Origin of the sequence: Rhodococcus sp. D-46 (genome assembly GCF_011290655.1) — a bacterium.
Classification (GTDB): Bacteria; Actinomycetota; Actinomycetes; order Mycobacteriales; family Mycobacteriaceae; genus Rhodococcus_F; species Rhodococcus_F qingshengii.
In genome coordinates, this window is the sequence record NZ_JAANTF010000002.1 from 637974 (window position 1) to 695644 (window position 57671).

Here is a 57671-nt window from a genome sequence, read left to right on the forward strand (position 1 = left end):
GGTGCCGAACGAACAAACAGGAGTCGCCGCAACCCGCGGCGTCGACCTGCCGTCGGCAACCCCGATAAACCTTTGATGCGAACCGTCCGTGAAACTTCTGCGGGCGGCTTGGTCGTCGACGGCTGGGGAGGACCCCCGGAACGTCTCTGCGCTGCACTGATCGGCCGAACCGACCGCCGCGGACGCCTGCTCTGGTCGCTACCGAAGGGCCATATCGAACAAGGTGAGACCGCCGAGCAGACCGCGATGCGTGAGGTCGAAGAAGAAACCGGTATCCAGGGAACCGTCCTGGCACCGCTGGGCAGCATCGACTACTGGTTCGTGACCGAAGGTCGACGCGTCCACAAGACCGTGCACCACTATCTCCTCCGCTTTCTCGGCGGTGAACTCTCCGACGAGGACATCGAGGTCACCGAAGTCGCCTGGGTGCCGCTGACGGAATTGCACTCGCGCCTCGCATACGCCGACGAGCGCAAACTCGCAGAACTCGCGTCCCAGATGATCGCCGAGATGCCGCGAACGGAAATACGGCAAGAACAGCGCCCGAAGGAACCGGACGCCGGATGAGAATGGCACTGCGGCGGGCCGGTGTGGCCGCTCTGGTGATGGCCGCTGTCGGTTTCGGGCCTGCAACGACGGCCGTCGCATGGGCAGCGCCGTCCAGCCAGCCCAGTGAGCGCGCCCCGGCGCGAAACACCAACGATGCCAAATTTCTGCAGCTGACCATCGACTCCACCGCACCGACCACGGTGACGACCACCAGCGACCGCAACGTCGTGGTCAAGGGGACGGTGAAGAACGTCGGTGACCGTCCCGTCGAGGACGTCGGAGTGAGGCTGCAACGCGCTCCCGCGATCGACTCCAGTTCGGACGTGCGCGCAGCACTCGACTTCGACCAGGCCGTTTTCGACACGGTCGGCGAATTCGACACCGTTGCCACCACCCTCGACACCGGCCAGTCCAAGCAGTTCACGCTCACCTTGCCGTTGCGGAGCACTACCGGGTTGTCTCTCGACATCACCGAACCGGGCGTCTACCCGATGCTCGTCAACGTGAACGGCACCCCGGAGTACGGCGGTGCCGCCCGACTCGACGACGCACGCTTCTTGCTCCCCGTCCTCGGTGTGCCGGCCGCAGCCGAATCGAACGCCACAGCCGGAACCCCCAGTTCGTCCGCCACGGCCGTCGTTCCCCCCGACACGTCCGCCCCGATCGGCGTCACGCTCATGTGGCCGCTGGCCGACGCGCCACGACTCGTCGGCGGAATCCCCGGCGCGGTCAACGAGCCCGTACGCCTGATCGACGACGAACTTGCCACCGAACTTTCCGACGGCGGCCGTCTGGACGCGTTGGTCGATGCGGTGGAGAACGCCACCAAGCCCGAGAGCGATACCGATCGCCGCGTCACGGATGCGCTCTGCCTGGCAATCGACCCCGACCTTCTGATCACCGTCGAGAACATGACTCGCGGATACCTCGTGGCCGACAACTCGTCCGACCCCACCGGGCCGTCGCACGAAGGCCGCGGCAGCGACGCCGCCAACCAGTGGCTCGGCCGGGTGAAGACCCTCGCGTCCTCGATGTGCACGACGGCGGTTCCGTTCGCCCAGGCCGATCTCGCCGCGGTCACCTCGGTGGCCAATCCGGAGTTGACGGCTACCGCGCTCACACGGCCGGCGGACATCGTCGACAACATCCTCGGCGTGACCTCACTGCGAGATTTCGTCTGGCCGGATTCGGGTGTCCTCGACTCGGCCACCGCAGAGGTGCTGAGCGTGAATCCCACCACAGCGATGGTGGCTGACACTTCCGTCGACTCGGCAGCTCCGCAGCTGTCGTCGCGGATAACCGGCTCACTCGACGCGCTTGCCTTCGACACCTCGGCGGCAGCGGCGCTGGCCGCCACCGGCTCGGAGCCGCAGGTCCCGTCGTACATCCCCGACGACACCGCGCCGACCATCGACATCGAATCGCGCAGCGCCCGGCGTCAGGACGCGCTGGGGGCGATGGCCTGGGCCGCGCTGACGCCGACGTCGCTGCCGCGCAATCAGATCTTCGCGCCGCCGCAACTGTGGACCGCCGACAGCAACGACGCCACGGCGGTGCTCTCGATGCTCGCGACCCTCATCCGGTCCGGGCTCGCCTCACCTCAGGCCCTGCCGGCACTTCTCGGCAGGCAACCGGGTGCGACGGACGCCGCCACTCTCGACTACCCGGACCGGGCTACCCAGGACGGTCCGCAAACGTCCGTCGTCGAGACCGCAACCACCCAACTTCCGCGTATCGACGGGCTCGAAGCTTCGCTCGTGGACGATCCGGCGGCTTCGCTCACCCCCCGGGGATTCACGGCGCCGCTCCGCGAAGATCTACTCCGTTCGATGACCTTGGCCGATCGCCGCAACGTCGACTCCGCTTCGGTCAATCGGGCGGAGCGGGCCGCGACCATCCGCGCCGACAACGTCACCGAAGCCGTCGACGGGATGTACCGGGCCGTCAGTGTGGTGTCTCCGGGCGGCGTCTACACCCTCGCGTCGGGGCAGAGTCCGCTCCTGCTGGTGGCGCGCAACGAGCTGCCCATCGCCATCAACGTCGACCTGCGTGTGGAAGCCCCACCCGAGATGCAGATCAGTGACATCGGTCCCAAACAGCTTCCGCCGCGAGGTAGCCGACAGTTGACTGTGCCCGCGGAAATGAACGATTCTCGCAAGCTGGAAGTCAACTTCTCGCTGACCACGACAGATGGCCGCCAATTGGGTACGCCGACCAGCGTGACCGTACGGTCGAATGCGTACGGTCGTCCCCTGGCCGCCGTGACGGCGACAGCGGGAGGGTTGCTGCTGTTCCTGGCAGGGCGACGGCTGTGGCATCGATTCAAGGGTCAGCCGGACCCAGCAGATGAAGGGTACGAACGCTCATGACCGGGAATCCACCCGAGGAGGGTCGCCGCTCGGCGATCACCCGCAAGAGTGCCACGACCCGCTCGCATCCTCGGATGCCACCGTGGGAGCGCGGTTACCCGATCCAGCCGGTCAACCCGGACGCACGTTTCGACGACGCACCCACCATGACCATCCCGGTGATCCGCGACTACCCCCGGTACCGCGAAGCCGAGATGGAATTCGCCGACCGGCAGACGACCACGTCGGACGAGTTCGACACCGACGCCCATGTCCAGGTCGGGGAACGCAAGGAGACGAACTCTCGACTCCTCGCGGCAACGGGTTCCATCGCGATCGCGACGCTGACGAGCCGCATCACGGGATTCGCCAAGCAGTTGATGATCCTGATGGTCCTCGGCCCCGCCATCGCCAGCTCGTTCACCGTCGCCAGCCAGATTCCGAACATGATCGCGGAACTGGTTCTGGGCGCCGTGCTGACCGCCATCGTCGTCCCCGTGCTGGTTCGCGCCGAGCGGGAGGACGCCGATCACGGCGAAGCGTTTGTCCGACGCCTCTTCACGGCGTCGCTCGTTCTACTCGGCATGGCCGCGCTGCTCGCGACCCTGGCAGCACCCGTACTCACCAAATACGTCTTCCTGTCCGAAGACGGCAAGGTCAGCACCGACCTGACCACGGCGCTGTCGTATCTGCTTCTGCCGGCAATCCTGTTCTACGGGCTGTCGGCGCTGTTCACAGCGTTTCTGAACACCAGACAGATCTTCAAGCCCGGAGCCTGGGCTCCCGTACTCAACAATGTCGTCGTCCTCGTGGTGCTCGTGGTCTATCGCCTGACTCCGGGTGAGATCTCGCTTGATCCGGTCTCGATGGGCGATGCAAAGCTGCTCACCCTCGGCATCGGCATCACCATCGGCGTCATCGTGCAGGCAGCCAGCCTGATCCCCGCGCTTCGCCGCGAGAAGATCTCGCTCAAGCCGCTGTGGGGTCTCGACGACCGCCTGCGCCAGTTCGGCGGCATGGCCGTCGCCATCGTCTTGTACGTCCTGATCAGCCAGATGGGCATGATCTTCGCGACCAAGATCTCCTCCCACGCCGACGAAGCCGGCCCTGCCATCTACAGCCAGGCCTGGTTGCTCCTGCAGCTCCCGTACGGCGTGCTCGGAGTGACGGTTCTGACGGCGATCATGCCGCGCCTGAGCCGCAACGCTGCTGCCGACGACACCCCGGCCGTCGTGGACGATCTGTCGGTCGCAACGCGTCTGACCATGATCACGCTGGTTCCGATCATCATGTTCCTGACCTTCATGGGCCCGCAGGTCGGTGAAGCGCTCTACGGTTACGGCCGCTTCGGACCCGAACAGGCCGAACGACTCGGCACCGCTGTGAGCTGGTCGGCATTCACGTTGATTCCGTACGCACTGGTCCTGATCCAACTTCGAGTGTTCTACGCCCGCGAACAGGCCTGGACGCCGACGTGGATCGTTCTCGGCATCACTGCAGTGAAAATCGCTTTCTCGGCGCTCGCTCCGGTCTTCGCATCCAACAGCGATCAGGTCGTGATCCTGCTCGGTGCGGCCAACGGTCTCGGATACATCACCGGCGCCGTCATCGGCGGGTACCTCCTGCACCGCAGCCTCGGAAACCTGCAGATGTCCAACGTGGGCAAGACAGTCTGGTCCGTCGTACTCGCCTCGCTGGCCGGGTCGTTGACCATGCTCGCGGTCGACCGGGTCCTCGGATTCGATCAACTCACCGAGCGTTTCGGCGGACCTGGCTCGATGGTTCGCGTCGCCGTCGGCGGCATCCTGATGCTCGCGATCACCTTCACGATTCTCTACTTCAAGAAGGTTCCGGAAGTCCTGTCGGTAACGGTTGCGGTCTCCCGCAAGATTCGTTCACTGACAGGTCGCGCCGAACCGGACACACGTAACAACACCGACGACGACGTCACCGAGCTGATTCCTGCAATCAGAACGGAATCAAACGAGCAAGAACGACCGGGTGCGCTCCCGTACCCTGGTCGTGGGCGTACAGGATCGCAACCCGCGCGTATTCGGGGACGGGCTATCGATGGAGAAGGAGCGAGGGTGAGCGACGACAACGTTTCCGGCAACAAGAGTGCCGGGACTTCTGCCGTGAAAGCGTCCGAACAGAAGTCAACGGCATCGTCGGGCACACCTGCATCCACGAGTTCCTCCGCATCTTCCGGCCAGAAGCCACAGCAGGGTCAGAAGCCACAGCAGCCCGCACAGCGACCGCAGCAGGGCCAAAGCCCGCAGGGTCAGAAGCCGCAGCCGCCGGTGCAGAAGGCCGCTCCGCCGGTACCTCCGGTCAGTGTGTCCAAGACACCTTCGGCGCCCGTGTCGAAGACACCTTCAGCACCTGTCTCGAAGACACCCGCGCCGAAGACGCCTGCTCCGGACAAGAAGGCACCCGAATCTCAGAAGACGGCTGCCGCTCAGACACCGCCCACTGCACCTCGCACACCTGCCGCCGGATCCGCATCACGACCGGCCCAGCGACCGATGCCCCGTGGACCGAAGCTCATCCCGGGCGCATCTGTCGCCGGCGGACGCTACCGTCTGCTCGCGCCGCACGGCGGAACCCGCGGACTGCAGTTCTGGGAAGCTCTCGACGTCAAGCTCGACCGTGAAGTAGCCCTGACGTTCGTCGACGCCGATCAGCGCGGTGACGACGACAGCCAGTCCGGACCGCAGGCAGTTCTCTCACGCACCCTGCGCCTGGGACGAATCAACTCGCCCGGTCTGGCTCGCGTCCTCGACGTCGTCCGCGGAAGCTCGGGCGGCATCGTCGTCGCCGAATGGACTCCCGGCCGTTCGCTGCGTGAGATGGCCGAGACGACGCCGTCGCCGATCGGTGCAGCCCGCGCCATCCGCGCCCTCGCGGCGGCTGCCGAAGCTGCTCACCGCACCGGCGGTGCGCTGTCCATCGATCACCCGGACCGCGTTCGCATCAGCATCAACGGTGACGCCGTACTGGCGTTCCCGGCGACGCTTGCCGACGCCGATTCCACCAGCGACGTCCGCGGTCTCGGCGCCATGCTGTACTCGCTCATCACGGCGCGCTGGCCGCTCGCCGATCCGTCCGCCGGTCCCGTCGGTGGTTTGCTTCCCGCCGGCCGCGGCGCCGACGGGAACATCGTCGAGCCTCGGGTCGTCCGTCCGGAGGTTCCGTTCGACATCTCGGCCGTTGCGGTTCGAGCGTTGCAGTCGGAGAGTGGAATCCGCACTGCTGCCACCGTGCAGCACATCCTCGATCAGGCGTCCGTCGTCAACGACAAGACGGAAATGATTCCGGCACTTCGTCTCGGCCACCGCGAACAGGGTGCGTCGGGTCATGCACTGAACGACCCCGAAGCCATCGAGGCCGAGAAGAAGAAGTCGACGCGGATGCTCGCGGCACTGACGGCGCTCGGTGTCTTCACCGTGATCGTCCTGATTCTCCTTGTGGTGTGGGTAGCGAGCTTCCTCTCGGGTGGCAGTAACGACACCCCGCTCAGCGAGCAGAGTTTCGGACTGACCACCGAAGCCACTGCGCCCGAGAACAATTCACCGGCGCCCGCACCGGCGGCAGCAACCGTTCCGGTAGCTTCCTCGGCCGTAACGGTGTTCTCGCCCCAGGGAACGCCGGATCAGCCGGCAACAGCGAAGAACGCCATCGACGGCAATCCGGCCACCGCATGGTCGTCGGATTCGTACTTCCAGCCGTTCCCGTCGCTGAAGAACGGTGTCGGCCTGATGGTGACGCTTGCCGATGCCGCCAACCTGAAGAACGTTGCGATCACGTCTGATTCGCCGGGAACCGTCGTTGAAATCCGTTCTGCCCCTTCTGCGAATACTTCGCTGGATCAGACCAAGGAAATCGGATCGGGTGTCCTGAAGAACGGCGTGACCGACATTCCAGTCACGTCGGACGGCTCGGGTCAGTATGTCCTGGTTTGGATTACGCAGCTCAGCACCGAATCCGGACAAAACCAGACATCCATCTCGGAGATTGCATTCACTGCCGCAAAGTGATCGCCCTTGGCCCTTCTGAAACCTACCGACTGGGCTAATATCCGCCCGTGCACAGTTATCGGGGGGGCACCGGGGGCGGAGCCGGAAAATTCGAATCCAGAAGTTTCGAGAACAAGAATCTCGAGGCGACGGATTTCGAATTGTTGACTGCTCATGTCGAGGGCGATCGGCATGCGTTCCGTGAACTACTGACCAGGCATCAGGATCATCTGTGGCACGTTGCCCGGCGAACGAGCTACTCGGACGAGGATGCGGCAGACGCTCTCCAGGAGGGTCTGCTGTCCGCGCACCGCAAGGCGGCGAAGTTTCGCGGTGACGCGGCGGTGCGCAGCTGGCTCCACACCATCGTGGTCAATGCCTGCCTCGACCGGATCCGACGCAACAAATCGCGGGCCGCGTTTTCTCTGTCTTCCGAGAATGCGGAGGAACCCCGCGATCACCGCGATTACGCGGCAGGAGTGGACATGAGCCTGACCGTCGAACAGGCACTGGCATCGCTGCCGCCTGAGCAGCGTGCTGCCGTCGTCGCCGTCGATGTCGAGGGGTATCCGGTAGCCGAGGCCGCCGAGAGGTTGGGAGTGCCCGTAGGGACCGTGAAGAGTCGCTGCGCCCGCGCGCGCAAGCGTCTCGCCGCCCAGTTGGAGGACTTTCGCGAAGGCGGGAACCATTCGTGAACCGGCCGCGTCCTATCTTGTAAGGGTCCGCACCGACTGCCGAGGGAGGGTTCATGACAGATCCGTCTGTTCGCGTTCCGTCGCCTCCGTTTTCAGAAGACCTACTCGCAGATCTTCACGCCGGGGTTCTCGATTCCGAAACCAGTGCGGCTCTGTGGCCGGTGGTACACGCAGATCCTGACGCCCATGCATTTGTCACCGCCCTTGACGGCGTCACGGCATCACTCGCGACACTGAACTCGAGCAAGGCCACTCACGAACGGATTCCGAATTCGCTTGCCGAGCGAATCAATTCGGCACTGGATCTACAGTCAGAACAGCTGGAGCCGCCAGCTGAGGCAGCTGTCGTGCCGTTCCGGCGGCGCCCACAAGCGTGGGTTCTCGGTGCCGCAGCAGCCGTGTTGGTAGCCTTCGTGATCGTTGTTGTCGGAACCCGAGATTCCGAACCTGCCGAAAGTGTTGTTGCTCAACCGAGCACACCGGCGACGTCTGCTGTCAACGATCCGGATTCGGCGTCTCTGCTCTCACTCGTCGGATCCAAAAACCTTGGACCACTGGATGATCCATCCAAACTTGCCGGATGCCTACGCGCCAACGGCATCGACGAGCGCCGGCCTTTGCTCGGTTCCGGCGAGATTCGCATCGACGGGGCGCCGGCGATAGTCCTACTCTTCACGGGATCGCAGCCGCGTCAGATCACTGCACTGACTGTCGGCATCAACTGCAGCGACGGGAATCCGAATACGTTGTCGGTCAAGAACATCGGCTGACGTCGACGGTCAGCGCGGCGATGCCGCCGGGAGTAAGAGCTCGAGGATTCTTTCGCGTAGCGCATCTGTATCGTCCTCGACCGCTATCAGACTCGAAAACATCGCTGCCCCGGCCGCCAATACCAGCACGGCCTTGGCATCGAGCAGTGCCGATTCAGGATCTTCGGCGTTCTGAAGGAACAGTTGCGTACTCGGTCCACTGAACCCGCGCCACAATTCGTTGCGCAGGTCGTCGTGGTCGCGCAGGGCCGCCAGCAATCCTGGCGACGCGGCGCGAACCTCGGGACGGGAGAAGAGCTGAGCACTTCCCTCCACCACCCAACGGATCCAGCCGTCGCGATCGGTGCCCTCGAACGGTGTCAGGTCCGGTGTCGCCCCCAGGATCGACCCGAGAACAAGATGTGCCTTCGACGGCCATCGCCGCGACATCGAGGCTCGGCTGACTCCTGCCCGTGCCGCGATCGCCCGGAGACTGAGTTGATCCCAACCGACCTCGAGGAGCATCGCTCGGGTGACCTCGAGGACTGTGTCGTCGATGCGTGGGTCTCGTGGGCGACCTGATCCTGTGGCATTCATCGTGTCGAATTGTCGGACAGATTGGGAGTAGGCGCTATATCGTCGTAGTTACGAGTCCACTGGCATCGTAAAGATCAGGCCGCCGCAGGAAGTTGAAAATGACCACAGCGCCCACACCGTCGATATTCGAACCCGCACGTCTCGGCCCTCTGACCTTGCGCAACCGCATCGTCAAAGCTGCAACGTTCGAGGGCGTCATGCCCCGGGGAGCGGTCTCGGACGATCTGATCAACTTCCACGCCGAGGTGGCCCGCGGCGGGGCCGCGATGACCACTGTCGCCTACTGCGCCGTCTCACCAGGTGGACGAGTCCACCGCGACACCCTTGTCATGGACGAGCGCGCGCTGCCGGGACTACGCAGACTGACCGACGCCGTCCACGCCGAAGGCGCACTTGCTGCGGCGCAGATCGGCCACGCTGGACTGGTCGCCAACACGCTCTCCAACAAGACGAAGACTCTGGCGCCGTCGACCCGGCTGAGTCCGCCCGCGATGGGCCTCGTCAAGGGCGCGACGCTCGCCGAACTCGACGGTGTCGTCTCCGACTTCGAACGGACCGCTCGCGTCGCCGTGGACGCAGGATTCGACGCCATCGAGGTCCATCTCGGCCACAACTACCTCCTCAGTTCGTTCATGAGCCCCAATCTGAACAATCGCCACGATCGATACGGTGGCAGCGTCGCCAAGCGCGCCGAGTATCCGCGTCGAGTCGTCGAAGCGGTGCGACGGGCCGCTGGATCCAGCGTGGCGGTCACCGCGAAATTCAACATGTCCGATGGGGTGCCGAAAGGTCTGTGGCTCGACCAGAGCCTGCCGATCGCCCAGATCCTCGAAGCCGACGGCCATCTGGACGCGATGCAATTGACCGGTGGCAGTTCACTTCTCAACGGAATGTACTTCTTCCGCGGTGAGGTCCCACTGGCTGAGTTTGTCGCCTCCCAACCCAAACTCGTCGGGTACGGGCTGAAGTTCTACGGTCCCAAACTCTTTCCGACGTACCCGTTCGAGGAGGGCTTCTTCCTGCCCTTCGCCCGTCAGTTCCGACAGGCGCTGAGGATGCCACTGATCCTGCTCGGCGGCATCAACCGCGTCGACACCATCGAGCACGCACTGGATGAAGGATTCGAATTCGTCGCCATGGCGCGCGCGCTCCTCAGGGACCCACAACTGGTCAACAAATTCCGAGCCGAGAGCGTCGACGAGGGGTTGTGTATCCACTGCAACAAGTGCATGCCCACCATCTACACCGGCACACGCTGTGTGGTTCGGGACGCGCTGGTGGTTCGGGAGGCAGCGCGCCCCGCCCAGTGAGTCCCACACTGTGAGCTGCCGGCTGTGAGCCACTTTCCAGCCGAGTGCGGGAACAACACCCCTTATCCTGGTGTTGATCGGTACGGCTCTCCAAGAAGCGGAGGGTCTGCACTCACTATTGGAAGGCTCGCATGACCACCCAGCTGGAAAACACGCCCGCGGTCCATGACGTCATCATTGTCGGTTCCGGACCGGCCGGCTACACCGCTGGTGTCTACACCGCGCGCGCTGAGCTCCAGCCCCTGCTCTTCGAGGGAACCCAGTTCGGTGGCGCCCTCATGACCACCACCGAGGTCGAGAACTTCCCCGGATTCCGCGAAGGAATCATGGGCCCCGACCTGATGGAACAGATGCGTGAGCAGGCACTTCGCTTCGATACCGACATCCGCACCGAGGACGTCGAAGAGATCGATCTCAGCGGCCCGATCAAGACGGTCGTCGCGAACGGCGAAACGTACGCCGCGCACGCGATCATCCTCGCCATGGGTGCGGCAGCCCGTTACCTCGGTATTCCCGGTGAAGAACGCCTCCTCGGCCGCGGCGTCAGCGCCTGCGCCACCTGCGACGGCTTCTTCTTCCGTGACCAGGACATCGTCGTGGTCGGCGGCGGCGACTCCGCGATGGAAGAGGCAACATTCCTGACCCGCTTCGCTCGCTCGGTCACCCTGGTGCACCGCCGCGAGGAATTCCGCGCCTCACGGATCATGCTCGAGCGCGCCAAGGCCAACGAGAAGATCCGCTTCCTGACCAACGCGGAGCCCGTTGAGGTGCTCGGTGAGAACAGCGTCACCGGGCTCGTCGTTCGTGACACCGTCACGGGTGAGACCTCCACACTCGAGATCACCGGCATGTTCGTCGCCATCGGTCATGACCCGCGCAGTGAGCTCGTCAAGGGCCAGGTCGATCTCGACGACGCCGGATACGTGCGCGTCGCTCCCGGTTCCACCGCGACCTCCGTCGACGGCGTCTTCGCTGCCGGTGACCTGGTCGATCACACGTACCGCCAGGCGATCACCGCTGCCGGCACCGGATGCTCCGCAGCAATCGACGCCGAACGCTGGCTGGCCGACCGCGGCGACATCACCGCCAACACGCTCGACGCAGCCGGCCACACGGTCGACGTCGTCGGCGCTCCCTGATTCATCAAGCTGTCGAACCCAACCCTCGAGGAGTAACAGTGTCGAATACCGTCACCATCACCGACGATTCCTTCAAGCAGGACGTCCTGGGCAGCGACAAGCCCGTTCTGGTCGATTTCTGGGCAACCTGGTGCGGCCCGTGCAAGATGGTCGCCCCGGTACTCGAGGAGATCGCCGGCGAGAACAGCGAGAAGCTGACCGTCGCGAAGCTCGACATCGACGCCAACCCGGCGGCCGCCCGCGATTTCCAGGTCATGTCGATCCCGACGATGATCCTGTTCAAGGACGGCAAGCCGATCAAGACGATCGTCGGCGCCAAGGGCAAGGCCGCACTGCTCAAGGACCTCGCAGACGTTCTCTGACGGCTGGATGAGCATCGTGGATTCTCGCAATCCACAGAATTTCTGAGATAATCGATCGATGTGCCTGATCGGGTCTACGACCAGGCACATCGATCGAATTCGTTAACCGATCCGAGAGGCTTTCACGCATGCACAGACTCCGACACGGCGATCACGGCCCGGCCGTCGCCGAGATTCGGGGCACATTGACGAAGCTGGGATACCTCCATCACGGAACTTCCGGTATTCGACGTGAAAGCGCCGACGGTGCCCACTGGGTTGCACCCGACGCCATCTTCGATCATCAACTCGACAGCGCCGTTCGCGCCTTCCAGCAGCAGCGTGGGCTCCTTGTCGACGGCATCGTGGGCCCGGCCACCTATCGGTCACTTCGCGAGGCCTCGTACCGCCTGGGCGCCCGTACGTTGATTTACCAGCTTTCTGCGCCGCTGTACGGCGACGACGTCGCAGCTCTGCAGGCCAAATTGCAGGACCTCGGCTTCTACGCAGGTCGGGTCGACGGTTTCTTCGGCCCGCAGACCCACGAATCTCTCTCGTCTTTCCAGCGTGAAATCGGGATTGCCGCCGACGGTATCTGCGGACCGCAGACACTCCGTTCGCTGGAACTTCTGGGAACCCGCGTCACCGGTGGTTCCCCCCATGCGATCAGCGAAGAGGAACTGGTGCGGCGCAAGGGCCCGCAACTGGGCGGCAAGCGCATCGTCATCGATCCAGGCCTCGGTGGTCCGTCCACCGGCACCATCGTCAACGGCATCTCCGAAGCCGACATCCTGTGGGATCTGGCTATGCGCCTCGAGGGGCGGATGGCAGCAACCGGGATGGAAACCTTCCTCTCCCGCCCGCACAACGCCGATCCGAGCGAGGCCGAGCGCGCGCTGACGTCCAACGCATTCGACGCCGATCTGATGATCTCCCTGCGCTGCGACAGCAACTCGAGCCCGTCGGCGAACGGCGTCGCGAGTTTCCACTTCGGAAATTCGCACGGTTCGGTCTCGATGATCGGGCAGGTGTTGACCGGTTTCGTTCAGCGCGAGATCGTTGCGCGAACTCCGTTGCGGGACTGCAGAACTCACGGTCGAACGTGGGAGTTGTTGCGCCTGACCAACATGCCGACGGTACAGATCGATCTCGGCTACCTGTCCAACGCGTCCGACGTTGCGGTACTGACGAATCCGCGGATGCGTGACACCATCGCCGAAGCCATCTTGATCTCGGTCAAGCGGCTGTACCTACTGGGTCAAGACGATCAGCCGACCGGCACCTTCACCTTCGCCGAGCTTCTCGCAGAAGAACTTTCGGTAGCCGACCGCATTTCGTAGGTCCTGCGGTCGGCACCTGCTCACACTCTGGCGAGTTCGCTGATCTCCACCATTTCGAGAGCTGCGGCCTTCAGTAGACGGTCGAGGGCTTCTTCGACGTCGACTTTCCATTCGTGATCTCGATTGAGTTCGAGACGAAGGCGCGGATAACGATGGTGCGGTGCCACGACCTCGAAACCGTAGTCCTCGAGGAACTCGGCACTGATCATGCATTCCGCGGGTGAACATTCCAGAGCTGCCGTTGCACTGGCCACGTCGGAAGCTGGCCCCAAGTCGCCGCTACGGATACCGAATGCCTCGAGCGCACGAACTCCTCGTCGAACCAGATCTGTCACGACAGCGGCCAGCAGGCTCGGCCCAAGTTCTTCTTCTATGCCCGAAGGCTCGAGGCGAAGGCTTGTGAGAAGCACTGCGTCCGAGCTGACCGGGCTGGTGGGAAACAGTTGCGCGCGCGGGATCATGCGGGGAGGGGCGTACAACGCACTGCCGAGCGGCTTTCCGTCGCGGACGGCGACCTGTCCGCACGAACCCCACTCGAGCATGACCATCGACAGCCAGGCTTCCTTCTCGAATTCCTGATCACAGAATCCTCGGGCGTCGTGAAGCGCGCCCGGGTCCATCTCCCAGAACACGCATCGGCGCGCATGGGCGGAAAGCTGATCGAGGCTGTCGAGTGTGAGAGAGGTGATGACGTGAGTCGACACTGACTAACTCACTCTCCGTAGGTCCCCGAAGCGGTTTCGATGCTCGCCCGCCGCTTTTCTCTTCTCCAGGATAGGCCAGCTACGACAAGTCGGCAGTGGCACGAGAGTTGATCGCCCTAATGTATTGCTGTTCAACATCTTTCGTCCCGGTTCAAGATTTCGAGAAGCTCGGACCACCTAGCTTTGTCACAGTGACGAAAATAGGTGGTGTGCCCGGTCATCATGATTACGTCACCAAACGGGCATCCGAGTTCTCTACTTGGATTTCTGTGCTTCCATCATTCCGACGATGCGTTGTAGGTCGTCGACCGAGCCGAATTCGACCACAATCTTTCCCTTCCGCTTGCCCAGACTGACAGTCACCCGAGTGTCGAACGAGTCCGACAACCGCTCGGCCACATCCTGCAGACCCGGCATCATGATGGGCTTGCGCTTCTGTGGGGGAGCGATCTCATTATCCGCCCGGTTGGCCAGAGTGACTGCTTCCTCCGTCGCGCGAACAGACATTCCTTCCGCGACGATGCGCGCCGCCATGACCTCCTGAGCGTCGGCACCCGCCTCGAGGGACAGCAGTGCGCGAGCATGGCCGGCCGAAAGTACACCGGCCGCAACGCGACGCTGAACCGCCACCGGCAGCTTCAGCAGACGAATCATGTTGGTCACGACGGGACGCGAACGTCCGATCCGATTGGCCAATTCTTCGTGGGTGACTTCGAACTCCTCGAGCAGCTGCTGATACGCCGCTGCCTCCTCGAGGGGGTTCAACTGCACTCGATGGATGTTCTCGAGGAGCGCGTCGCGCAGCATCGAGTCGTCATCTGTTTCACGAATGATCGCCGGAATCTTCTCCAGCCCGGCTTCCTGGCTCGCGCGCCAGCGACGCTCACCCATGACAAGTTGGTACTTGTCACCGTGACGACGGACCACGATCGGCTGCATCAAGCCGAACTCGCGGATCGAGTGAACCAACTCCGCGAGTGCTTCCTCGTCGAAAACGCTGCGAGGCTGCTTCGGGTTCGTCTCGATCAGGCTCGGTTCGATCTCGAGATAGACCGCGCCGGTCGGCTCGAGTTCGGTCTCCGGCTCAGCTTCCACCGGAGCCTTCGCAGCCGACGCCTTGGTGGCTTTCGGCGTTTTCGGGGCCGCTTTGGTCGGTGGGGGAGGGGAGGGGTTGCGCTTGTCGACGCCGATTACGACGTCCGCTGCAGCCGATCCCAGACCCGGCGCCGTGGCCGGCCCAGTGGGGATGAGAGCAGCCAAGCCGCGGCCCAATCCACCTTTGCGTGCTTGACTCATCTCACTGCTCCTGGGTCGTCGTGGTGGCAGAGCGGGCGGCAAGTTCACGGCCGGCGTCGAGGTAACTCATGGCGCCACGTGAACCCGGGTCGTAGTCGAGAACTGTCATCCCGTATCCAGGAGCCTCGGACACCTTCACGCTGCGCGGAATCACAGCGCGCAGAACGGCCTCACCGAAGTGCTTGCGTACTTCTTCGGCGACCTGGTCGGCCAGCTTGGTGCGCCCGTCGTACATCGTCAGAAGGACGGTGGAGACATGCAGATCCGGGTTGAGATGAGCCTGGACGAGTTCGATGTTGCGGAGCAACTGACCGACCCCCTCGAGGGCGTAGTACTCGCACTGGATCGGGATCAGAACTTCCTTGGCAGCGACCATCGCGTTGACGGTCAGCAGTCCCAGCGAGGGCGGGCAGTCGATGAGGACGAAGTCGACGTCAAGCTCTGCGAGCACCTTGTCGTTGAGCGCGCCTTTGAGTCGATTCTCGCGGGCAACCATGGAGACCAATTCGATCTCGGCGCCCGCCAGATCGATCGTTGCCGGGATGCAGAGAAGGCGCTCACTGTGCGGGCTGGTCTGGATCGCCTCCGGGGCCTTCACTTCGCCTATGAGCAGCTCGTAGCTCGACGGGGTGCCCGAGGTATGGACGACGCCCAGAGCGGTGCTGGCGTTGCCCTGAGGGTCCAAATCGACCACAAGGACAGTGAGCCCTTGAAGAGCGAGCGCCGACGCAAGGTTCACCGTGGTCGTCGTCTTGCCGACGCCACCCTTCTGGTTCGCGATGGTGATCACGCGGCGGAACGCCGGCTTCGGCAGCGTCACCGAATGGGGATGAAGCACTTGGCTCGCTCGATGCGCGGCCGCCCCGATGGGGGTCTCCTCCGAGGAGATCGCCGCGTAGGGGGCGGTGAAATTGTCGTCGTCGTTGACGATCTGATCCGCACCCGCACTCGTGTGCTGCTTCGGTGTTTCACGTGAAACGGCGGATTCAGATCGACCCGACATTGACTGCTCCTTCGATTGGGAATCGATCACTAGGTGCTCTCATCATCTGTACATTGCTCTCGATTGCATGCGTGTAAATCATCAACGCTGGCGGCGCTTCGGGAGACGTTCGGCCTTCACCACAACAGTGGGGGTGCGGAGAATCTTGGCTCCGCATTCGAGTATTTCCAACTTACCTGCGCCCAACTTGGTGAGCGCCGTACGGTCTCGCTCGATCTCCTCGGCGGCGCTCGAACCCTTGAGTGCCAACATCCGGCCGTGCTCGTGAATGAGTGGGAGGGACCAACGTGCCAGCTTCTCGAGAGGCGCCACAGCTCGCGAGGTGACTACATCCGCGCCGCCCGCTTCCTTCACAACACCCGATTCCTCGGCACGCCCTCGAACAACCAAGACGTCCAATCCGTTGGACTCGATGAACTCCGCGAGGTACACCGAGCGTCGAAGCAACGGTTCGACGAGAGTCACCTTCAAGTCCGGGCGGGCGATCGCGAGAGGGATACCGGGTAGACCGGCACCGCTTCCAACGTCCACAACCGACTCGCCTTCGGCAATCAACTCACCGATGACGGCGCAATTGAGAAGGTGACGCTCCCACAGTCGAGGGACTTCACGGGGACCAATGAGCCCGCGCTCGACACCATCCGTCGCCAGGGATTGGTAATACCGTTCCGCGATCTCATATCTGTCACCGAACACTGCGCGCGCAGTCTCTTGTTCGTCCCAGTCAACCGACGCCGCACCATTCTGTTCCACGTGAAACATCCTCCCGCGTAAACCGCGAAATCAACAATCAAGACCGAAATCATTATCCGCTCTGGAGTCGACATGTGTTCGCTTCTGCACACCGACTCGCTGTGAGTCTGCCGACTCGTTCATTCTTTGGGAAGTATTCGGCCCAAAATTCAAGCGGGGGAGGGGAGGGGTTCACGTTCCACGTGAAACATTGCGCTGAAAAATCTTCCAATTCTGACGCGTTTCACGTGAAACATAGCCGGGCGATCGAATGCAGATAGGAGCGCAATTCTTAGTATCATCACAGTGACGAAACTGCCATGGGTAGTTACATGGATGGAAGTCTGACCCAAAAAGACCAATTTTCGATGAAAAAGTCGTTGCAAAAGATCGCCGACGTCGGACTGCAGAACGGACTCGGTCAGTCAGATCCTCTCTGTAGGTCGACTCGGAAAACAGACTTCGATTCCAGATCTCGGACAGCTTCGGTATCTCATCGCCGGTTGTTGCGAGCCATATATCCGTCGGCTTGACACTCCTGTTGCGGAACACCGGAGACTTGGCATCGCAAACCGCGCTTCAATCCAAGGAGCTTCGCACCACAGGATGCGCATGGAGAGTTCGCCTTCGATGTGGATACCGGTGTCGGCGGGAAGATCAAAGTCGAGCAGGGGACCTGCCCGATGCGCAGGATGAATTCCTGCGCCTAGGCTCTGCGCGATTAAGATCCGCGCTTGGTGCGGGAGTTGTTGGACGGCAAGGACTACCTGTTGGTGCATACCGAACCCGGAACCAACAAGATCACCGCTTACGAGTTCGATCCGGGCACAGCGAAGTCCTTCCACCTCGAACAGTCCGGATCCGCCCTCATGACGAGACCAGCAGCAGGTGTGGGCGCGACGCCGATCGCACACCCCGCGAGTCAACCGAACTCAAGGCGGTCCCATGATTACCCCGACGCGGTCCGCAGTGTATGGACCGGAGCCCGTGTAGGCGATGTCGATTCCGGTTTGCTTGGCAAAGTAGTCGCCGCCGATCTCACCCCGAAGCCCGCAACAACATCATCGACTTTGCGTGGCGACGAAGCCCATTCGATGTGAGTGGTCCGATTCGTGTGAGGAGCGCGCAAACCTGTTTCCGCACCGGATGCGATCTCGCCGACCTCGATCGCTAGTCCTCGTCCTCGTACTCCGGTTCGGGCTCATCCACCCATGCCTGATATCCCGGACTCGTCAGATGCAGGTGGATCGCACTGACACCCAGGTTCAGTGTAATGACCGCTTTCGGCAGATCCCACCGGATAGTTGCCTCAGGTCCGGGTTCGGCGCTCGTGGCTGTCCCCAGGAGTGCGGTAAATGCCACATCGAGGTTCGTGAACCCCTCGACCAGCAACGGGCGCACCACTGTCATGGGCGTAGCATCATCTGCCACGTCCGAGACGAAGATCGAGATCCAATCCATTCTGTGTTGCCGCCCGAACATTATCGATTCGGGCCGACCGACACGGAGGCCGGTCCGAATCGAGGCGCCGGTTTGATCCAATTCAACGAGCTCCCATCCAGCCTGTGCGCAGAAGGGTTCCAGGTCGTCGACGGCCCAGGTCCAGTCGAATTCTGCGGCGAGGCGGGCAATCCGGGTGGCGCCCTCGATGTCGACGTGCATGTGCGGATGCTACTTCCTTCGTGATCGTTGTTGATGACGCCCCAATCCGGGGGCCGTCGAAGTGAGGGCTCGCGGGTTGTCGGTCATCGGATGCCAGCACCGAAGGTGACGACCTTGCCAGCAGGCCTGACGACATCAGGTCGGTGATCCATTGTGGCGGCAATCTGGGGCGGAGTTCGAGGGCTCGGGGCAACAACCATCGATCCGGTTTCACGTGAAACGAAGGCCGACTATTCCTCCTGGGGGAGGGGAGGGGCTCACATGTAGTACGGCATGTTGTCGATCGAATATCCGAACATGCACAGTGCACCCCCGACTAACAAGAAGGCAATCGCGAAGCTGAGCATGACCGGTCTCCCGGATCGCCAAGCCAATGCAAGTGGAATGAATACGACGGCGACTACTCCCAGCGGCAACAACCAGCAGAGCCAATACTTCAGACCGCCCGGCGGAAAGGACTGGACTTCCATCTTCTGCTGTAGTTCGAAGACCACGGGCCAATAGCTCAGGCCGCACACGAGCATCCCTATCAGGGCCCCAAGGGTCATCAATCTGAGAGAGAATCCGGACCGCTCGTTGGACATGTCGACAACGATAGGCAGACCTTCACCGTGGCGCCGGATTCGGTTTCACGTGAAACACTCTCGGACACAAAAGCGGGCCCCGGAAAATCCGGGGCCCGCATTCGATCAGGGGGGGAGTGTCAGTCCTTGAGGACAACCACTCGACGAGACGGCTCAGCGCCTTCGCTCTCGCTGGAAACACCGGCGACCTTGGCGACGGCGTCGTGCACGATCTTGCGTTCGAACGGCGTCATCGGAGCAAGCTCTTCGCGTTCGCCGGTCTCGAGAACACGCTGTGCAGCTTCCGCACCGAGAGCACTGAGTGCCTCGCGCCGGCCCGCACGCCACCCGGCGATGTCGAGCATCAAGCGGCTGCGCTCTCCGGTCGACTGCTGAACTGCCAGACGAGTCAGCTCCTGGAGAGCATCCAGAACCTCACCCTTGCGTCCCACGAGCTTGGTCAGGTCGTCGCCGCCGTCGATGCTGACGATCGCCCGATCGCCCTCGACGTCAAGGTCGATGTCTCCGTCGAAATCGAGAACGTCGAGCAACTGCTCAAGGTAGTCGCCGGCGATCTCGCCCTCTTCGATCAGGTCGTCATCGGAATCGTCGATGTCTACATCCACATCGGTAACCGGCGCAGTGGTCTCGGTGCTCACGTCTGCGTTCTCTCCATCCACAACGATGTCAGCTTCACTGGACATTGGTCGTTCTCTTTCCTGGATCAGCGCCGTTTATTGCGCTTGGGGGAGTTGCCGCGGTTGCTCTGTGGCCGGTTCTGTTTCGGTTTCGACGTGGAACCACCACTGGAACCCGAGGGCTTCGGCTGTGGCTTCTTGAGCGAAACTTCCGGGGCGTCACCGTCGTCGTCGGCTGAATCCGCGGTCTTCAGCGCAGCCGGAGATCCCTTCTTCTTGCTGGGATCGGGACGGGCACCGGGCTTGGGCGCATTGTCGTTGCGGCGAGTGATCGCTTCCTGCTTCTTGGCTTCTTCTTCCGCGTCGATCTTGCGGAAGACGAGGTGCTGCTGACCGTAGGTCCAGATGTTGTTCGACACCCAGTACAGGAGGATCGCGATCGGAAGGAACGGTCCACCGACCAGAACACCGAGCGGGAAGACGTACAGGGCGAGCTTGTTCATGATCGCGGACTGCGGGTTCGCGGCAGCTGCTTCGCTCTGACGGGCAACAGAAGCGCGTGAGTTGAAGTGCGTCGCGATGCTGGCGATGATCATCAGCGGAGCGGCCACGAGGATGATGTTCAGCCGTGACGGAAGCTCGGGAACGTTCTCGGTGACGTAGGCCTGAAGCTGCGCAACCGGCGTCGTGATCGCGGCCGAGATGGGCGCGCCGAACAGACGAGCATCCAGGAACGACTGGACGTCAGTGGCCGAGAAGACGTAGTTCGGGGTGTTGAGGTTGTCCTCGGCGCTCATGCCCAACTGGCCCATGCCGGTGCCGGTGCGGTTGAACGAGCGCAGGACGTGGAACAGACCGATGAACACCGGAGCCTGAGCCAAGACCGGGAGACAGCCCATGATCGGGTTGAATCCGTGCTCCTTCTGGAGCTTCTGCATCTCGACGGCCTGGCGCTGACGGTCGCCCGAATACTTCTTCTGCAATGCCTTGATCTGTGGCTGCAGTTCCTGCATCTGACGCGTCGTGCGGACCTGCTTCACGAACGGCTTGTACAGAACCGCACGCAAGGTGAACACCAGGAACACCACGGAAAGCGCCCAGGCTATTCCGTTGTCCGGGCCGAGAATGAACCCGAAGACCTTGTGCCAGACCCACAGAATCGCGGATACCGGATAGTAGATGAAATTGAGCACGGCTCTAAGTACTCCTCTGTTCGTCCGTCGGACTGTGACACGCTGCGCGTGCTTCCGGACAGCTATGGCGGCTACCCGCATCACGGTCACGACGGGCAGGGACAGGGTCCCACCCTCCAGAATGCCAGGGGGCACACTTCGCCAACCGCACCACAGTCAAGAAAAGGCCTTTGATCGCCCCGTGAGTGCGCAGCGCTTCGACTGCGTATTCACTGCAGGTGGGGGTGAACCGGCAGGTCGGCATCCTCAAGGGCGACACATACGTCCGGTACAACTCGATACAGAAGATGAGAACGGTGGCGGGAGCGCGACGCACAGCCTTCAACACCGTGATGACACGGGAGGCTCTGGGAGTCTCGATCTGCTCAGAGAGCGGAGTACTCATGGCTCTTCACTTACCGACACCAATAGGTTCATTTTGGTCAGGCCCCCGCGCAACTGCTTGGCCAGTTCGGCTGAACTGGCGGTAGCTGCACCCGGAAGTGCGCGGATAACCACGTCTGTCTCCGGTGAAACCTGTCCGACGAAATCTGCACAGATATGACGAAGCCGGCGTGCGACTCGATGTCGAATCACCGCCGGCCCGACAGCCTTGCTCACGATCAGCCCGAACCGGGGACCGTGATTTGTTACTACCAGCGCCTCTACTTGCTCGCGATCGAACGCGTGCACGACAAGGTCGCGTCTTCCCATACGACGTCCACGTCGCACCGCCACGGAGAAATCCGAGTGGCGACGCAACCGGAACGGCTCAGGCAACACCCCGAGCTCCTGAACTCGAAATCAGATCAGGCGGTGAGGGAATCGCGGCCCTTACGGCGACGCGCCGAAACGATTGCACGACCCGCACGGGTACGCATACGAAGACGGAAGCCGTGAACACGCGCGCGGCGGCGATTATTCGGCTGGAACGTCCGCTTGCCCTTGGCCACGGTCAACACTCCTCGAAGTTCATTGACGCCTCCCGGCGTCATTCAGTGATCGACGCCTTACGGCGCCTTTGGATCCAACAGGTACAGAACAATCAACTTCACTCGTTGTGGCTTGGAAGACCGATCCGACCTGACATATGTAGCCAGCACGAAGCGATCACCACCAGCGGGTGACCGTTCGAGGTTACTTACCACCGTTGCCAAGGTCAAACCAGCCCGATTCGGAGCCCTCCCGCGGCAACCACGGCGACACGCCGATACTTACATCATTCCGCAGATTCCATTCACAGTGTGCATACGGCCGTGACCTCGAGCGAGGCGGCAAGTGTGACCTTGGCAACAGTTCCGCTACGGACTGCAGGTGACCCGAAGGCAACCCGGACAGTTCCACCGGCGCATGCTCTCGACAAGGCCTCATCAGCACATACGGGCACGAGCGCCGGACGCGACCCCGAATCCCGAGTTTCCACATTCATCCACAGGGCTGTGAGTGTTGACGCATCCCCGACACCAAGTGGCGAACGCCTCGAGTTCCGACAAAGTTGCAGGTAGATCAATTTCTCGATCACTTTGACGAATTTGGTTGACGAAAAAACCGACTCAGTGCAGGTTTGTCCACATCTGTGGATAATTGTGTGGAAACACAGCCCAGGTGGCATATTCGTAGCCTGTTACGGGGTTCTCACCCCGGGTGGTAATCCACCGAATCATTCGACGCCGCAGCCATACGCTCGGCAGCTGCAGCACACCCACTGTCGGCGAAACACGGGAAGGAACCACGTGAACGACGATCCCAACGCGCTCGCACGGGTCTGGGTCGACGTGGTTGCAGAACTCACGAGTGATGACCCCGGAAGTAATCTTCCGGCTTTGAGCAGCAAGCAGAAGGCATTTGTCCGTCTGGTGAGGCCTCTCACACTTGCTCAGGGTTTTGCACTCCTCTCGGTTCCATCGCCATTTGCTCAAGAGACGATCGAGCGCGATCTACGCGAGCCGATCCTGCAGGCACTCGGACGCCACCTCGGCGGCCAGGTCGAGGGACTCGGTGTCCGCATCGCACTCGAAGACGATGCCGACGCACCCGCCGAACCGGTCGAGGAGCGCACGGGCAGCCGTCAGTTCGAGTCGGTCAACTCATCGGGCGCATACCGTCGGCGCAGATTCACCGAAGGCGACGGCGAACCTTCGGACTCCGAGACTGCCGAGACCGAAGAAGTCGACGACGACCGCGAAGCACTCGCGAGCGTTCACGAATCGTGGCCGTCGTACTTCACGAAGCCGCCCGCTACTCCTTCTGCTTCGGGGTCCGGCGCCAACAGCCTCAACGCGAAGTACACCTTCGACACTTTTGTGATCGGATCGTCCAACCGATTCGCTCATGCCGCTGCCGTCGCGATCGCGGAGGCGCCGGCGCGTGCCTACAACCCCTTGTTCATCTGGGGAGCTTCGGGCCTGGGCAAGACGCACCTTCTTCACGCCGCCGGCCACTACGCACAGCGACTGTTCCCCGGCATGCGGGTCAAGTACGTCTCGACCGAAGAATTCACCAACGACTTCATCAACAGTCTTCGTGACGACCGCAAGGTCGCGTTCAAGCGTCGCTACCGGGAAACGGATGTCCTGCTGGTCGACGACATCCAGTTCATCGAAGGCAAGGAAGGTATTCAGGAGGAGTTCTTCCATACCTTCAACACCTTGCACAACGCGAACAAGCAGATCGTCGTTTCCTCGGACCGTCCGCCCAAACAGTTGGCAACCCTCGAGGAGCGTCTGCGGACGCGCTTCGAATGGGGCCTGATCACCGACGTTCAGCCGCCTGAGCTCGAGACGCGTATCGCGATTCTGAGCAAGAAGGCGAGGATGGATCGCCTCGAGGTCCCGCACGACGTCCTCGAGTTGATCGCCAGCCGTATCGAGCGCAACATTCGTGAACTCGAGGGCGCGTTGATCCGCGTCACCGCTTTTGCCTCGCTCAACCGCCAGCCGTTGGATCTGACGTTGGCCGAGGTGGTCCTGCGCGATCTGATGCCCGATTCGTCGAGCCTCGAGATCAACGCGGCGACGATCATGGCGGTGACGGCCGAATACTTCAACATGTCGATCGACGACCTGTGTGGGCCGGGTAAGGCCCGGCCACTCGCTCAGGCCCGCCAGATCTCGATGTATTTGTGCCGTGAGCTCACTGATTTGTCCTTGCCGAAGATCGGTCAGACGTTCGGCCGTGACCACACGACGGTCATGTACGCCGACAAGAAGATCCGTAAGGAAATGACGGAACGCCGCAAGGTGTACGACCAGGTTCAGGAGTTGACCGCAAGGATCAAGCAGCGCTCCAAGCGTTGACCTGCACTTATTTCGATCGATGCCGCTCGAGGCAGAGGTTCCCTCGAGCGGCATCGGTGTATTCGAAGGGTTCCACGTGCGGTCCCCTCGAGGGCGGTTGTCCACCTCGAGGGACGACACGCCGGAGTCAGACACGCCGATGAGAACAAACTCTTCGTTTCTTGTGAAAAGTATTCACATCTGTGGATAAGTGTGTTGATAACTCCGAAAGTCTGTGGAGTTCTCGAGGAGGAATCCGAAAACTTTCAGAGAGTGCACAGAGGGGGTCGATTGGTCCTCGAGTCTGTCCTCGAGAAGTGCACAGGCCCTCGAGGGGACCTACCAGCGTCGACAACCGTTGCTCCACAGATTGCACAGGACTTATTACTACTACTGAGAATTTCCTAGGAAAAGCTCTTTGAAAATAGTTCTGGGGACAACTCCTGTTGAGAACCTCGCCTCAGGCTGCGCTCGCCGCGGCTTCGGCTTTCCACTTGCGCCCTCGAGGGCATACGGTGGGCATCGCTTGGTCTGTGTCAGACTTCAAGTGAGCTGATGCAGATCCGCAGCAGACGAACATGCCTACCGAGAGGAATAACCCGGCGATGGAGCTTGGAAGCCTGAAGTTTCGCGTTTCCCGGGAAGAGTTCGCTGATTCAGTAGCGTGGGTTGCTCGTAGCCTGCCCTCGAGGCCGCCCGTGCCGGTTCTCGGCGGAGTTCTTCTCGACGCAACCGAAGCCGGCCTCACCGTTTCCGGGTTCGACTACGAGGTATCCGCGCAGGTCCGCGTCTCGGCAGATGTCACAACTGCAGGTCAGGCACTCGTCTCCGGTCGCCTCCTCGCAGATATCACCAAGTCGCTTCCCAACAAGCCGGTCGATGTGACCCTCGAGGGCACTCGCGTGCTCATCTCGTGCGGAAGCGCCAAGTTCTCCCTGCCCACGATGCCGGTCGAGGACTACCCCCAGCTTCCGACGCTTCCGCAGCAGTCCGGGTCCATTCCCGTCGACCTGTTCTCCGAAGCCATCAGCCAGGTAGCTGTTGCAGCCGGCAAGGACGACACCCTTCCGATGCTCACGGGTATCCGTGTCGAGATCGAACAGAATTCGATCGTCCTCGCCGCTACCGACCGCTTCCGTCTCGCCGTACGTGAACTCGAGTGGACTCCGGCCAATCCCGACGTCCAGGCTGCTGTTCTCATCCCGGCCAAGACTTTGTCCGAGTCCGCGAAAACGCTTGCCGGCAATGCAAATTCGCCGGTCGAGTTGGCTCTCGGCTCCGGTACGACCATCGGAAACGACGGACTCCTCGGCATCGTCAACGACGGACGCCGCACCACGACGCGCCTCCTCGACGCCGAGTTCCCGAAGTTCCGTCAGTTGCTGCCTGCTCAGCACACCGCGATGGCAACGGTCGAGGTCACGCCTCTCATCGAAGCCATCAAGCGTGTAGCACTCGTCGCCGAGCGTGGCGCACAGGTTCGCATGCAGTTCTCCGCTGACGGCCTGCTCCTCTCTGCGGGTGGCGACGACGCCGGCCGCGCGGAAGAGACGCTCAACGCGTCGTTCCAGGGCGAAGCACTCACCATTGCGTTCAACCCCGGTTACCTGATCGACGGGTTGAACTCGCTTCACAGCGAAAACGTTCTGTTCGGCTTCACCACTCCCAGCCGTCCGGCTGTTCTTCGCCCCGCGGCCGAGGAAGAGCCCACGGCAGACGAGTCCGGTAACTTCGCTGCGCCCTCGAGCGAGTACACGTACCTGCTGATGCCGGTTCGCCTTCCGGGCTGAGTGGAACCCCGCACTTCAGTTCACGCCTGACCAGGGAGAACAGTATGAAGATCGGACTCGTAGGTCTCGGCAAGATGGGCTTCAACATGCGTGAGCGCTTGCGCGCGCATGGTCTCGAGGTGATCGGATACGACCCTCGACCGGAAGTCACCGATGTCGGGTCACTTGCCGAACTCGCTGCTTCCCTCGAGGGACCTCGAGTCGTCTGGGTGATGGTTCCGGCCGGTGACATCACCCAGAGCACCATTGCCGAACTGGCGGATGCCCTCGAGGGCGGCGATCTGGTCATCGACGGTGGAAACTCTCGCTTCACCGACGACGCTGTTCATGCCGAGCTGTTGGGCGCCCGTGGGATCGGTTTCCTCGACTGCGGTGTCTCCGGTGGCATCTGGGGCCGTGAGAACGGATACGGCCTGATGGTGGGCGGATCCGAGACCGACGTGGCGAAGGCAATGCCGATCTTCGACGCTCTGCGCCCCGACGGCGACGCTGCAGACGGCTTTGTCCACGCCGGCCCCGTCGGTGCTGGTCATTACGCGAAGATGGTGCACAACGGCATCGAATACGGCCTGATGCAGGCGTATGCCGAGGGGTACGAGCTCCTCGAGGCGGAAAGCCTGATCGCGGACGTTCCGGGCGTGCTCCGAGCTTGGTCGAAGGGGACCGTCGTACGTTCGTGGTTGCTCGATCTGCTTGTCGACGCCCTCGAGGAAGATCCGGAGCTTGCGCAGATCACGGGCTATACCGAGGATTCCGGCGAGGGCCGCTGGACGGTCGAGGAAGCTATCAAGCACGCTGTGCCCGCTCCCGTCATCTCCGCTGCTCTGTTCGCGAGATTTGCTTCACGACAGGATGATTCACCGGCCATGAAGGCTGTGTCCGCCTTGCGCAATCAGTTCGGCGGTCACGCGGTCAAGAGCGCTTCGCCCAAGAATTCGGCTTCTGGAAGCTAAGTGTTCGTTCGTAGATTTTCGCTGCGGGACTTCCGATCCTGGGATTCGCTGACGCTTGACCTCACACCGGGAACAACCGTTTTCCTCGGTTCGAACGGGCACGGTAAAACCAACGTCCTCGAGTCACTCGGGTATCTGTCGACGCTGTCGTCTCATCGAGTGTCCACGGACGCACCGATGATCCGCAGCGGTTCCGCCAGTGCTTTTGCCGGTGCAACGGTGGTCAACAACGGACGCGAACTGACCATCGACGTCGAACTGATCGAGGGAAAGTCCAACCGCGCCAGGATAAATCAGTCTCCGACGCGTCGCCCACGCGAAGTGTTGGGGATTTTGCAGTCGGTGATGTTCGCGCCGGAAGATCTGTCGTTGGTTCGCGGAGATCCTGGCGATCGTCGACGCTATCTCGACGAGTTGTTGACGTCCCGGATACCCCGAATGGCTGCTGTCCGTGCGGATTACGACAAAGTTCTGCGTCAGCGCTCAGCCCTACTCAAAACTGCCGGTGCGGCTTTGCGTCGCGGTTCTCGTGGTGGCGAGTCCGACAACGTCCTCTCCACCCTCGAGGTGTGGGACGGGCATCTGGCCGCTCACGGCGCACAATTGTTGGCCGGGCGCCTCGAGTTGGTCCATGATCTGGCGCCGCATCTGGCGGAGTCGTATCGTTCCATCGCACCCGAATCCCGGCCGGCGTCGATTCGATACAAGAGCAGTCTGGGGTCCTCGTTGGATCCCGAATTCACCGACCCTGCAAGGATTTCCGGTATCGACGACGTTGCGTACCTCGAGGAGAGATTCCATCTCGAGTTGGCACAGATGAGGTCGAAGGAAATCGATCGCGGAGTGTGTCTGGTCGGTCCGCATCGGGACGATCTGGAGCTGATTCTCGGTGACAGCCCGGCGAAAGGCTTTGCAAGCCATGGTGAATCGTGGTCTTTTGCGCTTTCGCTGCGGCTGGCAGGTTTTGCCCTGTTGCGCGCCGACGGCAGCGACCCGGTCCTGATGCTCGACGATGTCTTCGCGGAATTGGACCGTCGTCGGCGTCGTGCGCTCGCCACCGTTGCAGCCACCGCCGAACAGGTGCTGATCACGGCCGCCGTTCCCGAGGATGTACCGGACGAACTCGAGGCGGCCAAGTTCGGCGTCGAAGCCTCCGATACCGGAGACGGTCGGATATCCCGGATAGTGCCCGTAGGCTCGACAGATCAGGAGGTCGAGTTCGATGACTGAAGACAGCAGCGCGGCTCCGGAGCCCGAGCTCAAAGGGATCGATCTGGCGCGCCGTGCCCTCGAGGAGGCACGCGCGACGGCCAAAGCCAACGGCAAGGCCGTCGGGCAGGGGCGATCGTCGCCCAAATACGGAAGTGGCCGACCGCGTCGACGCAGCGGTTGGTCCGGCCCCGGCCCGGATGCGCGGGACCCTCAGCCGTTCGGCGCTCTCACCAGCGCTATCTCCAAATCGCGTGGGTGGTCCCCCAAGGTGTCCGAGGGCACGGTCCTCGGTCGGTGGCCGCAGGTCGTCGGAGAAGACATCTCCGCGCACGCCGAGCCGATCTCTCTGAAAGAAGGTGTTCTCAGCATCTCCGCCGAGTCGACGGCGTGGGCTACCCAGTTGCGCATGATGCAGTCCCAGATTCTGGCCAAGATCGCTGCTGCCGTCGGTGACGGCGTCGTGAAGACACTGCGGATCACCGGTCCGAGTGCGCCTAGCTGGCGCAAGGGAGAAAGGCATGTGAAAGGCCGCGGACCTCGCGATACGTACGGCTGAGGAAAACTCAACCAGGCCCTGGTTCTACCTATTACTTCGTGTTACAGTTAAAACTCGCTAGTGAGTGAACTGTGTCACAAGGCTGTCGTTCCCCACCGATCGGCAGGCATGAAGGAGTAGCTAGATGTCGCAGAAGATATCGACACCCGCTTCGTCGTTCGCCGAGCCGGATCACATCCTGTTGCAGGCTCGCAATGTCGAGTTCGACTGGTCCGATCTGCCCATGCACTGGATTCCGGGCGATCCGTTCAGCACACACGTTCTCAACGTGCTTCACCTTCTCCTCCCCGCCGGTGAGGAATGGTTTGTCGAGACCTTCAAGGAAGCTCTTCCTCTGATCGAGGACGAGAAACTCCGTGAGGACGTCGTCGGATTCATCGGCCAAGAGGCGATGCACTCCAACGCGCACTCGGGTGTCCTCGTCCATCTCAAGGAAAACGGCCTCGATCCGACGCCGTACACCCAGCAGATGGAGTGGGCATTCTCGAAACTGCTCGGACCGCGCCCGATGACGGGTCTGCGCGCCGAGAATCACCTGGTGGAGCGCTTGGCGATCATCGCGGCCATCGAACACATCACTGCTTTCCTCGGCGACTGGGTGCTCAACGCCAAGGGGCTGGACAAAGCCGGCATGCACCCGACCATGCTTGATCTCCTTCGCTGGCACGGCGCCGAAGAAGTCGAACACCGAGCCGTCGCGTACGACGTCATGCGCTACTTCGACAAGCGTGAGACCCGCCGGATCCGTACCCAGATCCTCGTCACGCCCGCAATCGTGTGGCTGTGGATTCGTGGCACCAGGTTCCTGATGCGCAACGATCCCGAACTTGCCGCTCAGGCCCCCAGCCGTCGACGCCCCCACCTGTCCGATTTCATCGCGGCGGGTAAGCGAGGCACAGTTCCCACGTCGTTCGAGCTGGCCAAGCGGATGTCGACCTACTTCAGCAAGTCGTACCACCCCAGTAACGAGGGCTCGACCGCCCAGGCGGTGCAATACCTCGCGTCGTCACCCGCAGCCCAGGCGGCCGCACGGTGATTTCACTCTCGAGGGTCAAGGACGTCATCTCCGGGCACGACGGGTTGCCGCGGTTTCCGGCGCCACCCGATCTGTCCGGAAAGAACCGCCCCGACCGCGCCATGCGCATCACGGAGTTGTTGGCGGACAAGTACCTTCGGGTGTTGACGGCATACGACTACAACCCGGAGATCGCGGGCCACAACCCCGACACGGCCATGAACATGGTGGTCAGTACGCGTGAGGTGGTGGCGACCGACGAGAACGTCGTTCGCCTGCGCTTCGAATCCGCAGACGGCTCACCGATTCCGCCGTGGCATCCGGGTTCGCACCTGGACTTCCATCTACCTTCGGGTCTGCGGCGTCAGTATTCGCTGTGCGGTGACCCGGCCGATCGCACGGGATACAGCGTCGCGGTGCGCCGGATCCCCGACGGCGGTGGCGGTTCCATCGAGATGCACGCTCTCCAGCCTGGTGAGCACGTCACGGTACGCGGACCACGCAACGGCTTCCCGTTTGTCGGAGAAGGCAGCGCGTTGTTCGTCGCCGGCGGCATAGGTATCACGCCGATCATCGCAATGGTCCGTGCGGCAAGAGAATTGGGGATGGACTGGTACTTCGTGTACTCGGGCCGCTCCCGTGAATCCATGCCGTTCCTCGACGAGATCGCAACCTGGGATCCCGAGCGTGTCTTCGTGCGCCCGGACGACGAGTTCGGATTGCCCACCACCACAGACCTTCTCGGACGAGCGCCGGTCGGCGGCGCCGTGTACTGCTGTGGCCCGACGCCGATGCTCGATGCCGTCCGCCGCGGTTTCCGCGATACACCCTCCACCGCTTTGCATTTCGAGCGGTTCGGGGCTCCGCCGGTGATCGACGGCAAGGAATTCGAAGTGCAGCTTGTCAATTCGGGTCAGGTACTCACCGTGCCCGCCGACGAGTCCGCGCTCGACGTCATCAAGAAGGCATTGCCCGGTGTCGGGTACTCGTGTCAGCAGGGTTTCTGCGGAACCTGTCGTGTGAAGGTGCTCGCGGGTAAACCCGATCACCGCGAAAGGCGTCTGACCGACACCGAACAGGAAACGGAGATGCTCATCTGCGTATCCCGTTCCGACGGTGGACGTCTCGTTCTCGATCTCTAGATTTCCCAATCCGAAGGATTCACAGCCGAAGGGTCAGTCAATGTCCAAGCACTCTCCTGTCCATGCCGTGACCGCGCGTCGCGTGACCAACGGTTCCGTCAGCCTGGCCGTGTTCGAGCAGGGCAAGGCGGACGGCGAGACCATCGTCCTGGTGCATGGTTGGCCCGACACCCATGAATTGTGGAACCGCATCGTGCCTTTGCTGGCAGACGACTTCCGCGTCGTCAGCTACGACAGCCGCGGGGCCGGTGAGAGCACAATCCCCTCGAGGGTGCAGGACTACCAACTGAGCGCACTGGCCGGCGATCTTTTTGCCGTCATCGACGCGGTCAGCCCGGGCAAGCCGGTGCACGTCCTCGCGCACGACTGGGGATCCGTCGAAACGTGGGAAGCGGTCTGCGAGCCGGGTGCCGAAGAGAAGATCGCGTCGTTCTCGTCCATCTCGGGCCCCAATCTCGATCATCTCGGCAAGTGGATCCGGGCGAGCGCGTCCAAGCGTCGTTTCCTCGGCCCGGCGGCGCAGGGAATTGCGTCGGCCTACACCGTTCTGTTCCAGATTCCCGGGCTGTGCACCCTTCCGTTGCGTCTGTGGTTCTCCAAGCACTGGCCGGCGTTTCTGGGCTTCTTCGACGGTCTGGACCCCCGTGTGGTCAACACCGCGCCCACCATCGCCGACGACATGGTGAACGGACTCAAGCTTTATCGCGCGAACATCCGGCCGTCTCTCGGCAAGCCGCGGGATCGGTACACGGACGTGCCTGTTCAGCTCATTCTGAACAAGTACGACAAAGCCGTTCGTCCGGTGGGATACGAAGACACCGAAAAATGGGTCTCCGACCTGCAGCGACGTGAAATTGCCGCGGGACACTGGGCACCGTTTTCACATCCGGGCGAGGTTGCCGAACATGCGCGGGCATTTATCGCGAGCCTGAGAGAGCGTCGCTCGGAGAAGCAAAGTTCCTAGCGTTTCACCTTCCGGGGATCGTAAAAATTCGTCTGCGGCGCAGCCAGGGGTGTCATTGGCCGCTTCTAGTCGGTGCTTACCAGTAAGATGGTCAACGGTAACTAGCGGCAACATTCTCGAACCCGCTCCGACGACACCCGCAAGGGCTTGCTGACGGCTGCGCTCGAGTATTGACGGAGAAGGAGAGCTACCCACCCGTGGCTGCCCAGAAGTCAGATACAAGCACTTCCAGCAAGGACTACAACGCGTCGTCCATCACCGTCCTCGAAGGACTCGAGGCGGTACGTAAGCGTCCAGGCATGTACATCGGTTCCACCGGTGAACGCGGCCTGCACCACCTCATTTGGGAGGTCGTCGACAACTCGGTCGACGAGGCGATGGCCGGACACGCCACCAAGGTCGAGGTCACCCTCCTCGAAGACGGCGGAATCCGCGTCATCGACGACGGCCGTGGCATCCCGGTCGGCATGCACGCCTCCGGAGTCCCCACCGTCGAGGTCGTGCTGACCCAGCTGCACGCCGGCGGCAAGTTCGACTCCGACTCCTACGCCGTCTCCGGTGGTCTGCACGGCGTCGGTATCTCGGTGGTCAACGCGCTCTCCACCCGGCTCGACGTCGACATCAAGGTCGACGGCTACCGGTGGCAGCAGACGTACACCGATTCCAAGCCGGGAGAGCTCGTACAGGGCGACCCGACGAAGGAAACCGGCACCACCGTCAGTTTCTGGGCCGATCCCGAGATCTTCGAGACCACCCGCTACAACTTCGAGACCGTTGCGCGTCGTCTGCAGGAAATGGCCTTCCTCAACAAGGGCCTGACCATCACGCTGACCGACGAGCGCGCCGAGGTCATCGACGACGAAGCTGCCGAGGTGGCCGAGGCTCCCAAGTCTGCTGCCGAAGAAGCCGAAGAAGCTGCTCAGGCAGCGCCGCGTAAGTCCAAGACCCGTATCTACCACTACCCCGGTGGACTTGAGGACTACGTCCGGCACATCAACAAGAGCAAGACCCCTATCCACAACTCGGTCGTCGGATTCACCGCCAAGGGCACCGGCCACGAGCTCGAGGTCGCAATGCAGTGGAACTCCGGCTACTCGGAGTCCGTGCACACCTTCGCCAACACGATCAACACCCACGAGGGTGGTACCCACGAAGAGGGCTTCCGCGCCGCACTGACCGCAACGGTCAACAAGTACGCGCTCGAAAAGAAGCTGCTCAAGGACAAGGATCCCAAGCTCACCGGTGACGACATCCGTGAAGGACTTGCGGCCATCATCTCGGTGAAGGTCGGTGAACCCCAGTTCGAGGGTCAGACCAAGACCAAGCTCGGCAATACCGAGGTCAAGTCCTTCGTGCAGAAAGCGTGCAACGAGCACCTCGCGCACTGGTTCGAGGCGAACCCCGCCGACGCGAAAACCATTGTGAACAAGGCTGTTTCGTCGGCGCAGGCCCGCGTCGCCGCACGTAAGGCGCGTGAGCTGGTCCGTCGTAAGAGCGCGACCGACCTCGGTGGCCTGCCAGGCAAGCTCGCCGATTGCCGCTCCAACGATCCAGAGAAGTCCGAGATCTACATCGTGGAGGGCGACTCCGCAGGCGGCTCGGCCAAGTCCGGCCGAGACTCGATGTACCAGGCGATCCTCCCGCTCCGCGGAAAGATCATCAACGTCGAGAAGGCGCGTATCGATCGCGTCCTCAAGAACACCGAAGTCCAGTCGATCATCACCGCGTTCGGCACGGGCATCCACGACGAGTTCGACATCGCCAAGCTGCGCTATCACAAGATCGTGCTCATGGCCGACGCCGACGTCGACGGTCAGCACATCGCAACGCTGCTGCTCACGCTGCTGTTCCGCTTCATGCGGCCGCTCGTCGAGCACGGCAAGGTCTACCTCGCGCAGCCGCCGCTGTACAAGCTCAAGTGGCAGAAGGGTGCGCAGCCGGAATTCGCGTACTCCGACCGCGAGCGCGACGCGATGGTCAAGGCCGGCCTCGAGTCCGGCAAGAAGATCAACAAGGACGACGGCATCCAGCGCTACAAAGGCCTCGGCGAGATGAACGCCAAGGAGCTGTGGGAAACCACGATGGACCCGACGGTGCGCGTTCTGCGTCTCGTCACGCTCGACGACGCGGCTGCTGCCGACGAGCTGTTCAGCGTGCTGATGGGCGAAGACGTCGAAGCACGACGCAGCTTCATCACCCGCAATGCCCGGGACGTTCGTTTCCTCGACGTGTAGGCCTGCGGCCCTGTGAGCGGTTGAGGAGTCCCCGGACTCCTTTTCCGCGCACAGGGGCTTGCCCCCTCTTTTAAGAAAGTGAGCTCATGACCGACACCACGTTGCCACCGGACGGTCCGCAACACGACCGGATCGAACCGGTCGACATCCAGCAGGAAATGCAGAACAGCTACATCGACTACGCCATGAGCGTCATCGTCGGTCGCGCTCTGCCGGATGTCCGCGACGGACTCAAGCCGGTGCACCGCCGCGTGCTCTACGCGATGTACGACAACGGATATCGCCCCGACCGCGGATACGTGAAGTCTGCCCGACCGGTCGCCGAGACCATGGGTAACTACCACCCCCACGGCGACTCCTCGATCTACGACACGTTGGTTCGTATGGCCCAGCCGTGGTCGCTGCGTTACCCGCTCGTCGACGGTCAGGGAAACTTCGGCTCCCGCGGCAACGACGGCGCAGCCGCCATGCGTTACACCGAGTGCAGGCTCACGCCGCTCGCGATGGAAATGCTGCGCGAAATCGACCACGAGACAGTCGATTTCACCCCGAACTACGACGGCAAGACGCAGGAACCGACGGTTCTGCCCAGCCGTATCCCGAACCTGCTGATCAACGGTTCCAACGGCATCGCCGTCGGTATGGCCACCAACATTCCGCCGCACAACCTGCGTGAAGTTGCCGAGGCCATCTACTGGGCGCTCGACAACTTCGAAGCGGACGAGGAAGCCACCCTCGCGGCCGTCATGGAGCGCATCAAGGGACCCGACTTCCCCACGCACGGGCTCATCGTCGGTGGACAGGGCATCCAGGACGCCTACACCACCGGCCGTGGCTCCGTCCGTATGCGCGGCGTCGTCGAGATCGAAGAAGATGCCAAGGGCCGCACCACAATCGTCATCACCGAGCTGCCCTACCAGGTCAACCCGGACAACCTGATCACCTCCATCGCGGAGCAGGTTCGTGACGCGAAGATCGGTGGCATCTCCGACATCCACGACGAGTCCTCGGACCGCGTCGGCATGCGCATCGTCGTCACCGTCAAGCGTGACGCCGTTGCCAAGGTCGTGCTGAACAACCTCTACAAGCACACCCAGCTGCAGACCAGCTTCGGCTGCAACATGCTCTCCATCGTCGACGGAGTGCCGCGCACGCTGCGCCTCGACCAGATGATCCGTCTGTACACGGCGCATCAGCTCGAGGTCATCGTTCGTCGTACCAGGTACCTGCTTCGCAAGGCACAGGAGCGCGCCCACATCCTGCGCGGTCTGGTCAAGGCGCTCGACGCTCTGGACGAGGTCATCGCCTTGATCCGTGCGTCGCAGACCGTCGACATCGCTCGCGCGGGATTGATGGAACTCCTCGACGTCGACGAGATCCAGGCCGACGCCATCCTCGGCATGCAGCTGCGTCGTCTGGCCGCCCTCGAGCGTCAGAAGATCGTCGACGAATTGGCCGAGATCGAACTCGAAATCGCGGACCTCGAAGACATTCTGGCTCGCCCGGAGCGTCAGCGCGCGATCGTTCGTGACGAGCTCAAGGAAATCGTCGACAAGTACGGCGACGACCGTCGTACCCGCATCATCGCCGCCGACGGAGACGTCAACGACGAGGATCTGATCGCCCGCGAAGACGTCGTCGTCACGATCACCGAGACCGGTTACGCCAAGCGCACCAAGACCGACCTGTACCGCTCGCAGAAGCGCGGCGGCAAGGGTGTTCAGGGTGCCGGCCTCAAGCAGGACGACATCGTCTCGCACTTTTTCGTCACGTCGACGCACGACTGGCTGCTGTTCTTCACCACGAAGGGCCGCGTCTACCGCGCCAAGGCTTACGAGTTGCCCGAGGCGAGCCGTACCGCTCGCGGTCAGCACGTTGCCAACCTGCTGGCCTTCCAGCCGGACGAGCGCATTCAGTCCGTCATCCAGATCAAGACGTACGAAGACGCGCCCTACCTGGTGCTCGCCACTCGCAACGGTCTGGTCAAGAAGTCCAAGCTCACCGACTTCGACTCCAACCGCAGCGGTGGCATCGTCGCCATCAACCTGCGCGGTGAAGACGAACTGGTCGGCGCTGTCCTCTGCTCCGCCGAAGACGACCTGCTTCTCGTCTCGGCACAGGGCCAGTCGATCCGCTTCTCGGCCACCGACGAGGCACTGCGTCCGATGGGCCGCGCCACTTCCGGTGTCCAGGGCATGCGTTTCAACGGTGACGACGAGCTGCTCTCGCTCAACGTCGTTCGTGAAGGAACGTTCCTCCTGGTCGCCACGTCGGGCGGTTACTCCAAGCGAACCGGCATGGAGGACTACCCGGTGCAGGGTCGCGGCGGCAAGGGCGTGCTCACGATTCAGTACGACAAGAAACGTGGCACTCTGGTCGGTGCGCTCATCGTCGACGACGACGACGAGCTGTACGCGATCACCTCGGGCGGCGGCGTCATCAGGACGGCTGCCAAGCAGGTTCGTAAGGCGGGACGCCAGACCAAGGGCGTGCGTCTGATGAACCTCGGCGAAGGCGACACACTGCTCGCGATTGCGCGCAACGCCGACGAGCCCGAAGAGCTCGCTGCAGAGACCACCGACAACGCAGACAATGCCGATGGAGCTAAGGAGTCCTAGTGAGCACTCCCAACCAGCCGGGCAGTGACCAGAAGAGCGAAAGCACTTCAGGTTCGACGCCACCGAAGCCGGAGCAGGCAACTGCTCCGGCGGGGCCGCAGACCTCGAAACCTGCAGCTCCAGCGGACGGCGGACCCAAAGCTTCTGAGGCATCTCCGGCGCCCAAGGCACCGGAGCCGCCTCGCGGCCCGTCGGCTCAGAAGCCGGCGGGTGGGGCTTCCGACGCCGCGGGTGCGGCCAAGGGTCAAGCTCCTTCCGCTCCTTCAGTGGCTCCGGCTGCGCCGGTAACTTCGGCAAAGGGTGACGGTCAGGCTCCGCCGCAACCGGTTGCCAATCAGGCTCGTGGCAGCCAGGCGCCGCCGTGGCAACGCGGACCCCAGCCGTCGGGTCAGCCGCAGGGGCAGCCAGCTCAGAACCCGGCTGCTCAGAACCCGGCTGCTCAGAACCCGGCGTCCAAAGCCCCGGCGTCGAAGACTCAGCCACCGCAAAGTCAGGCGCCGCAAAGTCAGCCGCAGACCAACATCACGCGCCCAGCCGGCGCTGGTGCTCCTGCGGGTCGACCGGCAGCTCCTGCCGGGGGTAAGCCGCCTGCGGGTCCGCAGCGTCCTGCAGCGGCAGGCCCGGCGCAGGGTGGTCCGGCCAAAAACCCCGCGCAGGGTGGTGCGCCGAAGGGACAGCCACAGGCGGGTCGCCCCGCTGCCGGTGCACAGACGGGTCGTCCTGCCGGCAACCCGTCGGCACGTCCCGTCGTGACGGGAACGGCGGCTGCCGCAGCTACCGGTGGCGTCGCCGGCGCGGCAGCAGCCAAGGCTGTTGCACCCTCGGGCGCAAATCCCAAGGCTGCAAACGCCACAGTCGCCAATCCCACCGTCGCTAATCCGAAAGCAAAAGCCGCCGCGATCGACGGGCCGACTCGGCACATCGATCGCAAGGATCTACCGAAGGACATGCCTGACCTCTCCGAGGCCAAGCATCCGTTGCCTGCTGCGGTGAAGGGTGAGAAAACTCACGCCGTATCGGCCTCGGTCGTGGACGGTGCGCCACTGCGCGCAACGGTCCAGATCCGTCGTATCGACCCGTGGTCCACGCTCAAGATCACATCCGTGATCTCGGTGTCGCTGTTCTTCGTGTGGATGGTGGCCGTCGGACTGCTCTACGTGGTTCTCGACGGCATGGGCGTCTGGGATCGCCTGAACAACGCGTTCACCGACATCGTTGCCGACGGCGGCTCCGACGGTCTGGTGACGGCCGGCCAGGTGTTCGGCTACGCCGCGCTGATCGGTATCGCGAACATGGTGCTTTTCACGGCACTCGTCACGATCGGATCGTTCATCTACAACCTCTGCAGCGACCTGGTTGGCGGCGTAGAGGTAACTCTCGCCGACCGCGACTGACCTGCGAAAACATTGCTCCGCCGGGCCCGTTTTGGTGTCAGCGGCCCGGTGGGGTAATCTTTGGAATCGGTTCAGGGGCCTATAGCTCAGGTGGTTAGAGCGCTTTACTGATAATGAAGAGGTCGGAGGTTCAAGTCCTCCTAGGCCCACTCCCATGTGCCGAAGAAGGGTTGCTGGAATGAAGGTTTTCCTGCTTGTCGGGGCCGGAATTCTGGTAGCTCTCGGGGTCACCAAGCTGATCAAAAGTCAGCGCGGAGACAAGGTTTGGCACGATTTGGAAACAGGATAGAACCTAGGTACTCTGACTCCGGTCAGAAAACCGAACGGGGCCTTAGCTCAGTTGGTAGAGCGCTGCCTTTGCAAGGCAGATGTCAGGAGTTCGAATCTCCTAGGCTCCACAGTAAGAAAACACCCTTCCGGGATCCGGGAGGGTGTTTTTGTATGCCGATGTACCCGATCTCTGCTCGCCCCGGCCGGTGCCCGGCTTGTGTGGTTCCACCCCACCCCTTCTTGAGCGAACGGCACTTTCGGCGCACTGAAGGCGATGAACATGCCGTTCGCTCGGAGTGGGGTGGCCAGAACCGCGCCCACTATGGACCGTTCGTCCCGAATTCTCCGGAAAGTCTAGTGGTCATAACCAGCCGGGCGTAGCGTGAGGAGAACCCAATTTCAGGAGGTTCGTAGTGCTTCACAACGACATTCCCAGCCACGGTGAAATTGCCGCACTCGCGGAGGTGGAGGGGCCCACCTGCATCACCATCGTTACTCCGACTGAAGATGCGCCGCAGGATTACGACAAAGCGCGCATCGCCTTCAAGGACCAGGTCCGCTCGGCACTCGCATCGGTGGAGGATCCGGCCGAGCGCAAGCTGTTCGAGGCCGAATACGCAGAGCTCGACGACGACGACGATTTCTGGCGCTTCCAGTCGCGCTCATTGGTCACGTACGCGACGCCGGAGCGTCTGGTGACCTTCCGCCTCCCCAACCGTCTGCAGGCGCTCGAAACGGTCAGCGATCGGTTTCATCTCAAGCCACTGCTCCGTTCGGTGACGTTCCCCCAGACGGCGTTTGTTCTCGCTCTGGCAGAGGGTTCGGTGCGACTGATCGAGATCGCTGCCGACCAGCCGGCCGACGAGGTCCGTGTTCAGGGAATGCCGAAGAACGCTGCGGATCACGCGGGCAAGTCGTCGATCAACAGCCGAACTGAAGCGGGTCGGTTGTCGGGGTCGGACAGCCGAAAGTTGCGCGTCAATCAGTACGCCCGCGCAGTCGATCACGAGGTCCGCGGTGTGCTCGCCGGCCGTGACGTCCCCTTGATTCTGGCCGCTGCGGAACCCATCGCGTCGGTGTATCGCTCCGTGAATTCGTACCGCCACCTGGTCGACAAAACCGTCGAGGGAAACCCGGAAGCCTTGTCGACGCAGGAAGTGGCGGACGGTTCGCGTCCGGCGCTCGACGACTTCCATGCCGAGCAGCTGGCGGCGGTGCGGGACACCTTCAATGTGCGCACGGAACAGGGACGCACTCAGACGGACGTCGCCGACGTGGCAACAGCCGCGACGTACGGACAGGTCGACACCGTTTTCATCGACATAGATTCCGTCGTACCCGGAAGTCTCGATCCCCAGACGGGCGCTCTCACGACCGGTGAGTCGACCAACGGAAGCACCTACGGGGTCGTCGACGAGATCGCTCGTCGTGCGCTCCTGACGGGTGCGCGGGTGCTCGCTGTTCGCGCGGAGGACATTCCGGGCGGCGGCGCAGTTGCCGCGATTTTGCGCTTCGCCCCGTAAACAGACTGGACGCGTGTGCGCCTCGTGACCTGATTCGGGCACGGGGCGCATACGATTCCGGCATGAAACGTGTGTGGGAACGGCTGCGCCACTATTGCAAGACGCTGCACCCGGTCGGGCTTGCCTTTGCTCTGGTCTTCTTCACCTGGTCGATGAGTCCGTCCCTGTTGCCGCGCGCGTGGTACCTGCAGGGCGTTGCGACGGGCATCTCGCTCGCCATGGGATACGGCGTCGGCGTGACGGTTGCCTGGATGATCCGCAAGTGCGGCGTCGAACCGCAGTGGTCGGATCGCACCAAGAAGATCGGCTGGCGAATCCTGTTGGTCGCGGCCGTCATTCTTGTGCCGACGTTCTTGGTCCTCGGTTCGTGGTGGCAGCAGATCGTTCGCGATCTCGTGGAAGCTCCACGCACCAATCAAGCGAATTATCTTCTGGTGCTGATGATTTCGCTCGGAATCTGGTTCATCCTGCTCGAGGCAGGCCGTGGTCTTCGGTTCACCACCAACAAGCTCACCGCCGTCGCACTACGGTTCGTTCCCCTCGAGGCGGCGAAGGTCGGCAGCTTGATCGTCATCTTCGCCCTCGGCATCTTCATCGTGAACGGTGCGCTGTACAACGGGCTGATCGCCTTCGCGAACTGGAGTTTCTCCGGTGCGGATCACGAAACACCGGACGGCATCGAACAGCCCATGATTGCAGAGCGGAGCGGTTCGCCGATGTCCGCCGAGGCTTGGGATTCTCTCGGCCAGGAGGGTCGCACCTTCATGGGTAGCGGTCCCACTGCAGCCGAGATCTCTGCATTGACCGGACGTGAAGCGAAGCAACCGATCCGGGTGTATGCCGGACGTGAATCCTCGGACTCGATCAACGGTGTCGCACAGCGGGTCGTCGACGAGTTGGAGCGCACCGGCGGATTCGACCGCGGAACTCTCGCAGTTGTCACGACCACCGGTCGCGGTTGGGTGAACGAGGACGTCGCGTCGGCGTTCGAGTACGTCGAGGGTGGGGACACGGCGATCGCGTCGATGCAGTACTCGTTCCTTCCGAGTCCGTTGGCCTTCATCGCCGACCGTGAGACGCCGATGATCGCCGGCCGCGCGCTGTTCAACGCGGTCTACGCCAAGTGGATCGACTTGCCCGTGGAGACGCGACCCGAACTGGTTGTCTTCGGTGAGAGCCTCGGCTCCTACGGTGGCCAGGCCGCATTCGCCGGCGCCCAGGACATGATGACGCGCGTCGACGGCGCACTGTGGGTCGGAACCCCCAACTTCACTGCTCAGTGGCAGGAAATCACGGACAGTCGTGACTCGGGCTCACCGGAGATTCTGCCGGTGATCGACGGTGGCCAGGCAATTCGGTTTGCCGGTGATCCGGAAGATCTGGAGCTGAAGTCGGACTGGGACGACGATCGCATCGTGTACTGGCAGCACGCCAGCGACCCGATCACGTGGTGGTCCTTCGACCTGCTGCTCAACAAGCCGGATTGGCTCAAGGAACCGCTGGGTCGCGACGTGGATCCGGGAATGACATGGGTTCCTCTCGTGACCTTCTGGCAGGTAACCCTCGACATGGTCTTCTCGGCTGACGTCCCGTCCGGGCACGGTCACAATTACGGCGAGGATGCAGCGGACATGTGGGCCAAGATCCTGCACCCCGAGGCCTGGACGTCGGCTGATACCGACAAGCTTCGTGCGCTGCTGACCACCAATCTGGAGCCCACGAAGTAGTTGTAAACGGTTGTAATTCAGCCTGTTAAGGCGAAAACCTCACGAAAAGGTGTTACGTGAGGTATGTGTTACTCTGCGTTCGCTGTGTGCCAAGCCACAGCGCAAGCGAACGTGGGGAGATCGAAACGTGAAGAGCAGAGCATGGTGGGCGGCAGGGGTCTCCGTCGCGGCACTGGTCATGGGTGCTGTGACGGCCCCTGCCGCAACGGCGGAGCCGGCGGATTTCTACACGCCGCCGGTCGAGCTTCCGGCAGGTGCCAACGGAGATCTCATCAAGAGTGAGCCGTCACCACTGCTGCTGAGCGTGCCCGGATCGAACGGTGCGTGGCCGGCAACCGCCACCAAGATCATGTACCGAAGCGAGGACGCCAAGGGCGCCCCCGTTGCCGTGACGGGCACCTATCTCGAACCGTCGAACCCGTGGACCGGGCAGGGGGCGCGTCCACTGGTTGCCGCAGCGGTGGGAACGCACGGGCAGGGCGATCAATGCGCTCCGTCCAAGCTGTTCAACACCGGTATCGAGTACCAGTTCCCGACGGACGTCATGGTCGGCTACGAGTCCATCTGGGTGAACACGTTGCTGCTCAACGGCATTGCCGTCGTCGTCACCGATTACGAGGGCCTCGGAACTCCGGGCGATCACACCTACGTCAACCGTGAAGCCGAAGCGCACGCCGTTCTGGACTCGGTGCGAGCCGCTCAGCAACTCCCGAACACGAGCATTCCCGCCGACGGCCCCGTCGGACTGTGGGGTTACTCGCAAGGTGGTGGAGCTGCCGCTGCCGCAACGGAATTGAAGCCGTCGTATGCTCCTGAGCTTGATCTCAAGGGCACCTACGCAGGTGCACCGCCCGCCGATCTGGCGGCGACGCTGCAGCAGGTCGACGGCACGTTCCTCACCGGAGTGATCGGATACGCGCTCAACGGGATCCTTGCCCAGTACCCCGAGGTTCAGCCGCTGCTCGACGCCGAGATCAACGATCGCGGCCGACAGATGTTGGCCGCCACCAAGAACCAGTGCGTCGCCGAAAGTGGATTGCAGTTCGGCTTCCAGCAGTCGTCGAGCTTCACCAATTCCGGTGAATCACTCTCCGCAGTTCTGGCGCGTCTCCCCATGGCGCAGGCGATCCTCGACGAGCAGAAGATCGGCAAGCTGACGCCGGAGTCGCCCGTGCTCATTCAGCATGGCCGCTCCGATGACATCGTTCCGTTCGGCCAGGGACAGCAACTGGCGCGAGACTGGTGCGGCAAGGGTGCAACGGTGCAGTTCTCCGTCAACGAACTGCCCCCGATCATTCCGGGACTGGCAATCAATCACGCGACGCCGTACCTGGTGGGTACCCCCGAATCCATCGGATACATGATCGATCGCTTCAACAACGTCCCGGCACCGTCCAACTGCTGAATGTGAACATCGAAAAGCCCCGGAACACAATCTGTTCCGGGGCTTTTCGTATGTCGACTAAGCGGTCTTCTCGGCCGAGTTCTCCTCGAGGCGAGGGGGTGCGGAAGCGACCGGCGGATGCTCGCGTCGGCGGCTCTTGAAGAACACCGCGCCACCGATCACCGCGACACCGGCGATGACGAACACCGTGACGCGCTTGCGGCCGCGAGGCTTCTCGGTGCGTTCCGCAGACTTCGTGGGGATAGCCTTTGCGCGCTCGACGCCCTTCTTGGCGAGGACTTTGCCCTGACGGCCCAGGAACAACCCGACCTGCCCAGCGCCGCGAGCGACCGACGTCGCGACCACCGCGGCGATACGGCGAGCGTTGTCGGCTGCCTCGGACTCCTTGATGCGAGCCGCTGTCTCTTCGAGGTAGGCGGCAGTCTCGTCGAAGGTGTCCTCGACGCGGGCGCGCGCGTGATCGAAGGTGTCGGGCAACTGCGTGCTGAGGGACTCGGTCACTCGTGTCATGACTTCACTGTGCCATAACAGTGGGGCGAGGACAGGGAGACTTTTGCGGGGCGACATCCGCGAGAACGCCGGCAATGGCACGATGGTGGTGTGACTTCAACTCATCAGACCGCAACCGCAACGCTGCACACGAACCGCGGCGACATCAAGATCGCTCTGTTCGGCAACCATGCGCCGAAGACCGTCGAGAACTTCGTCGGCCTCGCCGACGGCTCGAAGGAGTACACCACCGCAAACGCCGCCGGCACCAAGACCGGCCCGTTCTACGACGGTGCCATCTTCCACCGCGTCATCGACGGCTTCATGATCCAGGGTGGCGACCCCACCGGAACCGGCACCGGCGGCCCGGGCTACAAGTTCGGTGACGAGTTCCACCCGGAACTGCAGTTCGACCGCTCCTACCTGCTGGCCATGGCCAACGCAGGCCCGGGAACCAACGGCTCGCAGTTCTTCATCACCACCGGCCCGACGCCGCACCTGAACCGTCGCCACACCATCTTCGGTGAGGTTCTCGACGACGATTCCAAGAAGGTTGTCGACGCTATCTCCTCCACCGCCGTCGATCGTGGCGATCGTCCGGTCGAGCCCGTCGTGATCAACAGCATCACCATCTCCTGAACAGGTAAAACAAGCAGATGACGAACCCCGGTTGGGGCGGCGGTGCGAGTGAGGGCATCCCGCCCCAACCGCGGTGCGTCCGCCATCCAGATCGACCTACCGCACTTTCCTGCAATCGTTGTGGACGTCCGGCATGCCCGGACTGCCTCCGCGAGGCGGCGGTGGGATACCAATGTGTTGACTGTGTAGCTGCCGGCCAACGCGATGTCCGTCCCGTTCGGGGCGTCGCCGGAAATACCGTGAGCCCCACCCGCGCGGTCCCGGTCGTGACGTACACCTTGATGGGGCTCAACGTCCTGGCGTTCCTCGCGACCTTCGCGCAGTCGCGAAGCATCATGAACAATCAGGTCGGCTCGTCGATCTTCGCGAACTGGGCACTCAATCCGGGGCTGGTCGCCAGCGGTGACTGGTTCCGGCTCATCGGCTCCGGGTTCCTGCACTTCGGAATCCTGCACCTCGCGGTCAATATGTACGCCCTCTACATCCTGGGCCGCGACACCGAAATCGTGATGGGCCGCTCGAGGTACATCGGCATCTACCTGGTTTCGCTTCTCGGCGGTTCCGCCTCGGTGATGGCATTCCAGCCGGTGTTCTCTTCGCTCACGGCCCTGTCCTGGACTGCTGGGGCGTCGGGAGCGATCTTCGGCATCATGGGCGCACAGGCAGTCCTTCTATTGCGTTTGCGTCGAAGCCCGGTCCCGATCATCTCGGTGATCGCGATCAATGTGATCATCAGCATTTCGCTGCCCGGGATCTCGTTCTGGGGTCACGCGGGAGGTCTGGTGGCAGGTGCCGCAACGGCCGCTGCATTCCTGTACGCCCCGCAGTGGTTGGGCGCCGGTGAGAACCGCGTGAAGGCGGTGCGGATCGGCTGGATCGCTTTTGGTGCCGTCACCGTGGTGACAATCGGAGTCATCGTGCTCCGCGTCGTTCAACTGCGCGAACAGCTGGGAATCAGTTAGCGAGCAATCCCCATCGGGTCGCCAGTGCTGCCGCGGCGGTTCGATTGGGGACGCCTACTTTCCGAATCACGCGTTCGACATGTGTAGCAATCGTTGCTGCTCCGATCCCCAGGCGTGCTCCGATGGCCGTGTTCGAATCCCCGGTCGGTATCAGTGCGAGTACTTCCAGTTCGCGTCGAGTCAATCCCATCGGTGGCTCGATCGAATGCCATTTGACGACGGCGAGGCCCCCGTGGGTCGGCGTTACCTCGAGACGAATCACCGAAGTCCCGTCGAGTGACAGGTAAGTGGCGGGGGCACCCGTTCGGGCACTTTCGGCGCCGGCGTGCCGCACCGCTATCGGCAGTTCGCGAGAGCCGTCGACGACGGTGCCGTCCGGAGCGATCAGAGCTGTCGGCCGTGAATCGGGCAACGCCTTCCGGCTGGGCTCGTATGGGTCGAGGGCAGCGGCCAACGACGCTGCGAGCAGAGCGATCGTCACTTTCGATTGATCGTCGAGATAATGCCCCGGTGTTGTACTCGCGTTGAACATTCCTAGATAGCGACCGTCGCCCGCAAACAGACACTGGCTGATGCCGTCGCTGTAGAAGGGTGTGATGACGGTATCGAACAGAACTCCGGTCCGCAGATGATCGTCGACGTCGTGCAGAACGATCGGCAGCCGCTGCCCCTGAAGCTGTTCGAAGACGGGATGTGCTGCCATTCGAGTATTGACGACGTCGAGGGATGCCGCCGGGTATCCCAGGCTCGCGACTGTTCGGTGGGTGCGTTCGGACGGATCCCACCGTGACAGTCCGGCGTGGTGGTACGGCACTGCTTCCTGCAATTCGAAGAGTGCGCGCGCCGGGACCATCGCGGGTAAGGCGTCGCGCAGCCTCAGCGCGGCAGCCAAGCGTCTCGAGGTCGGATCAGCCATCCCTGAATTATGCCTTGGGTCACAGCACGAGTCCGCTGTCTCCGCATCCCCTGATCGACGGACTCGTCCGAGCGCACCTGCTCCTAGGTTCTCCTCCATCACTGGACCTCGAGCACTTGGAGCACGACGATGGATGTTTCGGATTACGCAGCCTGCGATGCGACTGAGCTTGCCTCACTGATTGCAAGCGGGCAGGTGAGCGCTTCTCAGGTGCAGTCTGCGGCAGCAACTGCGCTGGATCAGATGGACAGTGAACTCGCAGCAGTGGTCGGTGATCGATTCGACCCCTTGGACTACAACGCCGACGGGCCATTTTCCGGAGTGCCATTCGCGATCAAAGATCTGATCATTCACGCCGCGGGCGTCCCGCAGCGTAACGGCAGCAGGTTGTTCGGAGACGGCGTCACGTATCCGTACGACAGCCATCTGATGGCGCGTTTTCGGCGGGCCGGCCTTGCAACCATGGCGGTTACGACGTCACCTGAAATGGGATTCAACGCGACGACGGAGGCAAAGGCCTACGGCAAGCCGACCCGCAATCCCTGGGATACCACTCGCAGCCCCGGAGGTTCCAGTGGCGGATCGGCGGCCCTTGTTGCGGCAGGCGCACTTCCGATGGCTCACGCGAACGACGGCGGAGGTTCCATTCGTATTCCAGCGGCGGCGTGCGGGCTCGTCGGGCTCAAGCCGAGCCGCGGACGGGTAAGCCCTGGTCCCGACTACTCGGATCCACTGCTGGGCATGGGAATTGAATTCGCGGTCACCAGAACCGTGCGTGACTGCGCATCGTTGTTCGACGCGGTCGCGGGGACGGAGCCGGGCGACAAGTATCTGTTTCCGAGTGCGGTCGACTCGTTCGCGGAAAGTGCCGCACGGGAGTCAAGGCCGCTTCGGGTTGCCGTCTCCGTCGATTCCGGTGATCCGCGTCGGCCGGTCGATCAGCAGTGCGTACTGTCGGTGAAGGCGGTTGCCGCACAACTGGAATCGATGGGCCACCTCGTCGAGTACGCGGCGCCATCGATCGATATGGAGATGTTCAATCGTGCGAACCTCGATGCGTGGTGCAGTTTTCTTGCGCAAGCTGTGGCAGGTGCGGGTGAACAACTGGGATTCACTCCCGGCACGGATCACCTCGAAGCGACCACTCTCGCGTGTGCCGAATACGGCGCGAAACTCGGTGCGCGGGACGTTTTTGCGGTGGAGAACGTGTTCAACACCGTCCGACGTGAGTATGCGCGGTTCCTGGGGTCCTATGACGTGATCTTGACGCCGACAACCAGCTCACCGAATACCGAATTGGGACATCTCGACGCAGACGACGATGCATTGGACGCACAGGGTTGGGCGGACAAGATTTTCGAGTTCGGTTCGTTCACCGCAATCTCGAACGCGACCGGCAATCCTGCCATCTCGTTGCCGCTGTGTACCTCGTCCGAGGGCTGGCCGATCGGGATTCAGTTCATCGGTGCTTACGGAGACGAGGCGAAGCTCCTCGCGTTGGCGGGTGACCTGGAGAAGGCTATGCCCTGGGAGCATCGCAGGCCGACGGTATTTGCGCGATAGTTGTGGAGCTTTCCTCCACGTTGCGCCCCAACTCATGGGTGAACTTCACATAGGTTGAGGTCAGCGGTGCTTCTACTGTGGCTTGAGTCACTTCGTAGATAGCAACGCTGACCTTTTCCGAGGAGTACCCCTGCCATGACCTCCACCGATAGCACCACCACTGACGGTGGGGTTGCGCCGAGCGAGATCGAATCTCGCGTGGTGAAGAAGGTAGCGCGCCGGCTGATTCCCTTCCTGATCCTGCTCTATTTCGTGAACTATCTGGATCGTACGAACATCGCTTTCGCCAAGCTCACCATGAGCGCCGACCTCGGTATGACCGAGACGATGTTCGGGCTCGCATCCGGTCTCTTCTTCGTCGGCTATCTGCTGTTTGAGGTGCCGAGCAACCTGGCCCTGCACCGCTTCGGCGCTCGGCTGTGGATCGCGCGGATCATGCTCACCTGGGGCATCCTCGCCGCTGCGCTGGCATTCGTGCCGAATGTCGGCAGCCTCTATTTCCTCCGCATACTGCTGGGCATCGCCGAGGCCGGCTTCTTCCCCGGAGTTCTTCTCTACCTGACCTTCTGGTTCCCGAAGAAGTACCGCGTGCGCCTGATGGGTCTGTTCCTGCTGACGCTTCCGCTCTCGTCGGCGCTCGGTGCCCCGCTTTCGGCGGCCATCATCCAGTACGGCGACGGACTGTTCGGCCTCGCCGGATGGCGCGTGATGTACCTGATCGAGGGTCTGCCCGCCGTGATCTTGGCGTTTGTCGTCTGGTTCTACCTCACCGATCGTCCCGCCGACGCAAAGTGGTTGACCCTCGAGGAGCGCACCTGGCTGATGAAGTCCATGGCCGACGAGGAGAAAGAACTCGGCGACGCCGGTCACCAGTCCGCCGGCAAGACCCTGCGCGATCCCCGCGTCATCGGTTTCGGTCTGGTCTACTTCGGAATCACCTACGGCCTTTACGCTTTGAGCTTCTTCCTGCCCAGCATCGTCGCAGGATTCAAGCAGACGTTCAACACCGATTTCTCGCTCGTCGAGACCGGCCTGATCGTGGCCGTCCCCTACGCGATCGGCGCTGTCGCGATGGTGCTGTGGAGCCGCCATTCCGACAAGACCGGTGAACGAATGTGGCACGTTGCAGCCCCGACGCTCCTGGGCGCGGTATCCATTCCGATTGCGCTGTATCTGGATTCACCGTTCACCGTCATGATCGCGGTCTCGCTCACCGCCGTCGGCGTGCTCTGTGCGCTGCCCGTCTTCTGGTACCTGCCCACCACGTTCCTGACGGGTGCCAGCGCGGCCGCGGGCATCGCCATGATCAACTCGATCGGCAATGCGTCGGGCTTCGGTGCTCCGTACATCACCGGCTGGCTCACCGATGTGACCGGAAATGCCAAGGCAGGACTGTGGGTGGTGGGCGCCGTGATGCTCTGTGCCGCAATCCTTGTGGTGGCGCTGGCAAAGCGATCGAGCAAGCCCGCTCAGATCTGACCGAGTTTCCCGGCACTGGCACGCAGCCGGATCAGGAGCGCAAGATCGAGCGCCTGGTCCGGCTGACGCCACTGTGTACCGATCAATCGGTCGATCGACTCGAGCCGTTGGTACAGAGTGTTGGCGTGAATCGCGAGCGCGGCGGCGGTCGCGGAGTGCTTGCAATTGTGTGACAGGTACGACGCGAGGGTGTCCAATAGCGGAACGCCGCGTCGTTGCTCCTCCTCGAGGAGAGGACCGAGGGAACGCTCTGTCAGGACTTCGAGTTCTTCGCGGCCGGTGCGGCTGAGGAGAATTCGGTAGATGCCGAGTGAACTTGCCGGTTCCACGTGGGAGGCCCGCCCGAGAGTCTCGAGGACGTCGACGGTGTGCTGTGCCTCGACATACGCCCGCGCCAGACCTTCCGCTCCCACCGCCGGATCGGCGATTCCGACGGTCGGGTTCTCCGCCGGCTGCACCCACGCCGCCGCAACTGCTGCCGGTGACATTCCGGGAATCAGTGCGATGACTCGTGAACCATGTTCGGCAACAACGGTTCCCGAGGGGAATGCAATTTCCTCGATACTGCGACGCGCACGGTCGACGGCGTCGGCCGGGCGGGCCACCACGACGGTGTACGAGCGGTCAGGATTGAGCCCGGCCAGGCGGAACTGACCGGTGACCTCGGCTGGCGTCGGCGCAGGCCTGGTGATCAGATCGACCAGAAATGCGTCGCGTGCCCGACGGGTAGCTTCCCTGGCCGCCCGTTCGCCTACCAGCGCAAGCGCAATGGCCGGGGCTGACCTTTCGAGTGCCAATCTCATGGCGGCGGTGGGTTCCTGGCGCGAGAATAGGAACAGAACTCCGAGTTGGTCACCGGCACTGCGTACTTCGGTGGCGAACAGGAACTGCTCACCGACGATCAGCGTCACCTCCTGCTCGCGTCGGTCGGCGGCAAAGATGTCGAAGACCCGATGCACGCTCTCGCTCACCCGTTGCAGTCCCGGTGGGATCTCGGATGTTCCGGTCACGAAGAACACCGGCGAACCCGTCGACGCCGAGGTTTCCTCCACGAGTTCACGAACACCGCCGCCGCGCAGGACAACCTGAGTGAGCGAACGATCCCAAGTCAGTGTCTGTTCGAGAAGTGCTGTGCGCTCAGCAAGTTCGGTGTTCGCGGCGTTCACTTCCGCAACCGTCGCGCGATAGCGTTCGAGAGAACGGGCATTCTCGATGGCCACCGAGGCATGGGCTGCGAGTGCGGACAGCAACGCAACTTCTTCGTTGCCGAATCGGCGCTCCTGACGTTTGCACGCGCACAGCGCACCCAGGATCTTGCCGTTCAAGGTCAGCGGCACAGCCAGCAGGCCGCGCATGTTCTCGGCTCGCGCTGCGTCGTCGGCCGGTCCGATATGTGCAAACGAGGGATCGTTTCGGTAGTCGGGAGACCAAGCAGGAGAAGAGTTCTCGACCACGCGACCGATCAGACCTTCGCGGAAGGGAACCGTGAGGCCGAGCAATTGGGAGGTGTACGCACCGCTCGTGACTTCGATGATCAAGATGTCGTCGTGAATGAGAGCAAGGTACGAAAGGTCGACGCCGAGTAGTCGTTTGGCCTGATCCACGATCTCCTGCAGGAGGGCGTGGTGATCGTGCATCGTGGTCAGCAGCGACGCGATGTCGTTGAGTGCCCCGAGTTCGGTGGCGCGCTGTCGGCGCTGAGCCAGGAGACTTCGTAGTTGAAGCGCCGATCGGGCTTCTCGCTCGATCTCGGCGGCGACCTCGGGGCCTGACCCAGCGGCCAACTGATCGCGGTGTTCGATCAGTTCCTCGGTGGATGCCTCGGCCAGGAGAAGCTGTAGCCAGTTCTCGTGCATCCGCGCTCCCTTGTCAGACCAACTCGTCAGACCAACTCGTCAGACCAATGATGAGTATGGAGAGAATGTCCATACAGTTTCCGGTTTCTCGGAGTAAATCTACATGGGGCGGTGTAGCCGCCGTCACTATCGTGGAGACATGACACTCCTCGAGGCGCTCGGCTCGCAGATCGATGCGGATCGACTGATCACCGACCCCGACATCATGGCGAGCTACATCCACGACGACGCCGAGTGGGCTCCCTACGAGATGCCGGTCGCAGTGGTCCGCCCGCGCACAGCCGAGCAGGTACAGACAGTTGTGCAGGCGTGCATCGCCCACGGTGCGCCCGTCGTCACGCGCGGAGCCGGAACCGGTCTGTCGGGCGGAGCCAACGCAGTCGCCGGCGGCGTCGTGATCGCATTCGACGCGATGAACGCCATCAAGGAGATCAACACCCTCGAGCGTTTGGCCGTGGTCGAACCCGGAGTGGTCAACGATCACCTCCGCGACGCGTGCGCCGAGCACGGCCTCTGGTATCCGCCCGATCCGGCGAGCGCGCCCTGGTCGACGATCGGCGGCAACGTCGCGACCAATGCCGGCGGCCTGTGTTGCGTCAAGTACGGCGTCACCAAGGACTACGTGCTGGGCATGCAGGTGGTCACCGGAACCGGTGAGCTGGTTCGGCTCGGGCGTCGAACTGCCAAGGGAGTGGCTGGGTTTGATCTCTCGGCACTCATGGTCGGCTCCGAAGGCACTCTCGGGGTGATCACCGAGGTGACCGTCAAGCTTCGTCCTCAGCGCGATCCCGAACGCACCATCGTCGGATACTTCGACTCCATCGTCGCTGCGGGCAAGGCCGTCGAAGCCGTCGCCGCAGACGGTCTCACGCCGTCGGCCCTCGAGCTGATCGATCGGCAGTGCCTGCTTGCCGTCGATGCCTGGAAGAACATGGGCCTCTCGGCCGACGCCGAGGTTGTCCTGCTCGGCCGCATCGACACACCGGGCGAGATCGGCGACGCCGAAGCCGAGCGAATGTTGGCCTGCTTCAACCGCTCCGGGGCTACCTGGAGCGCCAGATCCACCGATCAGGAGGAAGCCGACGCCTTGTTCTCCGCCCGGCGTCTGGCGTACCCCGCCCTCGAGCGGCTCGGCCCGGTGCTCACCGAGGACATTTGCGTCCCAAAGGCGGCGGTTCCGGAGATGTTGGCGCGCATCGAGGCCATCTCGGCCCGGCACGACACGCACATCGCGAACATCGCGCACGCGGGTGACGGCAACCTGCATCCGCTGCTGATCACGCCACACGACGACGAAGCGGCGCGGAGGCGCGCTCAGGCCGCTTTTGCCGAGATCATCGACAATGCCCTCGAGTTGGGCGGAACCGTCACCGGTGAACACGGCGTCGGCCTACTGAAGATGGGCGGCTTGGCGCAAGAACTGTCACCGGCCGTCGTCGCGATGCATCACGCGATCAAGGGTGCACTCGACCCCCACGGAATCATGAACCCGGGCAAGGTGATCTGAAAGGCTGGCTCCGTAACCGAATCGGTTTCCGGAGTTACGCCGTCGAAATGACGAGTTCCTACGCTCGAGTTGAACCGTTTGGCCAACTCGACGTATGGAGTGATGAATGTTCTCTTCCGATTTGACGCTGGCAAGTGTTGTTCCGCGGCGCGTGGAGACGGTCGAGGCCGTCCGGGCGGCAATCGCTCTCGACGGGGCCGCGGTCTTCGGTGGCCTGCACACCGAGGACGATGCCATTGCCTTCGCGTCGAAGTTGCTCGGTGAGAAGTGCATTCGCGTCGGCCGCCAGTTCGAGGCGAGTGCCAAGAGTCAGGATGCCGAAGCAGCTGTCGTCGACACCCAACCGGTGGACGAACGCGGCAGGAAGCGCTCGTTCGGCATCTCCGGCGAGCGGATGACCGCCCACAACGACGGTTTTGCGTTCGGTGATTACGCGCCCGACTATCTGTTTCTGTGGTGCAAGCGTCCGGCGTATCCGAGTGGCGGTGACTCGTTTCTCATCGATGCGCTCAAACTGACGCGGTTGCTCGCCTTCGATCCCGCAACAGCGGAGCTGGCCGAATTCTGTTGGAGCACAGACATCGACCATTCGGAACCGAACTTCCCGCAGAACACATTCGCGCCGATCGCCCGGACGGTGTCGAGTGGACGCAACCAGGTTCGGTATCACCCATATCTCGCGCCGATCGCCGGCGAATTGGAAGAAGCGCAGTGGCCGCTGGTGAAGCAGTGGAGTGAGGCCGTGATCCACGTGCGAGACAGCGGGCCGATGTTCCGTGCCGAAGCCGGCGAGATGATCTGCATCGACAACTACCGGGTGCTTCACGGCCGCGACGGGTACACCGACCCCGGCCGTGAGCTGTACTCGATCTGGGGATGGTCGAGCGACGCCGTCGCGGTGCCGCAGCAGGCTCTCGACATCGTGCAACCGGACCTCGCGGCACTGGCCATGTAGGTAGCCCGCGCTTACTTCTCGGGCGGCACCAAACCGTGAACGGCGAGCACGTCCAGGACGTCCTCAGGCGACGTGCCGAGATCCCAGCGTCCGAAGATCAACAGCTTCTCCGTGTCGGTGGGACGGTCGACGATGTCGATCTCGAGCATCGGGACGCGTCGACCCAGACGCGGGTAGCGGACGAGACGCACGCGGTCGATCTGTTCGCGGGTGAACTCGTGGCGGGCGCGCAGTCGCTGCACCGCGATCGACTTGGTTCCCGCGTCCTCGATCACAGCCAGGCGGGGACGCTGACGCAGGGCGAGTCCGCCCATCACGAACAGCCCGATCACCGCGAGGGCGAGCAGGAAGCGTCCGGCAGGCTCCGTGGGCGCGATTATCGAGGCGATCGCGAGGGCAATTCCGCCGCCGAACATCGCGTAGACAACACCCATCGGAGTGGCCCACGAGACGACTTCCGTGGCGTTGTCACGAGGCTGTGGATGAAATTCATCCTCGAGCATGTGGATAACTTCCTAGGTTGTCCACAGGAGTTATCCACAATGGGGATGAATGACACCCATGTAATTGAATGACGGTCACGATCCGGGTCGAATCAGATACTCGCTGTTCAGCGCCATCTCATGGTCATGACAAGGCCGACAACCATGAAACCGAAGCCGACGAGGAAGTTATAGTTTCCCAAGTCGTTCATCCACGTGATCGAATCCGCGGCCAAGTAGTACACAATCAGCCACGCCAGGCCGACAAGCATGAATCCGAGCATCACCGAGACGTACAACGTGCTCGACGGACCCATCTTCACCTTCACCGGAGTGCGGTTTGCCGGGTTGACTGTGTAGTCGTTCTTCTTACGGACCTTCGACTTGGGCATGACGTCCTCGCTCTACGGTGTGACCTGCATGTGTTACCTACACGCTAACGTAGCTGTGTCCAGTTGGTCACCGGCCGACCTGCACAATCCGGGAGGAGCCACGTGTCTTCGGGTGAATCTTCACGAACCGTCTGGCACATCGGTGTACTTGCCGTCTGCCTGGTAGCCGGTCTGATGGTCGCCACGGCGCAACGATCCGCCGAGGAAAACCAGCTGCAGGTCACCGAAAGCACCAGGCTCTCCGATCTGGTCCGCAGCGCCCAGGCCAATGCCGAAAAAGTTTCGGCCGACCGGGACGAACTTGCCGCTCAGCTCGATTCGCTGCAGCAAGACGCGGCTCGGTCCGACGCCGGAGTGGCCGCCGCGCTCGGTGACATCAAGAACATCTCCGCCGACGCGGGACTGACGGAGATGACCGGCCCCGGCGTCGTGGTCACGATGACGGACGCCCCACGCAACGCCGACGGCAAGTACCCGGTCGACGCCACCCCGGACGACCTCGTCGTGCATCAGCAGGACGTCCAGAGCGTCCTGAACGCACTGTGGGCCGGCGGGGCCGAAGCGGTGGGCATGCAGGACCAACGGATCATCAGTACGTCGGCGCCGCGGTGCATCGGAAACACTCTTCTTCTTCACGGACGTACCTACAGCCCGCCCTACGTGATGAGCGCCATCGGTGACGTTGCGCGCCTCGAGGCGGCCCTCGCCGCCGAACCGGGCATTCGGATCTACAAGCAGTACGCGACCCGCTTCGGCCTCGGGTACACGCAGGCAACGCCGTCGCAGATCACGGTCCCCGCCTATACCGGCGGATAGCACAGGCGTTTACCCTGCTCTCATGAGGATTCTCGTCGTCGACAACTACGACAGCTTTGTGTTCAACCTGGTGCAGTACCTCGGCCAGCTCGGAACCGAAGCCGTGGTCTGGCGCAACGACGATCCACAACTGACGGCAGACCTCGAAGGTGCAGTAGCGCAGTTCGACGGCATTCTCCTGAGCCCTGGCCCCGGAACTCCGCAGCGCGCGGGAGCGACGATGGATCTGGTGAAGGTCTGCGCCGACACCAAGACCCCGCTGCTCGGCGTCTGCCTCGGACATCAGGCGATCGGTGCGGCTTTCGGCGGAACCGTCGACCGCGCGCCCGAACTGCTTCACGGCAAGACGAGTCTGGTTCACCACAAGGACGTCGGCGTCCTGGCCGGGCTGCCCGATCCGTTCACCGCTACCCGCTACCACTCGCTGACGGTTCTCGAGGACACCATTCCCGAGGAACTCGAGGTGACCGCACACACCGAGAGCGGCGTCGTGATGGCGATGCGCCACCGCGAACTGCCGATTCACGGCGTCCAGTTCCACCCCGAGTCCGTCCTCACCCAGGGTGGACACCGGATGCTCGCGAACTGGCTCGCAGTCTGCGGTGAGGCGCCGCCGGAAGGACTCGTCGCAGCCCTCGAGGCCGAGGTCGCGTCGGCGCTCGGCGGCGCATTGCCCGCAATTCTCTGACACCTGTCCACAAAAAAGTGCCTCCCGGAAATCTCCGGGAGGCACTTTTCACTTTGCTAGCGGCCGGGGATTCCGAGCGCTCCGACGCTGACGGTGATGACCGCGTCCTTGGAGATCTCCGAGCCCGGAGGCTGCGTCTGCGAGACGATCTTGCCCACCATTTCCGGGGTGAGCGTCGTGCTCTGGTTCTGCACCAGCTGCGAAGCGGTTCCCGCCCAACCGGCTGCGCGAAGCGTGCTCAACGCCTCCGACACCGTCTTGTTGGTCAGATCAGGCATCGCGACCTGGTTGCCATTGGACACTCGTAGCGTCACGGTCGAACCCTTGGTGGCCGACGTGCCACCGGTCGGGTCGGTCGAAACAACCTGTCCCTTCGGCAGACCCGAATCGATCTCCGTGATCTGGACGACGAACCCGGCACCTTCGATGTTGGGCCTCGCCACCTCTTCACGCTGACCGGTGACATCCGGGACACGAACCTGCTCCGGTCCGGTGCCGACGGTGATCGAGACCGCGGAATCGAGAACAACCGACACTCCGACGGCCGGGTCCTGATTGACGATCTTGTCGACCTCGGCGACGGTCGATGCCGCCTTGCCGATGGTCGGATCAAGTCGGAGTCCGACGGAGTTGAGCTTCTTCTCCGCGTCGTCCTGGCTCAGCCCGGTCAGGCGTGGGATCGCGACCTGCTCGGGTCCGGTGGACACGTCGATGGTGACGGTGCTGCCCTTCTCGATACGCACCCCGGCAACCGGACGCGTCGTGATGACGTTTCCGGCGGCGATCACCTTGTCCGTCTTCTGCTGACGCTCCACCTGGAATCCGGCGTTGGTCAGCGTCGCCTCGGCGACGTCGGCGGGCTGGTTGGTCAGGTCACCCGGAACGGTCACCATCTCGACCTTCGGCGAGTTCACCCGAATGAGGAAGAACGTCACCAGACCGATCACCAGAAGCGCCGCGATGCCCATCAGGGCGTAGCGTCCGCCCTTCTTCTTGGCAGGAGGCTCGGCGGCGCGAGTTGTCCTCGCAGGAACCGGCTCGACCGGATCGGGAGCGGTGCGGTAGTTCCCGGTGTCGGAGCCGACGGCGCCGAGGATGGTGGTGCGGTCCTCGTCGTTCATCACCATCGGAGCACTCGGACGCTGACCGCCCAGGACACGTACCAAGTCGCTGCGCATGTCGCCGGCGCTCTGGTAGCGGTTGGCCGGGTTCTTGCTCATCGCCTTGAGAATGATCGAATCCAGCTCGCGCGGAATGTCGGGATTGATCTCCGACGGCGTCTGCGGATCTTCACGAACATGCTGGTACGCCACGGCGACCGGTGAATCACCCTTGAACGGCGGCTCGCCCGTCAGAATCTCGAACAGCACACAACCGAGCGAGTAGACGTCCGAACGCGCGTCCACCTGCTCACCTCGCGCCTGTTCCGGCGAAAGGTACTGAGCGGTGCCGATCACGGCGGCCGTCTGCGTCATCGGGCTCGACGCGTCGGAGATGGCGCGGGCGATACCGAAGTCCATCACCTTCACGGCGCCGGCACGGTTGATCATGATGTTGGCGGGCTTGACGTCGCGGTGCACGATGCCGTTGCGGTGACTGAAGTCCAAAGCGGCGCAGACGTCCGCGATCACTTCCATCGCCTTGCGCGGAGCCATCGGCCCGGTGCTGCGCACGATGTCACGCAACGTGTCGCCGTCGACGTACTCCATGACGATGTACGGCAGCGGCCCGGCGTCGGTCTCGGCTTCACCGGTGTCGTAGACGGCCACGATCGCCGGATGGTTCAGCGCGGCAGCGTTCTGCGCCTCACGACGGAACCGCAAGTAGAACGTGGGATCGCGCGCGAGGTCTGCACGCAGCACCTTGATCGCGACGTCGCGGCTGAGTCGGAGGTCGCGCGCCAGGTGAACCTCGGACATTCCGCCGAAGCCGAGAATCTCACCCAGCTCGTAGCGGGAGGAGAGATTGCGGGGTGTCGTCATTGGTCTTGTCCTA

At 62.7% G+C, this 57671-nt stretch carries 51 protein-coding genes and 2 tRNA genes (1 of these 53 only partly in view); 34 read left to right on the forward strand and 19 right to left on the reverse strand.

What is annotated here, in order from left to right; translation table 11 throughout:
• Window positions 1-75 precede the first annotated feature (75 nt).
• From G9U53_RS07635 to G9U53_RS07655, 5 genes are read left to right on the forward strand one after another with little or no spacing between them, the layout of a single operon-like run.
• Window positions 76-567 carry an NUDIX hydrolase gene (locus G9U53_RS07635; protein ID WP_007729122.1) on the forward strand — a complete coding sequence of 164 codons (492 nt, stop codon included), beginning with the start codon at window positions 76-78 and terminating at the stop codon, window positions 565-567.
• Window positions 564-2918, forward strand: coding sequence for a DUF6049 family protein (locus G9U53_RS07640; RefSeq protein WP_007729124.1), 2355 nt, complete (start codon window positions 564-566; stop codon window positions 2916-2918). The genes G9U53_RS07635 and G9U53_RS07640 overlap by 4 nt, the downstream gene beginning before the upstream one ends.
• The gene (locus G9U53_RS07645; protein ID WP_083058089.1) at window positions 2915-6934 is read left to right on the forward strand and encodes a lipid II flippase MurJ; all 4020 of its coding nucleotides are present in this window, start codon (window positions 2915-2917) and stop codon (window positions 6932-6934) included. Before G9U53_RS07640 ends, G9U53_RS07645 begins: the two co-directional genes overlap by 4 nt.
• A gap of 47 nt (window positions 6935-6981) precedes the next feature.
• Complete coding sequence (gene sigM, locus G9U53_RS07650; protein WP_074447119.1) at window positions 6982-7608, forward strand: RNA polymerase sigma factor SigM; 627 nt, start codon at window positions 6982-6984, stop codon at window positions 7606-7608.
• A 53-nt stretch (window positions 7609-7661) separates the two neighbouring features.
• Window positions 7662-8378 (forward strand): hypothetical protein, encoded by a 717-nt coding sequence (locus G9U53_RS07655; protein WP_063315345.1) that lies wholly within the window; start codon window positions 7662-7664, stop codon window positions 8376-8378.
• Between the two features lie 9 nt (window positions 8379-8387).
• Here G9U53_RS07655 and G9U53_RS07660 read toward each other — a convergent pair whose 3' ends face one another.
• Window positions 8388-8954 carry a helix-turn-helix domain-containing protein gene (locus G9U53_RS07660; RefSeq protein WP_003942539.1) on the reverse strand — a complete coding sequence of 189 codons (567 nt, stop codon included), beginning with the start codon at window positions 8952-8954 and terminating at the stop codon, window positions 8388-8390.
• 98 nt (window positions 8955-9052) lie between these two features.
• Between G9U53_RS07660 and nox the strand changes: the two genes are divergently transcribed.
• The 4 genes from nox (at window position 9053) to G9U53_RS07680 (ending at window position 13084) form a co-directional block, all read left to right on the forward strand.
• On the forward strand, window positions 9053-10264 hold the full coding sequence (nox, locus tag G9U53_RS07665; protein WP_083058086.1) for a 4,4'-dithiodibutanoate disulfide reductase: 1212 nt from the start codon (window positions 9053-9055) through the stop codon (window positions 10262-10264).
• Between the two features lie 131 nt (window positions 10265-10395).
• Window positions 10396-11403 carry a thioredoxin-disulfide reductase gene (gene trxB / locus G9U53_RS07670; protein ID WP_003942521.1) on the forward strand — a complete coding sequence of 336 codons (1008 nt, stop codon included), beginning with the start codon at window positions 10396-10398 and terminating at the stop codon, window positions 11401-11403.
• Between the two features lie 38 nt (window positions 11404-11441).
• On the forward strand, window positions 11442-11765 hold the full coding sequence (gene trxA / locus G9U53_RS07675; protein WP_003942530.1) for a thioredoxin: 324 nt from the start codon (window positions 11442-11444) through the stop codon (window positions 11763-11765).
• Window positions 11766-11893: 128 nt separating this feature from the next.
• Complete coding sequence (locus G9U53_RS07680; RefSeq protein ID WP_003942558.1) at window positions 11894-13084, forward strand: N-acetylmuramoyl-L-alanine amidase; 1191 nt, start codon at window positions 11894-11896, stop codon at window positions 13082-13084.
• Window positions 13085-13104: 20 nt separating this feature from the next.
• On the opposite strand, the gene G9U53_RS07685 is transcribed toward G9U53_RS07680, so the two are convergent.
• The 4 genes from G9U53_RS07685 to rsmG form a co-directional block, all read right to left on the reverse strand.
• Entirely contained in the window at window positions 13105-13788 is a 684-nt protein-coding gene (locus tag G9U53_RS07685; protein ID WP_003942495.1) for a hypothetical protein, read from the reverse strand.
• Between the two features lie 255 nt (window positions 13789-14043).
• The gene (locus G9U53_RS07690) at window positions 14044-15084 is read right to left on the reverse strand and encodes a ParB/RepB/Spo0J family partition protein (RefSeq protein ID WP_083058084.1); all 1041 of its coding nucleotides are present in this window, start codon (window positions 15082-15084) and stop codon (window positions 14044-14046) included.
• Window position 15085: 1 nt separating this feature from the next.
• Complete coding sequence (locus G9U53_RS07695) at window positions 15086-16087, reverse strand: ParA family protein (protein ID WP_003942510.1); 1002 nt, start codon at window positions 16085-16087, stop codon at window positions 15086-15088.
• Between the two features lie 81 nt (window positions 16088-16168).
• Window positions 16169-16849 (reverse strand): 16S rRNA (guanine(527)-N(7))-methyltransferase RsmG, encoded by a 681-nt coding sequence (rsmG, locus tag G9U53_RS07700; protein ID WP_019746204.1) that lies wholly within the window; start codon window positions 16847-16849, stop codon window positions 16169-16171.
• A 707-nt stretch (window positions 16850-17556) separates the two neighbouring features.
• Between rsmG and G9U53_RS07705 the strand changes: the two genes are divergently transcribed.
• Window positions 17557-17919, forward strand: coding sequence for a hypothetical protein (locus G9U53_RS07705; protein ID WP_003942456.1), 363 nt, complete (start codon window positions 17557-17559; stop codon window positions 17917-17919).
• A gap of 70 nt (window positions 17920-17989) precedes the next feature.
• Here G9U53_RS07705 and G9U53_RS07710 read toward each other — a convergent pair whose 3' ends face one another.
• The 7 genes from G9U53_RS07710 to rpmH form a co-directional block, all read right to left on the reverse strand.
• The gene (locus tag G9U53_RS07710) at window positions 17990-18481 is read right to left on the reverse strand and encodes a DUF6301 family protein (RefSeq protein ID WP_083058082.1); all 492 of its coding nucleotides are present in this window, start codon (window positions 18479-18481) and stop codon (window positions 17990-17992) included.
• Between the two features lie 257 nt (window positions 18482-18738).
• Window positions 18739-19065, reverse strand: coding sequence for a hypothetical protein (locus G9U53_RS07715; protein ID WP_139799827.1), 327 nt, complete (start codon window positions 19063-19065; stop codon window positions 18739-18741).
• 119 nt (window positions 19066-19184) lie between these two features.
• Entirely contained in the window at window positions 19185-19748 is a 564-nt protein-coding gene (locus G9U53_RS07720) for a protein jag (RefSeq protein ID WP_003942504.1), read from the reverse strand.
• Between the two features lie 20 nt (window positions 19749-19768).
• Complete coding sequence (gene yidC, locus G9U53_RS07725; RefSeq protein ID WP_003942570.1) at window positions 19769-20875, reverse strand: membrane protein insertase YidC; 1107 nt, start codon at window positions 20873-20875, stop codon at window positions 19769-19771.
• A gap of 4 nt (window positions 20876-20879) precedes the next feature.
• Window positions 20880-21260, reverse strand: coding sequence for a membrane protein insertion efficiency factor YidD (gene yidD, locus G9U53_RS07730; protein ID WP_007729147.1), 381 nt, complete (start codon window positions 21258-21260; stop codon window positions 20880-20882).
• Entirely contained in the window at window positions 21257-21637 is a 381-nt protein-coding gene (rnpA, locus tag G9U53_RS07735) for a ribonuclease P protein component (protein ID WP_165638543.1), read from the reverse strand. The genes yidD and rnpA overlap by 4 nt, the downstream gene beginning before the upstream one ends.
• Window positions 21638-21663: 26 nt before the next feature.
• The gene (gene rpmH, locus G9U53_RS07740; RefSeq protein ID WP_003942540.1) at window positions 21664-21807 is read right to left on the reverse strand and encodes a 50S ribosomal protein L34; all 144 of its coding nucleotides are present in this window, start codon (window positions 21805-21807) and stop codon (window positions 21664-21666) included.
• A 780-nt stretch (window positions 21808-22587) separates the two neighbouring features.
• On the opposite strand from rpmH, the gene dnaA reads away from it, so the two are divergent.
• From dnaA to G9U53_RS07820, 16 genes are all read left to right on the forward strand, one after another.
• On the forward strand, window positions 22588-24150 hold the full coding sequence (dnaA, locus tag G9U53_RS07745) for a chromosomal replication initiator protein DnaA (RefSeq protein WP_003942491.1): 1563 nt from the start codon (window positions 22588-22590) through the stop codon (window positions 24148-24150).
• 584 nt (window positions 24151-24734) lie between these two features.
• Window positions 24735-25919 (forward strand): DNA polymerase III subunit beta, encoded by a 1185-nt coding sequence (dnaN, locus tag G9U53_RS07750; RefSeq protein ID WP_007729165.1) that lies wholly within the window; start codon window positions 24735-24737, stop codon window positions 25917-25919.
• 44 nt (window positions 25920-25963) lie between these two features.
• Window positions 25964-26872 carry a phosphogluconate dehydrogenase (NAD(+)-dependent, decarboxylating) gene (gene gnd, locus G9U53_RS07755; RefSeq protein WP_073512973.1) on the forward strand — a complete coding sequence of 303 codons (909 nt, stop codon included), beginning with the start codon at window positions 25964-25966 and terminating at the stop codon, window positions 26870-26872.
• Entirely contained in the window at window positions 26873-28102 is a 1230-nt protein-coding gene (gene recF, locus G9U53_RS07760; protein ID WP_054828073.1) for a DNA replication/repair protein RecF, read from the forward strand. It abuts the gene before it with no gap.
• On the forward strand, window positions 28095-28640 hold the full coding sequence (locus G9U53_RS07765) for a DUF721 family protein (RefSeq protein WP_003942471.1): 546 nt from the start codon (window positions 28095-28097) through the stop codon (window positions 28638-28640). The genes recF and G9U53_RS07765 overlap by 8 nt, the downstream gene beginning before the upstream one ends.
• A 124-nt stretch (window positions 28641-28764) precedes the next feature.
• A complete protein-coding gene (locus tag G9U53_RS07770; RefSeq protein WP_165638544.1) occupies window positions 28765-29676 on the forward strand; it encodes a metal-dependent hydrolase in 912 nt (303 codons plus the stop codon).
• Entirely contained in the window at window positions 29676-30797 is a 1122-nt protein-coding gene (locus G9U53_RS07775; protein WP_165638569.1) for a PDR/VanB family oxidoreductase, read from the forward strand. The genes G9U53_RS07770 and G9U53_RS07775 overlap by 1 nt, the downstream gene beginning before the upstream one ends.
• A gap of 40 nt (window positions 30798-30837) precedes the next feature.
• Window positions 30838-31761 carry an alpha/beta fold hydrolase gene (locus G9U53_RS07780; protein WP_165638545.1) on the forward strand — a complete coding sequence of 308 codons (924 nt, stop codon included), beginning with the start codon at window positions 30838-30840 and terminating at the stop codon, window positions 31759-31761.
• Between the two features lie 197 nt (window positions 31762-31958).
• The gene (gene gyrB, locus G9U53_RS07785) at window positions 31959-33995 is read left to right on the forward strand and encodes a DNA topoisomerase (ATP-hydrolyzing) subunit B (protein ID WP_003942515.1); all 2037 of its coding nucleotides are present in this window, start codon (window positions 31959-31961) and stop codon (window positions 33993-33995) included.
• Window positions 33996-34081: 86 nt separating this feature from the next.
• Window positions 34082-36613: a DNA gyrase subunit A gene (gene gyrA / locus G9U53_RS07790; protein WP_047272672.1), complete on the forward strand. Its 2532-nt coding sequence runs from the start codon at window positions 34082-34084 to the stop codon at window positions 36611-36613.
• Entirely contained in the window at window positions 36613-38007 is a 1395-nt protein-coding gene (locus G9U53_RS07795) for a DUF3566 domain-containing protein (RefSeq protein WP_165638546.1), read from the forward strand. The genes gyrA and G9U53_RS07795 overlap by 1 nt, the downstream gene beginning before the upstream one ends.
• Window positions 38008-38082: 75 nt before the next feature.
• Window positions 38083-38156, forward strand: a tRNA-Ile gene (locus tag G9U53_RS07800).
• 176 nt (window positions 38157-38332) lie between these two features.
• A tRNA-Ala gene (locus G9U53_RS07805) sits at window positions 38333-38405 on the forward strand.
• 285 nt (window positions 38406-38690) lie between these two features.
• The gene (locus G9U53_RS07810; protein ID WP_165638547.1) at window positions 38691-39800 is read left to right on the forward strand and encodes a hypothetical protein; all 1110 of its coding nucleotides are present in this window, start codon (window positions 38691-38693) and stop codon (window positions 39798-39800) included.
• Between the two features lie 62 nt (window positions 39801-39862).
• Window positions 39863-41527: an alpha/beta-hydrolase family protein gene (locus G9U53_RS07815; RefSeq protein WP_165638548.1), complete on the forward strand. Its 1665-nt coding sequence runs from the start codon at window positions 39863-39865 to the stop codon at window positions 41525-41527.
• A 127-nt stretch (window positions 41528-41654) separates the two neighbouring features.
• On the forward strand, window positions 41655-42932 hold the full coding sequence (locus G9U53_RS07820) for a lipase family protein (protein ID WP_050656763.1): 1278 nt from the start codon (window positions 41655-41657) through the stop codon (window positions 42930-42932).
• Between the two features lie 57 nt (window positions 42933-42989).
• Here G9U53_RS07820 and G9U53_RS07825 read toward each other — a convergent pair whose 3' ends face one another.
• Window positions 42990-43442, reverse strand: a complete 453-nt coding sequence (locus tag G9U53_RS07825) for a hypothetical protein (protein ID WP_042453366.1) — start codon at window positions 43440-43442, stop codon at window positions 42990-42992.
• Between the two features lie 90 nt (window positions 43443-43532).
• Between G9U53_RS07825 and G9U53_RS07830 the strand changes: the two genes are divergently transcribed.
• Together G9U53_RS07830 and G9U53_RS07835 are read left to right on the forward strand one after the other, a co-directional pair.
• Window positions 43533-44060, forward strand: a complete 528-nt coding sequence (locus G9U53_RS07830; protein WP_007729190.1) for a peptidylprolyl isomerase — start codon at window positions 43533-43535, stop codon at window positions 44058-44060.
• Between the two features lie 17 nt (window positions 44061-44077).
• Window positions 44078-45022, forward strand: a complete 945-nt coding sequence (locus G9U53_RS07835) for a rhomboid family intramembrane serine protease (protein WP_042453365.1) — start codon at window positions 44078-44080, stop codon at window positions 45020-45022.
• Here G9U53_RS07835 and G9U53_RS07840 read toward each other — a convergent pair.
• On the reverse strand, window positions 45015-45938 hold the full coding sequence (locus G9U53_RS07840; protein WP_065456406.1) for a helix-turn-helix transcriptional regulator: 924 nt from the start codon (window positions 45936-45938) through the stop codon (window positions 45015-45017). The genes G9U53_RS07835 and G9U53_RS07840 overlap by 8 nt on opposite strands.
• Window positions 45939-46067: 129 nt before the next feature.
• On the opposite strand from G9U53_RS07840, the gene G9U53_RS07845 reads away from it, so the two are divergent.
• A complete protein-coding gene (locus G9U53_RS07845; protein WP_165638549.1) occupies window positions 46068-47501 on the forward strand; it encodes an amidase family protein in 1434 nt (477 codons plus the stop codon).
• 135 nt (window positions 47502-47636) lie between these two features.
• On the forward strand, window positions 47637-48980 hold the full coding sequence (locus G9U53_RS07850; protein ID WP_003942551.1) for an MFS transporter: 1344 nt from the start codon (window positions 47637-47639) through the stop codon (window positions 48978-48980).
• On the opposite strand, the gene G9U53_RS07855 is transcribed toward G9U53_RS07850, so the two are convergent.
• Window positions 48971-50836 carry a GAF domain-containing protein gene (locus G9U53_RS07855; protein WP_165638550.1) on the reverse strand — a complete coding sequence of 622 codons (1866 nt, stop codon included), beginning with the start codon at window positions 50834-50836 and terminating at the stop codon, window positions 48971-48973. The two genes, G9U53_RS07850 and G9U53_RS07855, sit on opposite strands and share 10 nt — an antisense overlap.
• A 139-nt stretch (window positions 50837-50975) precedes the next feature.
• Here G9U53_RS07855 and G9U53_RS07860 point away from each other — a divergent pair, with 139 nt between their 5' ends.
• Together G9U53_RS07860 and G9U53_RS07865 are read left to right on the forward strand one after the other, a co-directional pair.
• A complete protein-coding gene (locus G9U53_RS07860) occupies window positions 50976-52343 on the forward strand; it encodes an FAD-linked oxidase C-terminal domain-containing protein (RefSeq protein ID WP_024487653.1) in 1368 nt (455 codons plus the stop codon).
• 106 nt (window positions 52344-52449) lie between these two features.
• Entirely contained in the window at window positions 52450-53298 is an 849-nt protein-coding gene (locus G9U53_RS07865) for a TauD/TfdA family dioxygenase (protein ID WP_063315332.1), read from the forward strand.
• 11 nt (window positions 53299-53309) lie between these two features.
• Here G9U53_RS07865 and G9U53_RS07870 read toward each other — a convergent pair whose 3' ends face one another.
• The gene (locus tag G9U53_RS07870) at window positions 53310-53801 is read right to left on the reverse strand and encodes a PH domain-containing protein (RefSeq protein ID WP_063315331.1); all 492 of its coding nucleotides are present in this window, start codon (window positions 53799-53801) and stop codon (window positions 53310-53312) included.
• Window positions 53802-53908: 107 nt separating this feature from the next.
• Complete coding sequence (gene crgA, locus G9U53_RS07875; protein ID WP_003942576.1) at window positions 53909-54172, reverse strand: cell division protein CrgA; 264 nt, start codon at window positions 54170-54172, stop codon at window positions 53909-53911.
• Between the two features lie 174 nt (window positions 54173-54346).
• Between crgA and G9U53_RS07880 the strand changes: the two genes are divergently transcribed.
• Both G9U53_RS07880 and G9U53_RS07885 read left to right on the forward strand, forming a co-directional pair.
• The gene (locus G9U53_RS07880; protein ID WP_223304399.1) at window positions 54347-54988 is read left to right on the forward strand and encodes a DUF881 domain-containing protein; all 642 of its coding nucleotides are present in this window, start codon (window positions 54347-54349) and stop codon (window positions 54986-54988) included.
• A gap of 22 nt (window positions 54989-55010) precedes the next feature.
• The gene (locus G9U53_RS07885; protein ID WP_003942537.1) at window positions 55011-55676 is read left to right on the forward strand and encodes an aminodeoxychorismate/anthranilate synthase component II; all 666 of its coding nucleotides are present in this window, start codon (window positions 55011-55013) and stop codon (window positions 55674-55676) included.
• A gap of 56 nt (window positions 55677-55732) precedes the next feature.
• Here the strand turns inward: G9U53_RS07885 and pknB are convergent, their stop codons facing one another.
• Both pknB and G9U53_RS07895 read right to left on the reverse strand, forming a co-directional pair.
• Window positions 55733-57658, reverse strand: coding sequence for a Stk1 family PASTA domain-containing Ser/Thr kinase (gene pknB / locus G9U53_RS07890; protein ID WP_042453355.1), 1926 nt, complete (start codon window positions 57656-57658; stop codon window positions 55733-55735).
• On the reverse strand, window positions 57655-57671 hold the 3' portion of the coding sequence (locus G9U53_RS07895) for a protein kinase (protein ID WP_019746232.1). 1342 nt of this gene lie beyond the right edge of the window; the window shows 17 of its 1359 coding nt (coding positions 1343-1359); the start codon falls outside the window, past its right edge; the stop codon is at window positions 57655-57657. Before G9U53_RS07895 ends, pknB begins: the two co-directional genes overlap by 4 nt.

What these genes read in the sequence shown, in the direction of transcription:
- G9U53_RS07635 (WP_007729122.1), top strand. Translation starts at nt 76, where the DNA reads ATGCGAACCGTCCGTGAAACTTCTGCGGGCGGCTTGGTCGTCGACGGC.
- G9U53_RS07640 (WP_007729124.1), top strand. Translation starts at nt 564, where the DNA reads ATGAGAATGGCACTGCGGCGGGCCGGTGTGGCCGCTCTGGTGATGGCC.
- G9U53_RS07645 (WP_083058089.1), top strand. Translation starts at nt 2,915, where the DNA reads ATGACCGGGAATCCACCCGAGGAGGGTCGCCGCTCGGCGATCACCCGC.
- G9U53_RS07655 (WP_063315345.1), top strand. Translation starts at nt 7,662, where the DNA reads ATGACAGATCCGTCTGTTCGCGTTCCGTCGCCTCCGTTTTCAGAAGAC.
- G9U53_RS07660 (WP_003942539.1), bottom strand. Translation starts at nt 8,954, where the DNA reads ATGAATGCCACAGGATCAGGTCGCCCACGAGACCCACGCATCGACGAC.
- nox (WP_083058086.1), top strand. Translation starts at nt 9,053, where the DNA reads ATGACCACAGCGCCCACACCGTCGATATTCGAACCCGCACGTCTCGGC.
- trxB (WP_003942521.1), top strand. Translation starts at nt 10,396, where the DNA reads ATGACCACCCAGCTGGAAAACACGCCCGCGGTCCATGACGTCATCATT.
- G9U53_RS07680 (WP_003942558.1), top strand. Translation starts at nt 11,894, where the DNA reads ATGCACAGACTCCGACACGGCGATCACGGCCCGGCCGTCGCCGAGATT.
- G9U53_RS07690 (WP_083058084.1), bottom strand. Translation starts at nt 15,084, where the DNA reads ATGAGTCAAGCACGCAAAGGTGGATTGGGCCGCGGCTTGGCTGCTCTC.
- G9U53_RS07695 (WP_003942510.1), bottom strand. Translation starts at nt 16,087, where the DNA reads ATGTCGGGTCGATCTGAATCCGCCGTTTCACGTGAAACACCGAAGCAG.
- rsmG (WP_019746204.1), bottom strand. Translation starts at nt 16,849, where the DNA reads ATGTTTCACGTGGAACAGAATGGTGCGGCGTCGGTTGACTGGGACGAA.
- G9U53_RS07710 (WP_083058082.1), bottom strand. Translation starts at nt 18,481, where the DNA reads ATGCACGTCGACATCGAGGGCGCCACCCGGATTGCCCGCCTCGCCGCA.
- G9U53_RS07715 (WP_139799827.1), bottom strand. Translation starts at nt 19,065, where the DNA reads ATGTCCAACGAGCGGTCCGGATTCTCTCTCAGATTGATGACCCTTGGG.
- G9U53_RS07720 (WP_003942504.1), bottom strand. Translation starts at nt 19,748, where the DNA reads ATGTCCAGTGAAGCTGACATCGTTGTGGATGGAGAGAACGCAGACGTG.
- yidD (WP_007729147.1), bottom strand. Translation starts at nt 21,260, where the DNA reads ATGAGTACTCCGCTCTCTGAGCAGATCGAGACTCCCAGAGCCTCCCGT.
- dnaN (WP_007729165.1), top strand. Translation starts at nt 24,735, where the DNA reads ATGGAGCTTGGAAGCCTGAAGTTTCGCGTTTCCCGGGAAGAGTTCGCT.
- gnd (WP_073512973.1), top strand. Translation starts at nt 25,964, where the DNA reads ATGAAGATCGGACTCGTAGGTCTCGGCAAGATGGGCTTCAACATGCGT.
- G9U53_RS07765 (WP_003942471.1), top strand. Translation starts at nt 28,095, where the DNA reads ATGACTGAAGACAGCAGCGCGGCTCCGGAGCCCGAGCTCAAAGGGATC.
- G9U53_RS07770 (WP_165638544.1), top strand. Translation starts at nt 28,765, where the DNA reads ATGTCGCAGAAGATATCGACACCCGCTTCGTCGTTCGCCGAGCCGGAT.
- G9U53_RS07780 (WP_165638545.1), top strand. Translation starts at nt 30,838, where the DNA reads ATGTCCAAGCACTCTCCTGTCCATGCCGTGACCGCGCGTCGCGTGACC.
- gyrA (WP_047272672.1), top strand. Translation starts at nt 34,082, where the DNA reads ATGACCGACACCACGTTGCCACCGGACGGTCCGCAACACGACCGGATC.
- G9U53_RS07815 (WP_165638548.1), top strand. Translation starts at nt 39,863, where the DNA reads ATGAAACGTGTGTGGGAACGGCTGCGCCACTATTGCAAGACGCTGCAC.
- G9U53_RS07825 (WP_042453366.1), bottom strand. Translation starts at nt 43,442, where the DNA reads ATGACACGAGTGACCGAGTCCCTCAGCACGCAGTTGCCCGACACCTTC.
- G9U53_RS07835 (WP_042453365.1), top strand. Translation starts at nt 44,078, where the DNA reads ATGACGAACCCCGGTTGGGGCGGCGGTGCGAGTGAGGGCATCCCGCCC.
- G9U53_RS07840 (WP_065456406.1), bottom strand. Translation starts at nt 45,938, where the DNA reads ATGGCTGATCCGACCTCGAGACGCTTGGCTGCCGCGCTGAGGCTGCGC.
- G9U53_RS07845 (WP_165638549.1), top strand. Translation starts at nt 46,068, where the DNA reads ATGGATGTTTCGGATTACGCAGCCTGCGATGCGACTGAGCTTGCCTCA.
- G9U53_RS07850 (WP_003942551.1), top strand. Translation starts at nt 47,637, where the DNA reads ATGACCTCCACCGATAGCACCACCACTGACGGTGGGGTTGCGCCGAGC.
- G9U53_RS07855 (WP_165638550.1), bottom strand. Translation starts at nt 50,836, where the DNA reads ATGCACGAGAACTGGCTACAGCTTCTCCTGGCCGAGGCATCCACCGAG.
- G9U53_RS07860 (WP_024487653.1), top strand. Translation starts at nt 50,976, where the DNA reads ATGACACTCCTCGAGGCGCTCGGCTCGCAGATCGATGCGGATCGACTG.
- G9U53_RS07865 (WP_063315332.1), top strand. Translation starts at nt 52,450, where the DNA reads ATGTTCTCTTCCGATTTGACGCTGGCAAGTGTTGTTCCGCGGCGCGTG.
- G9U53_RS07870 (WP_063315331.1), bottom strand. Translation starts at nt 53,801, where the DNA reads ATGCTCGAGGATGAATTTCATCCACAGCCTCGTGACAACGCCACGGAA.
- crgA (WP_003942576.1), bottom strand. Translation starts at nt 54,172, where the DNA reads ATGCCCAAGTCGAAGGTCCGTAAGAAGAACGACTACACAGTCAACCCG.
- G9U53_RS07880 (WP_223304399.1), top strand. Translation starts at nt 54,347, where the DNA reads ATGGTCGCCACGGCGCAACGATCCGCCGAGGAAAACCAGCTGCAGGTC.
- G9U53_RS07885 (WP_003942537.1), top strand. Translation starts at nt 55,011, where the DNA reads ATGAGGATTCTCGTCGTCGACAACTACGACAGCTTTGTGTTCAACCTG.
- pknB (WP_042453355.1), bottom strand. Translation starts at nt 57,658, where the DNA reads ATGACGACACCCCGCAATCTCTCCTCCCGCTACGAGCTGGGTGAGATT.